Here is a 55,469-nt window from a genome sequence, read left to right as displayed (position 1 = left end):
AAAGCACGTCGATCTCGTCGGCGTCGACGAACTGGGTCAGTTCGAGTGTCTTCTTCGATTCGAGCTTCACCGCGTCGATTTCGTCCTGCTCGAGCAGCACGAAATTGCCTTTCTGATATTCGAATCCCTTCATGATCTCGTCGGTGTCGACCGGGCCGATGCCGGTCACGACCTTCTCGTAATGGATCGGCTTGCCGGTCGGTTCATGGATCTGCTTGAAGCTGATCTGCGCGCCCGCCTTGGTCGCGGCGTAGATCTCGACCGGGATCGAGACGAGCGCGAGCCTGATCTGTCCCTGCCAATAGGCGCGTGCGGCCATGCCCGGTTCCTTCCGCGATTGATTCATTGCGATGGCGATTCAATTCCCCAGCAGCGGAGTCGTTCCGTCGTTTTGGCCGGCGCGCAGGTTTCGCGTACGGCAAAGCTCGGCTAAAGGCCGGGCATGGCCACCGATCCTTTCGCCCTGTTCGAGTCCTGGTTCGCCGAGGCGCGCGCGACCGAGCCGAACGATTCCAATGCGATGGCGCTCGCCACCGCTGATGGAAACGGGCGTCCGGCGGTGCGGATGGTGCTGCTCAAGGGACATGGTCCCGACGGATTCGTCTTCTATACCAACCAGCAGAGCCGCAAGGCGGACGATCTTGCGGCCAATGCCCAGGCCGCTTTGCTGTTTCACTGGAAATCGCTGCGCCGCCAGATCCGCATCGAGGGCAATGTCGCGCCGGTGACGGATGCGGAAGCTGACGCCTATTTCGCCACGCGCGGGCGCGATTCGCAGCTTGGCGCCTGGGCCTCGGACCAGTCGCGCCCGCTCGATGCGCGCGCCACGTTCGAAGCGCGCTTTGCGGAGACGGAGGCACGCTTCGCCGGTGGCGATGTACCGCGTCCGCCGCACTGGTCGGGCTATCGCGTCACCCCCTTGCGGATCGAATTCTGGCAGGACCGCGAACACCGGCTGCACGAACGCCGCCTGTTCGAACGTTCGGGCGCCGATGCGATCGGGGGTTGGAACGAAGGGTTGCTGTATCCATGACCGAGGACCAGCGCCGCGCCATTCCCTTTGCCGTGCGGGCCGCGCTCGCCAGCGTCGGCATGGCGTGCTTCCTGTTGCTGCTGAAGGGCTTTGCCGCCTGGCATACCGGGTCGGTGGCGATGCTCGGCTCGCTTGCCGATACGGGGCTCGACCTGCTCGCCTCGCTGGTCACGCTCTACGGCGTCAAGCTTGCGGCGGAGCCGGCCGATCACGATCACCGCTTCGGCCATGGCAAGGCCGAGGCGCTGGCAGCGCTGTTCCAGGTCATGCTGATCACCGCCTCGGCCGCCGGCATCGCGTGGCGCGCGGTACTGCGCTTCGGCGACACCACGCCGACCGAGGACGCCGATTTCGGCATCGTCGTGTCGGTCGTCGCGATCCTCGCGACGGTCGTGCTGCTATTCTATCAGCGCAGCATCATCCGCCGCACCGGGTCGGTCGCGATCATGGCGGACAATATGCATTACCAGTCCGACGTGCTGCTCAACGGATCGGTCATCGCTGCTTTGGTCCTCGACCAGTATTTCGGCCTGCACGGCGCCGATCCGCTGATGGGCATCGCGATTGCGCTCTGGCTCGCCTGGGGCGCGTTCCGTGCCTCGAGCAATGCGATCGACCAGCTGATGGACAAGGAGTGGCCCGAGGCCGAACGTGCGCGCTTCATTGAGGTCGCCGCGCGCCAACCGGGGATCAAGGGCATCCATGACTTCCGCACCCGCCGCTCGGGCAGCCATGATTTCGCGCAATTCCATATGGAGGTCGGGCGCGACCTGACGATCATCGCCGCGCATGACATCGTCGAAGGGGTTGAACGCGCGCTGCGTGCCGGTTTTCCCAAGGTCGAGGTGCTGATTCATCTCGATCCCGAAGGCCATGTCGATACCGACAATCCGCTGGTCGAGGCGGACGTTACGCCGCACTGGTTCGGCAAGCGCCTGTGAGGCGGCAGCCATGAGACTTCCCTTTGCGCAGATCGATGCTTTTGCCGCGCAAGCCTTTCAGGGCAATCCGGCGGCGGTGATGCCGCTCGCCGCTTGGCTCGACGATGACGTGCTCCAGGCGATCGCGGTGGAGAATAATCTCAGCGAAACCGCTTATATCGTCCCCGACGACAGCGGTGCTGCCGATTTCGAACTGCGCTGGTTCACCCCAGGGGCGGAGATCGCGCTGTGCGGCCACGCCACGCTCGCCAGCGGGCATTTCGTCCTTTCATCGGACAGCAGCATCGAACGCGTGAGGTTTCGCACGCGCCAGGCAGGCATTTTGGAGGTCGTGCGCGAGGGCGACGGCTATGCGGTCGCACTGCCCGCCTGGGTGCCGGCACCGAAGGACATGGCCGGGATCGTTGCCGCGCTTGGCGTGACGCCAGTCGAAACGCTGTGGCACGACAAGGGCTATGCGCTCGTCATTCTTGCGGACGAGGCAGCGGTGCGCGGCATTGCGCCTGATCTGCGCGCGCTGGCTGCCGCCGGTCAGCTGATCGCGATCGTCTCGGCACCCGGTGCTGCGATCGATGTGGTCAGCCGTGTCTTCACCCCGGCCTATGCGATCGATGAGGATCCGGTGACCGGCTCCGCGCACGCGGTGATGACGCCCTATTGGACCAAGCGGCTCGGCCGCGACAGTTTCACCGCCTATCAGGCGAGCGCGCGGGGCGGTTATCTGACCTGCCGGCTTGACGGCGACCGCGCCATTCTTGGCGGGAAATGCACGACAGTGATCGAGGGGACCTTCTTCCTCGACTGATCGGTGCCGTCTTGCTGGATCAAGCTCTATTTCCGGTCGAACCCCGCGACCACATCGCCCAAGGTCTGCATCAGCGCGGGATTGGCCGTGTCGGGCGTATTGCCCAGCCGCACCACGACGATGCCGCGCCCGGGGCCGCTTTCCGGGCTGGCGATCACCAGCTGGCCGAGATGCCCGTCCGCCGCGACAGTGCTGGCCGGGCCCTTGCCCGGGAAAAGGGTCGTTTTCCCGCCAGCGCCGCCGGGACGGTTGAGCCAGGTCTGGCCGCCATATTCGGCGTTGGTCGGTGACGGCGCTTTCATGAACGCCAGCCAGTCGGGCGCAATCACCTGAGTCCCGTCGGCCGTCTTGCCGTCGAGCAGCAGGCCGCCGATCCGACCCCAGTCGGGCAGGCTCATGTGCAGGATCGATCCGCCGATCTGCGTGCCCGCGCCGTCGAATTCGAGCACGGCACTATGAATGCCGGCGGGGGCGAACAGGCGTTCATTGGCGAAGGCAGTATAGGCGCGCGCGCGCACCTTCGGATCGTGGCTGTCGGTCAGCGTGCGGGTGATGATCTCGGCCAGGATCAGGGTGGTCAGCGAACTATATTTGAAAGTCGCGCCCGGCTTGGTCTCCAGCGGGTGCGCGATCGCCGCGGCCGCCATGTCCGCGGTACGAGCCACGAACAGAGTCTGGTTGGTGTCCGACCGCTCGACCGGGTCGCCGACTTCGATATGCGCCAGCCCCGACGACATGTTGAGCAGATGGCGCAAGGTGATCGCGGCGCGCGGATCGCCCGGTTTGTGCCATTCGGCAATTGGTGCGGGCGCGTCGAGCACCAGCCGCCCGTCGCTGACCAGCTCGCCGACCAGCAAGCCGGTGATGGTCTTCGCCATCGACCAGCTGATGAAGCGGTTGGCGTCGGAATAGCCCGGTGCATAGGCCTTCAGCGCCGGGCAGCCATCAGCGGTGATCAGCACCGCGCGGGTTTCCGGATGGTCGCTGAACAATCTCTTCACCGGCACCAGAGAGCGGCCGAGATTGGCGCCGGGGCACGGGCTGATCGAATAGACCGGCTTGCCGACATCGCTGTCCGCGCCAGCCAGCAGCAGCGGCACCAAAGCGAGGAGGACGGCCTTGCGCATCATGGCCGTAACGATAGGGTGCAAGCCGATGAAGGCAAGCCGCATCATGCTCTGGACCATCCCCGTGCTGCTTGTCGCATTGATCGCCGGCGCCTGGTTCTATGCGCGCGCGATGACGCCGCAGCTTGAGCTCGGCACAGCGTATGCGGCGCGGGTCGCCTGCGCCTGCCGCTATATCGGCAATCGTGACCTGAAGAGCTGCCGCCATGATTTCGAACCGGGCATGGCGGCGATCCAGCTGTCCGACGATCCGGCGACCAGGACGGTGACCGCCTGGGTACCATTGGTCGCGAGCCGGTCGGTGCGGTTCGATCCGGTGCTTGGCTGCCAGCCCGAACCGTTCAGGGGCACGCCGCTGAAGCTGCGCTGACCTGCCGTCTCAGGCGAGGGCGAGTTCAGCCCGCTCGGTTTCCGCGATCCAGCCACCGCCGAGTACGCGATCGTCGGCATATAGCACGGCCGCCTGGCCCGGCGCGACGCCATATTCCGGCGTGTCGAACATTACCCGGTCGCGCTCCAGCCGCGCCGGGACCAGCTTTGCCATCGACCGGACCTTGGCCGTCACCGGCCCGGCATGGTCGCCGCCGATCCAGTTGATCTCGGTCAGGCGCGCGGCATCGACCGCCAGCGCGGTGCGCGGGCCGACCACGACGCGGCGCGTCTCGGCCTCGAGCCGGACGACATAGAGTGGTTCGGGCGTGCCGCCGATCTCCAGCCCGCGGCGCTGGCCGACGGTGAAATGAATCAGGCCGCGATGGTCGCCAAGCTTGCGGCCGCTTTCATCGACGATATCGCCGCTGGTATCGGCCTCAGGGCGCAATTTCTTGACCAGGGAAGCATAGTCGCCATCGGGTACGAAGCAGATATCCTGGCTGTCGGGCTTGGCCGCGACGCCCAGGCCGAGTTCGGCGGCGAGTTCACGCACGCGCGCCTTGGGCAGGCCGCCGAGCGGAAAGCGCAGATAATCGAGCTGGTCCTGCGTCGTGGCGAACAGGAAATAGCTCTGATCGCGTGCCGGATCGACTGCACGGTGCAGTTCCGCGCCGTTCGGCCCCTCGACCCGGCGGACATAATGGCCGGTGGCGAGGCAATCCGCACCGAGATCGCGCGCCATCGCGAACAGGTCGGTGAATTTGGGCCCCATATTGCAGCGCACGCACGGGATCGGGGTGCGGCCGGCGAGATACTCGTCGGCAAAACCGTCGATTACATCGGCGCGAAAGCTCGATTCATGGTCATAGACATAATGCGCGATGCCCAGCCGGTCGCAGACGGCGCGCGCATCGCGGATATCACGGCCGGCGCAGCATGAGCCGGCGCGGCCGACTGCCTCGCCATGATCATAGAGCTGCAGCGTGATCCCGATCGTCTCCGCGCCGGTGCGCGCGGCGAGCGCGGCCACGACCGAACTGTCGACGCCGCCCGACATGGCGACGACGATGCGCTTGCCCTCAAGGTCTCCCCCGAGCTGAAAATCGCCTTCAGTGATCATGCGCCGCACATAGGGGCCGCGGGCCTCCATTGCAAAACACATGCTTTCCAAAGAATTTTCACGGGCTTTACCTGACCTTTAGAGGTCGGGGTCTAACAGAGCTGTCCAACGCTGATTCTTTGCCGAGGACGACTGAGTGGATTTGAGTTTTTCCCGTTTTGAGCACGACGCTTCCGTCGCCATCTTGCCGCCCGACCTGGCGGTGATGATGGTCGGGATCGCCGCGCGCCAGGCGGCCAGCCCAACCGCTCTGTTCCACTCGCACCTGCCGGAAACGTCGGTGGTTACCGCCAATTTGTTCGCGCCGCTGCACGGTGCGTTCAATGCCACGATGGCCGAAGCACTCATGCGATGGAAAGAGATATGAAGACGCTGTTTACCGAGCCGCTTTAGCCGCTGTTCAAGTCCGCAGCATAATTACCGTTATTATTGAAATTGATGAGAGGGGGCCCCCCGCCCCGATCGAGGTTGAGAATGATCGAAAACCAGAAAATACGTCCAGCCAAAGTTATCGGCCCGCTCGGCGAGCCGTTGACGCTGGACAGTCTACCGCCGCCGGAAACGACGCGCTGGGTGGTGCGCCGCAAGGCCGAGGTGGTTGCCGCGGTCAATGGCGGCCTGCTGACGGTCGACGAAGTTTGCGCGCGCTATAATCTGACGGTCGAGGAATTCGCCGGCTGGCAGCGGGCGATCGACCGGTCAGGCATGCCGGGCCTGCGCGTCACGCGAATCCAGCATTATCGCTCGCTTTATGAGCGTCAGCAGAAATACTGATCGAGCCAAGTTAAACCGCTACCGGAACAAATTGCCGGTCTGGCGAGTCTTTCCCTCCAGCGGCCCGATCGACGGGCGTCAACGGAGGATATTATGGTCGGTCTCATCGTTTGGCTCGTAGTTGGTGGTGTTTGCGGCTGGCTGGCCAGCCTGATCATGCGCACCGACGGGCAGCAGGGCCTCATCCTGAACGTCGTCGTCGGCATCATCGGATCGGTGATTGCCTCGTATCTGTTCGGCGGCGGGATCAATCAGGTGATCACGATCACGACGTTCATCTACTCGTTGATCGGCGCGGTCATCCTGCTCGCGATCGTCAACCTCGTTCGTCGCGGCAGCGTTCGCTAAACCGTCGCGCCGTTTCGAAAACATCACGGGCCGCCCGACAGTGTCGGGCGGCCCGTTTCGTTATTTCAGCAGGAACCGGACGCTGAGCGTCACCGTCACGTCGGTCTCGCCCGGCGCGATCTGGGTCGAGGCGTCCTTCGCCATGCCGGCGGCGCGGGCATACATGACGGGGGGCGGCGACCCGCCCGGATTCTCGCCATTCTCGGAGATCGACACGATCCGCGAGACGGTCAAGCCGGCGGCGCGGGCATAGAGTTCGGCGCGCGTGCGGGCGCGCTTGACGGCGTCGGCGCGAGCCTCGTCAAGTGCCGCATCGGGATTGTCGATCGCCAGATTGGGGCCGTCGATCTGATTCGCGCCTTCCTTGACCAGCGCATCGAGGATCGCGCCGGACTTGGCGATGTCGCGAAACCGCACTGACACGGTGTTGGTCGCCTGATAGCCGGTGACCACCGGCGCCTGATTCTCGACATAGCGATATTGCGGGCTGAGCCCGACATTCGACGTGCTGACATCGCGAGCGACGATGCCGGCTTTCTTCAGCGCGGCGAGAATGCGCGCCATGGCCTGCGCATTGTCGCTGATCGCAGCGCCGGCGGTTGCCGCCTGCGTCACGACCCCGGCGCGAATCGTTGCGATGTCCGGCACGCGGGTGGTTTGGCCCGTAGCGGTCACATCCAATATGGTTCCATCTGGCAGTATCATCGGAGCCACCTGTGCGCTCGCCGGTGCGAGGGCGAAGGGCAGCGCGGCGAGCGCCACTGCGGTCGCGATCAACTTCATCTCGTAACTCCCGTTATCACTCAGGCCGGTTGGCCTGCACGACGTCCTGTGCCGCCGCGCAGGCCAACCTAAGCTGAACGAACGCGCGAAATCTGTCAGCGTACCCGGCGCGACATCACCAGGCGGTACAGCGCCAGCAGAACAATTGCTCCAGCCGTCGCCGCGGCATAATTCTGCCAGCCGCCGACGATCTGCCAGCCCATTGACTGCGCGATGAAGCCGGCGAGCAACGCGCCGGCAATGCCGACCAGAATTGTGACGATGAAACCGCCCGGGTCCTTGCCGGGCATGATGATCTTGCCAAGGATGCCGGCCACCAGGCCGATCAACAGCCAACCAAGAATGCTACGGTCCATCGCTTCACTCCCAATGTTACGGGCCCGCTGCTTCGCGAGTCCGCTGCGGAGGGTCGTCCTCAACCACAATCAATGCAACCCGTTTCTTCACCGCAACGGTTACTGACGCTTGCGGCAAGGGGTAAAAAAGGGCAGGAGCCGCGCCGGGTGAAAACGGCCTATTGAGGTCGGTGACTTATTTCGCTAATACAGTCCCGCGAATGTGGGCCAGTGGATGGCCGGGACGGGGAAAGTGGATCAGATGAACTACGAATCGGCGACGTTCGACAATGACGGGCGCCTGGCACTGCCCGGCGGCGGCGAGACGCGTTCGAACCGCCTGTGGTGGATCGTCGGCGCCGTTGCCGTCGTGCTGATCGCGCTTGCCGCCTGGTTTGTATTCGGGACCAAGAAGCCCGAGGTCAAGCATGTCGAGCAGCTCCCCAATGTGACGGTCGCCGTACCCGGCAGCAAGCTGGTGCCGCGCGTCATCTCGGCAACCGGCTCGCTCGCCGCGCGCCGCGAAATGCCCGTCGGCGTGGCCGGCGAGGGCGGCCTGGTGACGCGCGTGCTGGTCGAACCCGGTCAATGGGTCGGAGCGGGGCAAGTGCTCGCCACGGTCGATCGCTCGGTCCAGACGCAGACCGCCGCCTCGCTGGCGGCGCAGATCAATGTCGCGCGCGCCGATGCGGCGATCGCCCAGTCCGAGCTCGACCGCGCGAAGCAGCTGGTCGATCGCGGCTTCATCTCCAAGGCCGATCTGGAACGCCGGACGGCGACCCGCGATGCGGCGCTGGCGCGCGTTAAGGTCAGCCAGGCAGCGCTCGGCGAACAGAGTGCGCGCAACGGCCGGCTCGACATTCGCGCACCCGCGGCGGGCCTCGTGCTGACGCGCGATGTCGAGCCGGGCCAGATCGTCAGCTCAGGGTCGGGCACCTTGTTCCGCATGGCCAAGGGCGGGGAAATGGAAATGCGCGCAGCACTTAGCGAGGCCGACCTGATTGGTCTCGGGGTCGGCGTGCGGGCCAAGGTGACGCCGGTCGGCGGCACGCAGAGCTTCGCGGGCGAGGTATGGCAGGTGTCGCCGATCATCGATGCGCAGACCCGCCAGGGCATCGCGCGGATCGCGTTGAGCTATAATCCGGCACTGCGCCCGGGCGGCTTCGCCGCGGCGGAAATCACCAGCGGCGCGGCGACCTCTCCGCAGCTGCCGGAATCGGCGGTGTTGAGTGACGATCGTGGCAATTTCGTCTATATCATCGGCAAGGGCGACAAGATCGAGCGGCGCGACGTCAAGGTCGGCGCAGTGACCGATTCGGGCGTTGCCATCGCATCGGGACTGTCCGGTACGGAGCGCGTCGTGCTCTCGGCCGGTGCATTCCTCAATCCGGGGCAGAAGGTGGCGCCGGTCGTCGCCAATACCAAGGGCTGATCGACATGAATTTCCGGAACATCTCGGCCTGGTCGATCCGCAACCCGGTACCGTCGATCGTGCTGTTCATCGCGCTGTCGATCGCCGGGATCTTCAGCTTCATGAGCATGCAGGTCAATAACGATCCCGACATCGATTTCCCGATGGCGATCGTGGTGATCAGCCAGCCCGGCGCGGCGCCGACTGAACTGGAAACCCAGGTCACGCAGCGTGTGGAATCCGCCGTACGCAGCCTGCAGGGCATTGACGAGATCAGCTCGACCGTGACCGAGGGCAGCTCGGTCACGCAGATTCAGCTCAACATCGGCACGCCGATCGATCGTGCCGTGATCGACATTCGCGACGCGATCACGCAGATCCGCAGCGACTTGCCGGACGGCATTCTTGAGCCGCAAATCTATCGCGCGAACACCAGCGGCAACGATCTTGCCAGCTATTCCGCGGTCACCTCCGACATGACGATCGAACAGCTCAGCTGGTACATCGATAATAATGTCAGCAAGGAATTGCTGTCGGTTCCCGGCATGGCGACGGTCAGCCGCAACGGCGGCGTCAGCCGCGAGATCCGCATCATCCTCGATCCCCTGAAGCTGCAGGCGCAGGGCCTGACCGCGAGCCAGGTCAACCAGCAGCTTCGTCAGGTCAATCTCAACGCCGCCGGTGGCCGCGCGGAGATCGCCGGGTCGGAGCAATCGGTCCGCGTGCTCGGCAATGCCAGGAACGCCTATGACCTTGGCCAGACACAAATCTCGGTCGGCAATGGACGAACCGTGCGCCTCGCCGATATCGGCCGCGTGCGCGACCTTTATGCCGAGCAGCGGTCGGAATCGACTTTCGACGGGCAGCAGGTCGTCACCTTTGATTTCCAGCGTGCCAAGGGCGCGTCGGATGTGGCCGTGTTCCACGCCGCCGAAAAGAAGCTGGCGGACCTGCAAAAACGCAACCCGAAGGTCCAGTTCAAGCTGATCTTCAACGAAACCCAATATGCCGAAGCGCAATATCACAGCGCGATCGAGGCGCTGATCGAGGGCGCATTGCTCGCGGTCCTGGTGGTGTTCCTGTTCCTGCGCGACTGGCGTGCAACGGTCATTTCCGCGCTGGCCATTCCGCTTTCGGCAATTCCGACCTTCTGGTTCATGGAATTGATGGGGTTCAACCTCAATCAGCTCACTCTGCTCGCGCTCAGCCTGGTCGCCGGCGTGCTGGTCGACGACGCGATCGTGGAGATCGAGAATATTGTCCGGCACATGCGCATGGGCAAGACTGCCTATCAGGCATCGATCGATGCCGCCGACGAGATCGGCCTTGCCGTGCTCGCCACCACCATGGCGATCGTCGCGGTGTTCCTGCCGGTCGGGCTTATGCCCGGCGTGTCGGGCCAGTTCTTCAAGAATTTCGGCCTGACGGTCGTCGCCGCGGTGCTGATGAGCCTGGCCGTCGCGCGTCTGCTGACGCCGATGATCGCGGCCTATTTCCTCAAGGCCTTTGGTCATGCCGAACATGGCGAGGGGCGGCTGATGCAGGCCTATCTCACCACGCTCAAATGGACGCTGCGGCACCGCTGGTCGGCGGTCGTTGGCGGCGTCACGGCGCTCGCGCTGACCTATGTGTGCGTGATGTTCCTGCCGATGACCTTCCAGCCCGAACAGGATCAGGACGCAACCACCGCGCTGGTCGAAATGGTGCCTGGAACGACGCTCGCGCAGACTAGCAAGGTGGTCAAGCAAGTCGCCGATATCCTCGCCGCGGAAAAGCCGGCGGTGAAATCGGTCTATTCGCGCTCCTTTGTCGGCAATGGCCGGGTGGTTGCCCTGTTCAACAAGGACAAGGGCATGACCAGCACCCAGTTTGAGCAGAAGCTCGCACCGAAGCTCAACGCGATTGCCGATGCGCGCGTCACCTTCCGCTCGCAAAATGGCTGGGGCGGCAGCGGCCGTGCCCTGACCATCGTGCTGGGCGGCGATGATCCCAAGCTGCTCAACGAAACCGCGGTCAAGCTGGTGCGCGAGATGGCGAAACTGCCGATCCTCGTCGCGCCACGGATCAGCGGCGACCTGCAGCGGCCGGAAATCGTCATCAAGCCGCGGCTCGACCTGGCGGCCAATCTCGGCGTCACGACTGCGGCGCTGTCGAATGCGATCCGTATCGCGACCTTGGGCGATATCGATCAGAACAGCGCGAAATTCTCGCTGTCGGACCGTCAGGTGCCGATCCGCGTCGCGCTTGACGAGAATGCGCGCGAACGCCTGTCGACGATCCAGAATCTGCCGGTCGCGACCGTGACGGGCGGCTCGGTGCCGCTCAACGTGATCGCGGATATCGGCTTCGGCGCCGGGCCGACCAAGATCGAACGCGTCGCACAGCAGCGCCAGATCACCGTCGGCACCGACCTTGCTCCCGGTGTGGTCAGCGGCACGGCGCAAACCCAGATTCACGCTCTACCGACAATGAAGAATCTGCCGATCGGCGTGGGCGAGCTGACGCTTGGCCAGACCAAATGGCAGGCGGAGATGATCAAGAATTTCTTCATCGCAGTGGTCGCCGGCGTCGGTCTGGTGTTCGCGGTGCTGGTACTGCTCTACCGCCGCGTCCTGCCGCCCCTGGTCAATATGGGATCGTTGCTGCTGGCGCCGCTCGGCGGCTTGTTCGCGCTGCTCGTGACCGGCAATCCGCTGTCGATGCCGGTGTTCATCGGCCTGCTGATGCTGCTCGGCATCGTCGCCAAGAACTCGATCCTGCTGATCGACTTCGCGCTCGAGGAAATCGAGAAGGGCGTGGAGGTCACCACGGCGATCATCGATGCCGGGCACAAGCGCGCGCAGCCGATCGTCATGACCACGGTCGCGATGGTCGCCGGCATGGTGCCGACCGCGCTGTCGCTGGGCGGCGACGGTTCCTGGCGCGCGCCGATGGGCATCACCGTGATCGGCGGCCTGACCTTGTCGACGATCCTCACCTTGCTGATCGTGCCGGCCAGCTTCAGCCTGGCGGTCGGCATCGAGAAATGGATCGGGCCGAAACTGCGCCGTGGCCTGCTGACCTACAAGCCGGGCGACGACGGCATGCCGGTGATCGATCATGACTCACGGCCGCAATTGCCGCCGGCCCCGGCCGGGCGCATCGGCGGACCGCAGTCCGGCGACGATCTTCCCCCGCATCCTGCGGAGTAAATGTGCGGTGCGGGCGCTAAAAGCTCTTCACACTTGAACAATCCCCGGTTTCGGGGATTGTTTCACCCATGAAGCTGCTCGCCCGCGCATCCCGCAACGCCGAAGCCGTGCCTGAGGGGTTGCGCCGGATGCGAATCGTCGCGACCGGGTTGCTGGTCGCGATGGCGGCCTTGTTTCTGGTGACGCGCGCGCTCGATAACGGGCATCCGGCGTTCGGCTTCATTCGCGCCTTTGCCGAGGCGGCAATGGTCGGCGGCCTGGCCGACTGGTTTGCGGTCACCGCCCTGTTCCGCCATCCGCTTGGTCTGCCCATCCCGCACACTGCGATCATTCCGCGCAACAAGGACCGGATCGGCGACACGCTGGCGCAATTCCTGCGCGACAATTTCCTCATCCCCGGCGTGGTCGCGCGGCGGATGCGGCAGCTCGATGTCGCCTCGGCGGCGGGCCGCTGGCTCGCTGCGCCGGCGGGCAGCGAAGGCCGGTTGCGGCGCGGCGCATCGGGCCTGGTCGCCAATGTCCTCGAATCGTTCGACCCGCAGCGCCTCGGCGGCATGGTCAAGACGGCGATCGGCCAGCGGCTGCGCACGCTCGAAGTGTCGCCGCTGCTCGGCCAGGCGCTGACCGCCGCGATCGCCGAGAAACGCCATTTGCCGTTACTCGACGGCATCATCCGCTGGGCGGCGCAGGTGCTCAGTTCCAACGAGCATCTCGTGCGCGCAATGGTGCATGAACGCGCCGGATCGATTCTGCGCTGGACCGGCCTCGACGAGACGCTTGCCGACAAGATCATCGCCGGGCTCGACGGGCTGGTCAGCGACATGGCCGAAGACCCGGCTCACCCGTTGCGCGCCAAGGCCGAGGAAGGGCTGGAGGTGCTTGCCTATGACCTGCAATATGATCCGAAGATGCGCGCGCGGGTCGAGGCGTTGAAGGCCGATTTGATCGACAATCCGGCAATGCAACAATGGCTCGACGGCATGTGGGAAAGCGCGCGCGCCAGCTTGCTCAAGATCGCGCGCGATCCCAATGCCGCGATGAACGGCAAGCTCGGCGATGCGCTGCGCCAGCTCGGCACGACCTTGCAGGAGGATCCGCGGCTGCGTGCCACCATCAACCGCTTCGTGCGCCGCGCCGCGGTCGGCATGGCGGCGGATTATGGCGACGGCATTGTCCGGCTCGTGTCGGAAACGGTGCGCGGCTGGGATGCGCGGACCATCACGCGCCGGCTGGAAAATGCCGTCGGGCGCGACCTGCAATATATCCGCGTCAACGGGACCCTGGTCGGCGGGCTGGTCGGGCTGGTCATTCATGCCGTGGATACGCTGCTTTGAGCCACGGCGAATTACCAGTCGAGGATCGTCCACCCCTTGGCGGTGGCGAGCGTGCGCAGCGGGCCGTGCGGATGCACGGCAAACGCTTCGTCCGCCCAGTCGAGCGTTGGCGCATCGGAGACATGGTCGGAATAGAAGCGAATCGCCGCGTCGCTTCGCGCGATGCCCTGGGCATCGAGCCACGCCTTGATCATGCGCAGCTTGGCCGGGCCGTAACAATTTTCGCCATCGATCACGGCACGCAGCCGCCCGTCCGCGGTCTTGCGCGAACCGGTCGCGATCACCGAATCGAACCCCAGGCGAGCCGCAATCGCGGTGACGTAGAAATCAAAGGAAGCGGTCGCCATCACCAGCCGATAGCCTGCCGCGCGATCCGCTTCGATCCGTGCCTGCGCGCCGGCGAACAGGCCGTTGGCAACGATCCGGTCGGCAAATCGCGCCGCCGCCGTAGCGGCATCCACAGTGGAGATGGTGCGCCCGATCAGCAGGCGCTGAGTCGCTTGTTTCAGCTGCGCCCGGTCGAGCAGCTTCAGTCCATAAGCCCCAACCGCAAGGCCGGCGAGCGGCAAGAGCGCCAGCCGCCACGGCGCGCGCGACCGCGCCGTGGCGATCAGGAACCCGGTCCAGGTCGGCGCGACGGTGATCGTCTTGTCCATGTCGTAGATGGCGATGCGGTGCGCTTTGTCGGACATCCTGTCGTCCTACACAGCATACGTCTTGCCGATCCAGCGCGATTGCACCAAGGATGGGGCCGATGAACGCACAGGCCGCCTTCTCGCACGAACGCGCCGGTGACGGCGATGTCCTGCGCTTCACCGGCAATTTGTCGCTCGCGCGCATCGGCGATCTGCCGGAACGGCTGCGTGCCTATACCGGGCCGGTCGACCGGCTCGACCTGAGCGATATCGAGCGCATCGATACGGTGGGCGCCTGGGTGGTGCATCGCTTTGCCAGCGAACATGACGCGAAGATCGAAGGGCTGGATCCGGACGGCGAACATCTGCTCGCCCAGGTCCAGGCTGCGGATCAGAGTGTTGCGATGCGTCCGGCGCATGTCGGCAGTTTCACCCGCGTGCTCGGTGAAATCGGCGAAGCGACGTCGATCGCGCTGAAGACCACGGTCGGCCTGCTTGGCTTTATGGGCGCGACGGTGATCGCGCTCGGCAATGTCATCCGCCACCCGAGCCGGTTCCGCTTCAACGCGACGGTACAGCGTTTCGAGGTGGTCGGCGTGTCGGCGCTTGGCATTATCGGGTTGATGAGCTTCCTGATCGGCATCGTCATTGCACAGCAGGGCGCGGTGCAGCTGCGCCAGTTCGGCGCAGAAGTGTTCACGATCAACCTGGTCGGGCGGTTGACGCTGCGCGAACTCGGCGTGCTGATGACCGCGATCATGGTCGCGGGACGCTCCGGCTCCGCCTTTGCGGCGCAGATCGGTACGATGAAGCTGACCGAAGAGGTTGATGCGATGCGCACCATCGGTGTCTCGCCGATGGAGGCGCTGGTGCTGCCGCGCACGCTCGCGGTGGTGCTGTTGATGCCGCTGCTCGGCTTCTATTCCTCGCTGGTCGCGATCATCGGCGGCGGGTTGCTGTGCTGGATTTCGCTCGATATCCCGCCGATCACCTTCATCCAGCGTATTCGCGAAGTCGTGCCAATCACTGACCTCTGGGTCGGGTTGGTCAAGGCGCCGGTATTCGGGGCGATCATCGCCATTGCCGGCTGTTTCCAGGGCATGATGGTGGAGGCCGATGCCGAACAGGTCGGCCTGCGCACGACCTCGGCGGTGGTGCAGGCGATCTTCCTGGTGATCGTGCTCGATGCATTCTTCGCGGTGTTCTTCACCTGGGTCGGCTGGACATGAGCCCGGCGGAGGTGCCCGAAGCCGTCATCACGGTCCATGGGTTGAAGAACAGCTTTGGCGATCAGGTGGTGCATGACGGGCTGGATCTCGAGGTCCGGCGCGGCGAGATTTTCGGCGTGGTCGGCGGATCGGGTACCGGCAAGTCGGTGCTGATGCGCTCGATCATTGGATTGCAGACCCCGGACGAAGGCGAGATCACCGTGTTCGGCGAACCGACCATCGGCCGTGAGGAGACCGAGGCGGTCGATATCCGCAAGCGCTGGGGCGTGCTGTTCCAGGGCGGGGCGCTGTTCTCCACCCTGACGGTCGCGGAGAATATCCAGGTCCCGTTGCGCGAATTCTATCCAAAGCTCGATCCGTCGCTGCTCGACGAGGTCGCAGCGTACAAGGTGGTGATGAGCGGCCTGTCCGCCGATGCCGGACCGAAATATCCCGCCGAACTGTCGGGCGGCATGCGCAAGCGCGCCGGCCTCGCGCGCGCACTGGCGCTCGATCCCGAATTGCTGTTCCTCGACGAACCGACTGCCGGGCTCGACCCGATCGGCGCGGCGGCGTTCGATGAGCTGACCAAGGGGCTGCAGAAGACGCTCGGCCTGACCGTGTTCCTGATCACCCATGATCTCGACACGCTCTATGCGATCTGCGACCGGGTCGCTGTGCTGGCCGACAAGAAAGTCATCGCGGTCGGCACGATTCCGGAACTTCTCGCGTTGGACCATCCATGGATCCAGGAATATTTCAACGGCCCGCGCGGCCGGGCGGCGACCGCATCGATCGATCGAGCCGCGGCGCGGGAGCAGAACGAACAAGCAGGGGCTAGGCGCTGATGGAAACCCGTTCGAACCATGTGCTGGTCGGTGCCGTGGTGCTGATCCTGCTGGCCGTGCTGGCGCTGTTCACGGTGTGGATCGCACGGCTCAGCGGCTCGGCCGAGAAGGAATATGACATCTTCTTCAAACAGTCGGTCGATGGCCTGAACAAAGGGTCGGCGGTGGCCTTTTCGGGCGTGCCGGCGGGGCAGGTGAAGGAGATTTCGCTGTGGAAGCCCGATCCGCAGTTCGTGCGCGTGCGCATCTCGGTCAATGACGATACGCCGGTGCTCGAAGGGACCACCGCGACGATTCAGGGCGTCGGCTTTACCGGCGTCAGCCAGATCCAGCTCGACGGGGCGGTCAAGAATGCGCCGGCGATCAGCTGCCCGAAGCTGGAGCCGGAGAAATCCTGCCCTTACGGCGTGCCGGTGATCCCGCCCAAGCAAGGCGGGCTCGGGGCGATCCTCAGCTCGGCGCCGCAGTTGCTTGAACGCTTCTCGACCCTGACCGAACGGCTGACCGAGATGCTGTCGGACAAGAACCAGAAATCGATCACTGGCATTCTCGCCAATACCAACCGGCTGACCGGTGCCCTTGCCGACCGTGGGCCCGAGATTGCGGCGGCGCTCGCCGAAACGCGGACAGCGATCAAGCAGGCCGGCGACGCCGCGCAGCAGATCGGCCAGCTTGCCGGCACGACCAACACGATGATCAATGAGGATGTCCGCCCCGCGACGCAGAATCTCAGCAAGGCGGTTGCCGCGGCACAGCGCAGCATGGAATCGCTCGATGCGGTGATCGGCGATGCGCGTCCCGGGGTTCAGGCCTTTTCGAAGCAGACGATCCCGGAGGTCGGCCTGCTCGTCCATGATCTGCGCCAGATGTCGGCCGCGTTGACCTCGGTCGCCGAAAAGATCGACCAGGGCGGGGCCGGCGCGCTGGTCGGTTCGCCGAAACTTCCCGACTATAAGCCCAGCAAGTGAGGCGCCCGATGACCAAGCTCCCGAAATTGCCGGCTCCCAAACTGCTGGTAACCGTGGCCCTGCTGCCGCTGTCCGCCTGCATCAGCTTTGGCGCCAAGCCGCCGCCCGTGCTGCTGACGATCAGCTCCGCGTCGGCGGTGCCGGTCGGGCAGGTGCAGGATTCGTCGAAGAGCGCGACAATCACCATTCAGGTGCCGGCGGTGTCGCAGGCCTTGGCCACCACCCGCGTGCCGGTCCAGGCAAGCGATACGGCGATCGCCTATGTCGCCAAGGCGCAATGGGTCGAACAGCCCGCCCGGCTGTTCGCGCGGCTGCTGTCCGACACGGTCGGTGCAAAGACCGGGCGCGTGGTGCTGAGCAGCGCGCAATCCTTTGCCGATCCGGGTGCCCGTCTGTCGGGTGAATTGCGCAGCTTCGGCGTCGATGCGACGACCAAGGAAGCGGTGGTGACCTATGACGCGTCGCTGACCCGCGGGCCGGCCAGCGTGGTCGAGAAGCGCCGTTTCGAGGCGCGCGTGGCGGTCGGCGCGATCGAGGCGGGCGCGGTCGGCATCGGCCTCAACCAGGCCGCAAACCAGGTCGCCGGCGAAGTCGCCGATTGGGTTGGGCGCTAAGGTCCGAACTCGCCCGCCGCAATGATCGGGGTTTCGGACCGGCTCGATTCAACATGGGCCGCGGACCGGACAGTGTCGAGCCGGAGGAGCGCCATCTGGCGTTCCAGCCGCGCTCTTTCTCATGGTTGAAGAAATGTCGGAGGTTTTTCCGTGCTGTTCGGGCGGAAAGCAGCACTGCGTTCACGCTGTTATTCGCTGTTTTCATGCTGTTATTGAATAACAGCATCGGGAGGGTGTAAGCGATTGAAAGAGAAGCGGAAAATCTCGCCGAAAATCCAACTTAACAGCAGCGGAAAAAATCCGCGTGAATGACGGCAGGAAACAGCATCGGCTGTTGGGCGCGAATCACCGGCTCCGGCAGCCTGTCGATATTATTTGGCCGGCACCCGGCGGGTTGCCAGCGGCACTTCGCACAGCTCGACACCGCCCGATCCGATCGTTGGTGGTGCGGGGTTCTCGCGCAGCTTGATAAAGGCGGCGAAGCGCGCGTTATCGGTCGACCGGTATTCGAACTTCGGCCGCGTGGCGGCTTGTATGTCGCTGGCCAGCCGGACCGAGACGATGCCGGAGCGCTCGGCTTCGGTCGCATAGACGCCCATCGCCGCGTCGCTGCGCGGCAGCGCCGAGAGATATTTCATGCCCTCGATGATCCGGCCGACCACGGTGTAATTGCGGTCGAGCCGCCGCGCCGACTGGCCGATCGGGGTGAACAGTTCGGATCCGCTGCCGGTATCGGGCGCCGGTCCGCGGGCGACGCCGACCATGCCATAGCAATGCGTCAGCCACGCCGCCTTGCCGTCGGTCGCGATCGGCCAGCCATCGGCGCTGAAGCCCGATGCGGTGGAATGCGAATCCGGCTTGCTCAGCCGCTGCGCAACGGTGAAGCCGGCAACCTCATATTCGGCCGCCGGGCTCTTGACCACGCCTGGTGCGAGCGGCTTCTGCTCGGTCGCGTCGCCCCATTGCGCGACCCAATTCTCCTGCACGCGATATACGCTCGACGCGTCCCACCAACCCGCCTTGGCGAGGGTACGGACATTGGCGACATGCTCAGGCGCAAAGCGCGGCGCGAGGCGGATCACGACCGTGCGATTGCCGGTGAGGGTCATCACCAGCAGCTCGTTATCGGGGATCGGCCGCCAGTCTTGCTCCGCGACATCGGACGGGAGTGGAGTCGGTGGGGTGGTGGCAGGCGTTGCCTGGACCGGGGCCTGAACCGGGGTAAGGGCGAGCAGCGAAAGCAGTGAGATCAGCATGGCCGGGAGTGTGGCACGAGCGGATGCGCCGATGCAATCGCTCGCCGCTTGCACCGGCTCGCATCAGGCCCTAGGGCAGCGCCTTCCTGTCCGGGAAATGCGGAGCGGTGGCCGAGTGGTCGAAGGCGCTCGCCTGGAAAGTGAGTATACGCCAAAAGCGTATCGAGGGTTCGAATCCCTCCCGCTCCGCCATTTCGTGTTGAAATAATTGGATAATTTCCCATCTTGGGGCCGGCAACCCGGTTAGCAACCCGGTTTCCGCGGCGAACTATCGCGATCAACAGTGAACGCTTTGCGGCAGGCTGATTGCTGCTGGCTGTGCGGTCGCGTACTTGGCCATCGGCGGCTTTGGAAATGCTAAGCGAAGGTACGACCCCTTTGCCAAACCGTTGCCTTACGGATCGGACTCACCATGCTCGTCGAAAGCATCACACTCTCGAATTTCCGTTGCTTCGGCGCGACACCGACAGCGGTCGAACTGTCCGGGGAAATCACGGCGGTCGTCGGACCCAACGCCGCCGGTAAAACAGCCTTGTTGCAGGGGCTAGCCAAGTTGTTCGGCGTATCACGCGCACAGCGCACGATCGTCCGGTCAGATTTTCATCTGGGGCCTGATGATGATCCCGACGATCGCGATACGAAGACACTCTTCATTGACGTGCTGATTGGGCTCCCCGAGCTTGAGGACAACAGTGCAACGCCAGAGACGATCGCGCCGTCGTTCCGTCATATGCTCATCGATCGCGGCGACTTTGACGGGCCAGTCTGTCGCATGCGGCTGGAGGCAAGCTGGGAAGATGACGGCACGGTCGAGGGTGCAGTCACACAGCAGACATTCTGGGTCGAGACACTAGACCCTGTACCGGGCGACGATAAGAAGCATCCGGTGTCACCGACGGATCGAGGTTTGATCCAGCTCTATTACACGCCCGCCAGCCGCGACGCGGCGGCCCAGGTCAAAGCGACGACTGGCGCCCTGGCGGCGCGCTTGCTGCGCGCCATTGAATGGTCGTCGGATACGCAAGACGCGGTTCAGGAAACGAGCCAATCATTATCCGAGGCGTTCGAAGCGGAAGCTGCCATCGAGGCGATTGGCAAGGCTCTGCAACAGCGATGGGCGAATCTGCATGATGAGGTGGTCGACACCAAGCCGCGGCTTAGCCTGGTCAGCCGGCGGTTCGAGGAGGTTATCAGCCGGATCGCGGTAATCTTTGAGCAGGGTCCCGACGGTCAGGAACGAGGGCTGGATGCGCTGAGCGATGGTCAGCAGTCACTCTTCTATTTCGCGTTGGCGGCTGCGGTATTTGATCTGGAGCGGCAGGTCGTAAGCGGAAAGGTTGAGGGTTTTCATGATGACCAGCTGCGGATTCCCGCGCTGACGCTGTTCGCGCTTGAGGAACCGGAAAACCACCTGTCGCCCTACTTTCTCGCCCGGATCGTGGCGCAAGTGCGCTCACTCACGGAAGAAGGTGGTGCTCAGGCGATCGTGACGAGCCATTCGCCCGCAGTCCTCAGCCGAGTGCCACCGCGCGAGGTCCGCTATTGCCGTTGCGACGCGAAAACACGGGTCTCGACGGTCAAACGGATCACTCTGCCAGTAGGCGCGAGTGAGGAAGCCAAGTTCGTGCGCGGCGCAATGTTGGCCTATCCGGAGCTCTATTTTGCCCGCTTCGTCGTTCTTGTGGAGGGCGATTCAGAACGGATCGTCCTACCTCGGCTGGCGGAGGCGCTGGGCCTACTGATCGATCCTGCGTTCGTCGCGATTGTCCCGCTTGGTGGGCGCCACGTTCAGCACTTCTGGCGGCTATTGTCGGATCTCGGAATACCTTTCGCCACGCTGCTCGATCTCGATCTGGGACGTGCGGGGGGTGGATTCGGACGGATCAAGACGGCGATCCAGAATTTGATCGGTGTGGGTGTCTCGAAAGCGAAGCTCCTGAAGATCGAGAACGGCATGTTGTCGGATGAGGATCTCGCCAAGATGCACACCTGGCAGGACGATGAAGATCGCAAAATTCTGAAAGGATGGATCGACTGCCTTAAAGGCTACGGCGTTTATTTTTCCGAACCATTGGATCTCGACTTGGCAATGATCAAAGCGTTTCCGGATGCGTATGAAGCGATCATTCCGGCAGGCGGTGGCCCGAAGATGCCGGAGGCAAAGGCTGCCGAGACAGCGCTAGGGACGGGCGGTCCGGGGCTCGCCTTGTACAAGGGGAGATACGCCGGATATGCAGAGCTGCTCCCGGACTATTGCTACCACTTTCTAAATCGCAGCAAGCCGGCAACCCATTTAGCGGCGCTGACCCATCTCACCAAGAAGACGATGAAGGGGGACATGCCGACGGTGTTCGCAGCACTCCTTGCTCATGTCTCGGCATCGTTGCGGCGCGACTGACCATGGCCGTGCTCAGCCGCCGGGTGAGACCTGATGAGTGGCAGCCGATCGGGGTCCAAGAACTTGAGGCCAATGCGCTCCTGGTAGTGCGCTCGCATGACAACCGCTCGGTCATTGCAGGTCCCGGCGCCGGCAAGACGGAATTGCTTGCACAACGCGCCGCTTATCTGCTCCAAACGGGGGCAGCACCGGCACCGCGGCGGATCCTCGCTATCAGCTTTAAGCGCGACGCTGCGGTGAATCTGGCCTCCCGAGTTCGCAAGCGCAGTCACCCGGACCATGCTGGGCGATTCGATTCGCTCACCTTCGATGCGTTTGCCAAGGGTCTGCTCGACCGTTTTGGGCAGACGCTCCCGAACCGCTGGCGGCCGCGGGCGGACTATGAAATCCTGCTAACCAACGACGCAATGTTCAGGGGATTTCTCCAACAGCAGATCGGTACGCCGCCGGAATCGGTTGGCTCCTATGCCGACATCCAAGCGATCTCGATCAAGACGTTCGAGCGCCGGCATCTGGTCGGATCGCGGCTGCCGCGCGATGGTTGGGACAATCCGACACCGGCGCAATGGGCCGCGGACCGCTTCTGGCAATCCTCCCTGCACGAAGGGCAGAAGTCCTCTCTTTCGTTCCCCATGATCGGCCGGCTCGTCGAATTGCTGGTTCGGCTGAACCCGCTCGTCGTAAAGGCCTTGAAGCTGACCTATTCGCACCTGTTCATGGACGAGTTTCAGGACACCACCCAAGTCCAGTATGATCTTGCGCACACGATTTTCCATCAGAGCGACACGATCGTGACGGCAGTAGGTGACAACAAACAGCAAATCATGCGCTGGGCGATGGCGATGGATGATCCCTTCGCGGTGTTCGACGCAGATTTTGGCGCAACCTCCACACCGCTATTCCACAACTATCGGTCGTCGCCTGCGCTGGTCGCGATTCAACATGTGCTCGCGCAGGCGCTGGATCGCCGAGCGGTGCGGCCCATTTCGAAGGCGAGCGGCACGATCTCTGGGGACAGCTGCGCAATTCGGGATTTTACGAGCCCGCAGAGCGAGGCGGCGTCTCTCGCCGGCTTCGTCGCAGCAGAAATGAAGACTCAAGGCATTGGGCCACGCGATATCGTCCTGCTCGTCCGGCAAAAGGCTGCGGATTATGCGGCCGTGCTCGAGCCGGCGTTTCGGGAGGCGGGGCTCGCGCTGCGCAATGAAGCCGGCGCGACCGGTGCTGTGATGCTCCAGGAACTGCTGGCGGAGGAAATATCGACCTTGCTTGTTTGTATGTTGCGTCTCGCCATGACCGACCGCGCCGGCAAGCACTGGAGCGAATGCCTCGAAGCTCTGCAGAGTTTGTGGGGGATTGGGATAGAGGATGTCGCTGACCAGACGCGGCTGGCTCGGGAGCTAGACAATTTTGCGCTGGCGCTCCGGCGTGCCCATCCAGCGCCAGTTATCGGTGCAGCAGCAAGCCATGCACTCGTTGCTGAGGTGCTGGATTTCGTCGGGCGCGAACGGCTGACCACCGCGCATCCGCCTTATGCACAGGGCGACTGGTTCAAGAAGGTGAGCGAAGCTGCCGGTCTTCATCTTGCCGCGTGCTGCGACGGTGCTGTGAACTGGGGTGCGGCCCTCGATAGCTATGAAGGCCTTCATGCGATCCCGCTTATGACGATCCACAAGAGCAAGGGCCTGGAGTATCACAGCGTCATCTTCGTCGGGCTCGACGATGGCGCATGGTGGAGCTTCGACAACGACAAAATCGAGGCGACAGCGGGGTTCTTTGTTGCGTTTACACGGGCCAAGCAACGGGTTGTCTTCACCTATTGCGCCACGCGTGGTGGCCGGGCGCGGATTGCGGCGCTCTACCAATTGCTCGCATCGGCCGGCGTGCCGACCATTGCCGCGGTATGAGCTTGGTTGCCAGAAGCGCCATCTGAAGTCATGGTTTGGTCGAAGATCGGAACCAGTATACGCAGTTCGTGTCTAGTTCAGCCGTCAGCCAGTTTTTAGGCGACCCTCAGACTGACGACAGCTGAAGTCGCCGCAGCAGCTTCTCGAGTGTAGCGGAATATTGATCCTCGGCCGTGAAGTCGCCGTAGAGCTTGCCTTCGAGAAAAGGAGGAAGCTCGCATTTCTCGATCACGAGGGGCAAGACGACTACCTCCTCGCGCTTGATTTCCATGTTGATGGCGATTTCCAATTCCTTGGCCACCCAAGGAGCGCTTACTGATTTGGGCGAGAGAAACACGGCGATGAAGCGACTGCGCTTTATGCCTTCGGCGATCTTGCCGGTGAGCGAATCGCCGATCTGGATTTCCGCTTCGTCCAGCCAAACTGGCACACCTCGTGCCTTAAGGTCGTTTCCGACCCGCCGAACGAAGGGCTTGTCGTCACTCGTGTGACTCAGGAACAGGCCATGGTAGCGCGCCTTTGCCGGGGTTTTTTCCGCGAGTGCAACGGTGTCGACGATAAGGGCGCGGGCTGCTTCCTGCGAGGTGGGCGCTGTCGTCAGCCAACCCCGAATGTGATCTTTTTCGAACCGCCCACCGAGGCTGTGGCCGTCGGGAGTCCAAGCCATGCCCGCGATGGCGGCGTTGGGCGTCGCCATACTGGTGGTCCAAGTCGATTTTGAAAGGACCTCGAACAGACGCTGGAAGGGCCAGTCAGCATCAACCTTGCCAATCTCCCGCCCCTTGCGGGTAACGGTCTCGCTCTTTTTTACGGCGCTGTGCACGGCCGGTGCGCAATAGCCGAGCCAGGTCTCGCGGTAGCCAAAGAAATTCTGGTTGCGTGATGGCGACAAGCACCAGATCACCGTGGCGCCGCGTTCGATGGCGGCAATCAGCTCGTTGGCACGCGCATCCGGATCGAACAGCGAGTCCATATCGTATGCAGCGCGCTGAGCCTTAAGTCTGTACAGCTCCCCATCCGAACCCGAATGCTCGGTCTGTACCCCGAAGAGAAAGTGCGAGAAGCTCTGCGGATTGATGATGATCGCATCATATTCATAAAGCGGGAAAGCGGCACGGTCGGCGTCAATCTCCGCCCGGCAGAGGCCGAGCGTCTCGATCTCGACGCCTTCCAGCTTGAAATCCTCGCCCTGCTCCAGTCCAACAGCCAGCACCCGTGTCATCGCCGCTCCCAGCCCAAACCTCGATTTTGCGTTCCACAAGACGGCAAGCCAAGGCCTGTTCGCCCCAGGACGTAGCGAATGTGTCGGACACTATTTTCCATTTGCCCGCCGGGCTGTGCATGCCGTGATGCTCGCCCATACACGAACACTGACATTCGTCGCCGGTCGCATTCCAACAAGCTGGCGCGCATTTCTCCTGCTCGCGATAGGGCTGAATGATATAGACCTTGCCGAACTTTTCGAGACACTGCGCGACGAGCGCGTTGAACCAGGCTTGCGGGATTTCCCAAAAACGCCGCTGCTCGTCCCAGTCGGGGTTGGAACGCCGATCGCGGCGGATCCAGGCTCTATTGGTGGGCTCATATGGCAGTCGCATTCGGAGCCGATGTCCAGGTCCTCGCCTTAGGAGGACCGGGATTTCTTTCTGATTCCAGATTCGTCGGAGTCGTTCGGGCGTACCTTCGTCCAAGCCGGGCCTTTCTAATTGTCCTGCGTCGAGACCAGCCTCATATCTTTGCCCTGCGGCCCGGGGCCGCGATGCGCTATGCCATCGACAAGCCGAAAGAGAATGCTCTCCAGCTCGTGCGTCGGCAGATGCAGCTCAGCGGCGATGTGATCCCTTGTGGTGCGTTCATTCCACAATGCGCCCAATACTTGCGGCCAGACGACTGAGCATTCCGGGTCCAGGCCCTCCGGTTCATGGGTCCGGTAGCCGCGGCGAGAGATTTCGATATTGAACGTCCGGTTCTGCCACTCGCTGACGACGCCCATCTTGTTCAGCCGGTAGGTCAGTGCGGCGACCGATACACCCCACCGCTTTTTCGCGTGGATGAGTTCCTCGAGCCCGGTGACGTAACGGATTCGCCCCGCGACATCGTCATTGGGCATAAGGAAGTGCGACGCGAACTGGTCAGCTTCATTTTCAGCCTGTCGGCTATCCTGCTGCTCGCCGTGCCGGTGCATCACCAGATGCCCCAGCTCATGGGCCGCATCGAAACGACTGCGCTCAGTAGATTTGAAGGTGTTGAGGAACACAAAGGGCTGTGCATTCCGCCAACATGAAAAAGCATCGACCGTCTTGGTGTCCTCGCAAAGCGAAAAAACACGGACGCCCTTGGCCTCCAGTAGCTTCACCATGCTGGGAACAGGCTGCTGACCCAAACCCCAATATTCTCGCACGGCCTGCGCGGCTGCCTCCGGTGTGGCGTCCGCGCGAAGGTCGGGCACGTCAGCAGCAGGAAGATTGAAGCGCTCCTCGATCCAGTCGTCGAACAAGAAGGCGATGGTGCCAGCCGACAGCGCCGCGTCGCGCTCTTTGGCCGTCATGGAGGTTAGGCTGCGAAAGCTGGCCGACTGCACTGGGAGATCATCAAAATCTCCCGCGAAGAAGAACTCGGGGGGGAAATCCAGCACTCTGGAAAGGGCGCTAAGCGTTTCCTCTTCGGGCTCATTCACACCGTTTTCCAGGCGCGAGATCGTAATTGGCGAAACGCCCACGGCCGTGGCGAGCGAGCGCGCGGTCATCTTTCGCCGCTTCCGGCCGAGAATGAGCCTACGATAGTTAAACATAGCAATCGTCAGTTCTTACGCGAAACAGACACCTCGAAATCGACCGGGGGCGCGTCGTCCGCCAATGGGTCGGGACTTTCCCAATCGCCCTTCTGCACGAGAAGGATGCGCTCGTGGAATTGATCGAACTGCTCGTCATTGATCGCGACCGGGCAGGAAAGCTCAGCGCGAACGTCGGGGCCGTCGGCATACACGAATAGATACCATGTCGCCGCCGTGATCTCGGCCACCTCCTGCTCCCGCACTTCGGGGAAAAGGTCATATTGGCCAAGTTCGACAGCGCGTGCCGCACCGGCTCCCTTTTTCGAAACGGCAATCGGATCGCAGATGGGATCACCTGCACGGTCGGCATTCTGATAGACGATTTTGATGCCGATCTCGGCGTGGAAGATCGATTCGATATTGTCACGTCGGCAAGTCTGCCAGCCCTGCGGCAGAAATACGCGGCGAAGATGTTCGGTGCCTGCGAGGTAGGCGAGCAGCCCGCCTGCACTGAGCGGATGAAAGGGCGTGGCGTTGCGCCGAGCGCCGACCGCAGCGCGGACGACCTGGAGCAACTCCGCCTTGGTTACGCGAAGCTGCTCGAGGCGGGGTGCGATTTCAAATTCTTCTGCGAGGACCGCCATGACCACCCCTGTTAACTTTTCAGACCTCATCTGAGCAGAAAAAAGTTAGCACGTCAATGCGGCTTTAAATTCTCAAACCCTGAGACCGAGCTCACTCGCCAAAAAACATTCTGCCACGGCTTGCTGATAAAGTGTGTCGAGAGTCGACCTAAGCGCAAGAAGCGCTGCAATCCGCTGGATCATCTGCCGCAGCCAGCGGCGCTCCTCGTCGGTGATACCGTGGCCCGCCCGGCGGTCAGCTTGGCGGTAGCCGAGCCACTTCTTTAGCACGGGATAGCCGCCGAGCTGATATGTCCATACCGCCTCTGGAACATGCGCAAAATGTGCTTCATCGTTCAGGAAAAGATCCCCGGTGTGATCTCCCCACGTTTGATCCCACGCCGCATCGGGCAGCTCGGGATCGGTGAATGGGCGTGAGGTCCATTTGCCCTTGCCGCCGCCCCAATATGTCACCGTCAGCTTGAGGTCCTCCGACGAGACCTGTGCGCCATCGACCCGGCGGAGCTGTCCGAGAAGGGCGGAGCGCGCAGGCGTTAGCACGGCGTCGATCACGTCGCGCGCATCCCTATTGGCGTCGAGCAGGCGCACGACCTTGTCGCCGGCGTCGACCATTTTGTCGAACAGGTCGGGGTTCTTTGGAATGGGAATATGAGCCCAATCGCTGGACAGCGCGCTCTTATGTTCAGCCTGATAGCTCGGGGCATGGAGCAGAGCGAAGGCGACGCGAAATAATCTGCCGACCAGGAGTCGCGCGGTATCGCCACTGCGCTCCCCGGCGAGGCCGAAATGATCGCGCAGGACGCGCCAGGCCGGCTCGGCGATATTGGCATCGCGGTGCGCAAGCAGGTCGTTGCTGATCGTCTCGCGCGGGAAAACCACCGAACCACGTTCATGAACGTGCAGATTTACCAGCGTGGTGGCGTAAAGCGGCCAGGTCTCGGATACCTTGCGCGGTTCCGGAACGGTGATCAGCCATTCGTTGGCGGCGAGGTTTTGCGAGAATTCTGGGCGAGCCTCGTTCAGCCATTTGTGCTTTTCGACATAGTAGATATTCCGCTGATCAAGCGGGAAGGTCAGAAACGGCTTCACGCTTTCGGCCTTGAAATGTCCCTCCTCCTTGAGGGCAGTCCAGGCCTTTTCCGGTTGATACCGCGCTTTCGCTTGAGCGATTTCGGGAGCTGCGAGAACGGCGCTCTGGAAGCTTTCGGCGTTAAAGTATTTCCGGACCCTGGTCGTCAGCGTGGCGGCATCTGCGTCGATCACGCCGCCTTCGACGCCGCGATTGTGATTCACTCCTTGGAATTTTGTCGGGAATAGTTCGTCGAGTGCCGGCCAAGCCTCGAAGCCACCCTCGGTCACGCGCGGGGACAGTCGCCAGCGCCCTTCAGCGCTGGGATGAATGTCCTCATGGGCCGGCGCCTCGCCGGGGACGATCGCCTCTCCACTCGGCAGGCTGGCAAGCAGCGCTTCGCGTTTTCGCGCAGCCGGACCCCAGAAGTCGCGATAATGGACTTGTGTGGCAGCCGGCTTGGTCGGCGCCTCGGCCCGCTTTATCCAGGTGACGATCGCCGTCCCGGGCTGGATACCGCGCGAGTCCATGTCGGTCGTGAACACGCTGTCGTCCCGCGTGCCGGCGCCGGGCAGCCCCTTGGGAATGATCTTGCCAGTGCGATATTTGTCGCCGTTGAGATTGTCGACCCAGACGGCATGGAAATTCGATAGCAGCGATCGGCGCATCAGCGGGTGCGATCGGCCCGTCAGATAGGAGGAGTTGGAGATGTAGGAGACCACGCCATAATCGGCGGCTATCCCGATCCGCTCTTCGGCCAATCGAAGAAAGCGAACATAAAGGTCATCAAGCAACTGCTTCCTGACGCCAAACTCTTCGTAGAGTTGGCTGCTACCCTTCTGTTTCATCAGGGGCCGGCCGAAGCTGTCGAGCTTGACCAGGCCATCCTTGGTCTTTTGCTCGACTAGCTCGATCCCCTTGTAGTGGGCGACGAGTTCAGCCTCTTCCGCCTGAGCCGCGCCCGTAAAGCGGTCATAAGGCGGGTTGCCGATGACGACGATGATCTTAGCATCGCGCTTGACCTGCTGGGAGGCGTCGAACTCCTCGCGCATCTCAGGGAAATTGAGTTTGACGTCGCCGTGTTCGTGCCAGCCCGACAGCGCGTTCGTCAGATAGACGGCAAGGCGCCGATCGGCGTCTGGTTTGGCTCCGAGTTGCTCCAGCAGCAGATAGAGCTGCAACTGGGCGATCGCGAAAGGCGCGGTCAAAATTTCGAAGCCAATGACGCGGTCCTGAAACGCTCGTGTCAGCTCCAGCCCGACGGTAGTGGCGTCACCTTCTGCGATCAGCTCCTCTGCGATGCAGCGGGCGACTTCGAGGAGATATGCGCCTGTTCCACAGCAGGGATCGAGCACGATCACACCGGGATCGGCCAAGCCGCGCGGTCGGCCGAGGTCGGTCTTGAGCAAATGGTGGACACGCCGGACTTGGTAGCGGACGATCTCGGGCGGTGTGTACCAGACGCCGAGATCCTCGCGCAGCTTGGGATCAAACGCCTCAAGGAATGGCTCGTAGAAATACGTGATTGCCGCGGTCGAGGTTTCGCCATCGATCGTTGGGAAGGTCATCCGTCCGCGAAACAGCGGACGATCCACCCGGTTGAGCGTGGCGATCGCTCGCGCCAAATGCGGTTCGAGTCCGAGATGCTTCATACGCGACGGGTGGCGAATGTCGTGCAGCAACGCGTCGAGGAACGGAATGGGAAGGAAGCTATGGGCGTCGTCTATGTCGAACACCGCGTCCGCATCGGCCTTTTTGTCCCACAAGATCCAGGCGGCGAACAGCGCATAGAATACCGACTGGACGAGCGATGAGCGGAAGAAGCGCGCCCCTTTCTCGTCATCGATGTCGAAGGCGAGACCGAGCGCCTGATGATAGTCGTCGAGCAACGGCTTGAGCGGCTTGAGATCGCCCGGCAATGCGTCCTTTGCGTCGCGCGCCTGCCGCGCCAGGATTTTGGCGAGATCCGATGGCGCACCAATTCTTGCCAAGTCAGTGACGGCATGGGTGACGATGTCAACGAGCGCGACGATCGCTTCGGCATCGATCTTCGGTTTTGCGCCGCCGGTTACCGCCGCCCATAAATCCACCGTCTTCTGCAGCACCCGCTTGTCCGGCGGGACCGGGGTCACCCCGTCTCGTACATAGGCCGGGTCACACACGAGCAGGCCGAAGCCGCGGACGTTGCATAGAAGAACGACGCCCGTTTGCGCGAGGTAACGCCCGATCTGATCCTTCTGCTCGGTCGATGTCGCGAGATCTTCCAATGTCGTGCTGGCGCGTTTGACCTCACCGAATACGCCCACAAAGAGCGCGCCGTCACCGAGCACGAAGTCCGGCATGTCGTGGCTGGCGGCGCCTTTTTCCGAGGTGCCGGTTCGGACATCAAACGGCAGCTTTTCGGATTTCAGGACGGACGCGAGCAGGGTACGCACATCTGGATAGAAAGTCGTTTCCGTCGATGACGGGAGCGCTTCCAGATTGCGCGTGTCGGAGCAGTATACTGCGATCGACTCTGAAAGTGGCGTGGACAACCGGAAACCTTTCAGCGGGCGTGGCGCGCCCGAAATGGATCGAAAAGGCTCGGAGCACCGGGATGGCGAACCGAGAGGGATATCTCTACCCTAGCCGGCCACAGCAAGACTGCTCTCATATCGTGAGCAATCTTACATCTGGATCGGCATCTGGGATGCGCTTCATCCGGCCATCGGCGGTCACGAAGATCAGGTCGCGCTCCTTTGCCTGCGCGCACATCCAAAGGTCGTTTTCGTCAATTCCGAGCTTCTGGCCGGTGGCTTTGTCGACCCATTCCTCGATGTATTTCGGACGGTCCTTTCGGAGCACCTTTGCCAGATATTTCTGCGCGATGCGCGCCTTCACCTCTGCATAAACCGACGCCGTGTGATGCGTGATGTCGATGACCGCATGCGAGCGGGCCTGAACCAACATCCCCTCCAGGGCTGGCAGATTCCCCTTGCCGATCGCGGCGGCAAGTTTGGTGCCGAAACCGAGTTCGGCGAGCGCGATGGCCGAAATGAAGCGCGGGCTGTCGGCAGGCAGTGCCGCTAGCGATTGGCTCTTTTCGGCGTGATGGGGATGCGTCGGATCGAGATAGATGGACAGGATCGTCGTATCGAGAAGATAGGCGTCCATTCTCCTCTAGGCCACATAGTCGCGGAGCAACGACAGCTGATCCTCGGGCAAGGGTTGGAAAATCTTGCGGACCCAGTCTCCGCCCGGGTTGAAGCGGCCCGACGCGCGTTCGGCGAGGCTCAGTCCGGGCACGGGATACAGGCTGTCCCAATGCTGCCAGTGATGGGAAACGGGGCGCTCCGCGCCTTCGAAAAACGCCAGCAGCTGCCGCTCGAGTCGCAGCGGAAGGTCATAGGCCTCCAGCAGCGTGGCGTCGATCTGCGCGAGCAGTCGGGGTAGCTCGTCCTCCGCCCCTGTCAGGATGTCGGAACTACCGAGCAGCGCAACATACGCCTCAACCAGCTCGCCGAGCTTCCCGGGCAGCGAAACCGGCATCGGAATGGCGTCGATAACCGAGGCCCTGAAGCGGTCCTTGGGGGAATTCACTGCGAGAAAGGCATTTGCCACCGGGCCGTTCAACACGGCCGTCAGCGCGAGCAACGCGTTCGGCGTCAACGTGCTCGTCGGCCGCATGGCGAAGAACTGCTGCGAACACAGCGCGCCTTCCAGATCGGGAAACGCTCCGATGCACCACGCGCCACGGCTCAACCTTGTGGCGCTCGCGATCAGCTTCGGCGTCGACCAATCATGCGACGCGCCGCAACGAAGCTGATCGGACCTGAAATCGAGCCAGACGGAAGGCGGGGAGCGATACTGCCGCAGGTTCCGGGCATTGGCATAACCCAACCGATAGCCGGGCTTTTCCACGTTGCTCGCTGCCTGATCCTGGGGGTACCTCCATTCCAGCCCCCGTCGGGATTCGAGTACTGAGGCCAGCCGCGGGTTGCGCTGAAGATAATCCCACAGGTCGTTGAGCGGCGGTATCCACAACTGCCCCTGCGGGTCGTCGACGACGGCGCGACTCACATCGCGCTGCACCGTCGTCTGTCCGGTCTTCAGGAAGGATAACCGATCGCGCTCGGCGACTTCGGTTGAGAGCAGCGTGATGGTCTTGGTCGTCGGCGCGCGCAGGTCGCGCGCGATGACCGCCGACGATTCGACGTCCGATGCACCGAAGATCCCGTCGGGGAGCTTCAGGATTTCGACAGAGCCGTACAGGCTCTCCATGCGACGGCGCTGTTCCGCGAACTGCTGCTCGAGGATGAACGATCGCGGCAGCACGAAGCCAAGCGCGAGCGGTTTGGCGTCGAGGGCCGCACTGAGAGCGGCGATCGCCTTCGAATGCGTGTCGGCGGCGATGGCGTACTGGATCCGATCGGCCTTGCTGAATGCTTCGAACGGCGGGTTGCAGACGATGACGTTGCTCGACCCGATCCGCTGCGCCAGCGCGCCGTCGGCGAACAGATCGGCCTCCTCGACGTGCCAGCCATTGTGATTGGGATAGTCGGCAAGGATTAGCGATAGCGTTGCCACTTCGCAGGCAAAGGGGTCGACCTCGTCGCCCGAAATATGCTCGATGAGGAAGTCGTGGCGCTGCTGGTCGGACCATTCCACGGGCAGGAGATCGCGCAGGTGGCGCAGCGCCGACACCAGGAACACGCCGGCGCCGGCGAACGGCTCGTAGATTCTGATATCTTCGGGTTTGTGATGGTGCAGTTCCAAGCGCTGAACGACATATTCCGCCACCTGTCGCGGCGTGCTGTGTGTCCCGAACAGCTTGCGCGTTTCCGGCGTTACCAGCGTGTTCTCGTACACGAAGGCGAGATCGTCGGACGAGATGTTGGAAAAACTGATGCCCGCGCGTAGATGCCGCCATGCGGCACCGAACATCGCTGACAACGCCGTGTTCGCAGATCCACCGATCGCCCCTAGCGTATAATAGGTCTCGATACCGGTTAGAACCGACGCCAGGTCTTCGGGATTCCAGCCGTCGGCATAGGGATGGCGACGATCCTGCAGCACCTTTGCGGCAAGCAGGCGAAACACGACGCGGAAGAGCGTACGCGGATCGAGGCGATCGCCACCGGGCGCTTTCCGCACCAGGTCGAGCGTCTCGACTAGCAGACGATCCAGTTTGATGTGAATCTCGCCCTCGATCGCGGGGAGCAGCCCCAGATCGACGAAATCGAGCTGATAGCTCCCACCGGCGCTGCCGACCGACTTGGCGCGGTGAATGGCATCGGGGTGCCAGCACGCCTGATTGCGGGCGAACAACGCTGTCAGATCGGCAAGCTTGATCTTCTCAAGTGCCCGGGGCGGGTCGACACTTCTGACCTGCCAGACGGTCACATCGTCATGGTCGATAACGAACAACAGCGGCGCACCCAGTGCTCGATGCTCATTCACGAGGTCGATGGCACGGCGACCATCGCCATTCACCACCGCGAGTGCTGCGGACCGATAGGATGGCGGCGTTCGCGTAAAGGCGACGAGCGGCACCGTCCGGGTCGTGTTGGCATCGACCAATACGTCCGCAAAGGCATAGTCGCGCACGACCGCTTCCGAGCGATAGCCCGCGCTGTGGACGGCCTGTGCGAGGCTGTCGATGGCATTCACAGCCGGCCTCCGCGCGCGGAGGCCGCAGTGTTGATCGGCATCGGGGGAAAGAGAAGTGACGCCTGCTCGCGGCTGTCGCTTGCCGCGAGCAACTGCTCCCGGAGACGCGCCACCATCGGGCCGAGCGGGATCGTGATCAACGGCTGATCGCTAACGACCTCTGCAAGCTCCGCGCGGAGCTGCAGCTGCGCGCCCGGCACATTGATAACCAGCTTGGCGCGCTCCAGCGCCGGCCAAGGCGACAGATTGCACAGCTCGAACAGGGGTTCAGCGATAGGAGCCAACGCGCCGACACGGATCGCCATATCCGTCGCCAAGGATCTGATGACCGACACGGCTACGAGATCGCCCGAGCTAAAGCACGGACTATGCCCTCGCCCCCTGCGCAAGGGAGCCAGCGCCTTTTTCCAATGGCGATAGGTTTCCGGGGCGATCGATATCGCGCTGCGAAGCTGGCCAGGGGTATAGAGCACCGTCACGAAATCAACTCACGATCTTGTTGTTTACCACAAGATGCTCTGTTTTCTCTGTAAGCGCAAGAACGGGCTCGGTGCTCGTGCAAGCTCGGCATACTGCCGATGGCCGCAAACCGAAGGGAGGAGTGCAATTAAGCAATCTTGCTCCAGCGTTGAGGAGCCTTTGGAACTGCTGGTCACCTTGTCGATTCTCCAAGTTAAAGAGGAGACGAGCATGGCGGACAACAAATCGAAGCGCGGTGGAGCTGACAGGCGGCAGGTCGCCGCCGGCGAGGGTTATGAGGTGAGCTACTTCGCCCGCAAGCACGGAATCACCAAGGATCAGGCCGAAGGTCTGATCAAGAAGATCGGCAATGATCGCGAAAAGCTCAACGCGGCTGCCGCCAAGCTGAAATAAGCGCTGGCACGGGTCCCGCGATATTCACTTTGCGAGGCGGGAACGACTCCGCGCCAACGGGAGTCTACAGCGGATGAGCAAGGACCTCTGACGCATGGCGCACCGCCACCCTCGCATCTCCATCGCGCGCCGGCAGCAAGCCCGCGCGCGGCGGAGCTAAGCCGGTTTTAAAGCCGCCACCGTTCCGACCGGTGCAGCTGGCGACCCTCGTCGATACGGTGCCGAGCGGCTCGCGCTGGCTCCACGAGATGAAATATGACGGCTACCGACTGCTGGTCGCGGTCGGTGGCGGCGAAGCTCGCGCCTACACACGGTCCGGTCTCGACTGGTCGGAGAAATTCGCTGGCATCGTCAAGGCGGCCGCCGCCCTAAAGGTAAAATCGGCGCTGATCGACGGTGAGGCGGTGGTGCTCGATACCAACGGCAAATCGAGCTTCCAGGCGTTGCAAGGTGCCTTGAAGGGTGCGCCGGGCTCGATCGACTATTACGCGTTTGACCTGCTCGAGCTCGACGGCGAGGATCTTACTGGGTTGCCGCTGACCGAGCGAAAGGCGAAGCTTCGCGGAATAATACCCGGAGGCCATGGCCGTCTACGCTATTCGGATGACATTGTCGGCAACGGCGAGAAGCTGCTGCACAATTTCTGCGATGCAGGCCTTGAAGGCGTCATCTCAAAGCTGGCCACGGGCAAATATGTCGGCTCGCGCTCGGGTGGCTGGCTCAAGACGAAGTGCGTCAAGCGCCAGGAATTCGTTATCGTCGGCTGGACCCCGTCGGACAAATCCCGCTCGTTCCGCTCGCTGATCCTGGGCGTCCATGACAAGGGCGAGCTGCGCTACGCAGGCAAGGTCGGCACGGGCTTCGACACAGCGGAGCTGCTCTCCCTGACGGAGATCATGGCACCTCTGGAGCAGCAGGCCCCCACGGTAAAGGCGCCGCGCGCCGAGGTTCGTGGCGCGCATTGGCTCACGCCGAAGCTCGTCGCCGAAATCGCCTATACCGAGATGACCAACGAGGGCACGCTCAGGCATCCGAGCTACCTCGGCCTGCGCGAGGACAAGAAGCCAGAGGCAGTGGTGCTGGAGGCCGAAGCGCCCGTCGCGGAAATCGGCGCGCCTGCCACCAGCAGCGTGAAGATCAGCAATCGGGATCGTGTCATCGATCCTGACTCCGGGATTACCAAGGGCCAACTCGCCGATCACTACGCGGCGGTCGCGCCGATCATGCTGCCCTGGGCGGGATCGCGTCCGATCAGCCTCGTGCGCTGCCCCCAAGGCCGCGCAAAGAAATGCTTCTTCCAGAAGCATGACGCCGGCAGCTTCGGCGACACGGTCAAGCATGTCGGGATCGTGGAGAAGGACGGGCACGAGGAGCCGTATCTCTATATCGATACGGCAGACGGGTTGCTGACCTGTGTCCAGATGGGCTCGATCGAGTTTCACGGGTGGGGCGCGCGGATCGAGGACGTCGAGAAGGCCGACCGGCTCGTGTTCGACCTCGATCCGGACGAAGGCCTCGATTTCGAAGCCGTGCGCAAAGCAGCGTTCCATTTCCGCGAGATACTCCAGCAGATTGGACTGGAAACCTTCCCGATGGTCACCGGGGGCAAGGGCATCCACGTAATCGCGCCGCTGGTGCCGAAGGCTGAATGGCCCGAGGTGAGGGATTTCGCACACCGGCTCGCGCAGGCCGTCGCGCAGAGTGACCCGGATAATTTCACCGCCGCCCTGCCAAAGGCGCAGCGCAAGGGCCGCATCTTCGTAGATTATCTCCGCAACCAACGGGGCGCGACCGCGGTCATGCCCTACAGCGCGCGCGCCCGTTCCGGCGCGCCTGTCGCGGCGCCAATTACCTGGAAAGAGATGGAGACGATTGACACGCCGGCCCACTGGCATGAGGATATCAAGATCAGCGACACCGCGCCGATCGTCCGCAGTGTCGAGAACGAGCGCGGCGCGGGCGAACTGGTCAACCGGAAATGGAGTTGGCCGGGCCCAGGCGGGAAGCCCGTCTACAATTTCCGGTCCGATGGCCGCGAGTTCACGAGCGGGCGCTGCCTGATCCTGGCAGACGGCTTCTACGAGTTCACCGATCCGCTCCCGGGCCAGAAGCGCAAGACCAAGTGGCTGTTTACGATGAAGGATCATGACTGGTTCTGCATTGCCGGCATCTGGCGCGCCGATCCGAAGGTCGGCGAAGCCTTCACGATGCTCACGACGGAGCCGGGTGAGGATGTCGCGCCCTTTCACCACCGCCAGATCATTCCCCTACCGCGCGAGCGATGGGCAGACTGGCTCGATCCGACCGTGCCGGCGCAAGCGGTGCTCGGGGTGCTGCCAAAGGGTAGCTTGCCGGTGAGGCAGGTGTTCCCGCCGGAAGCGGCGCAGGGCGAGTTGGTCTGATGCCCGACATCCATTCGCTCGACCGCTTCGTCGAAGCGCAGACGCTTGCCTATCCGACCGCACTCGCCGAAATTCGCCGCGGCGCCAAACGTACGCATTGGATGTGGTTCATCTTCCCGCAGATTGCCGGGCTGGGACAGAGCGCGACGGCACGGCATTTCGCGATCCGCTCGCTGGAGGAGGCGCGCGCGTATCTTGACCACGCCATTCTCGGGCGCCGCTACGTCGAATGTGTTGAGGCGCTGCAGGATTTGTCGATCAGCGATCCGGTCGCGGTGTTCGGGGACATTGACGCGACCAAGCTACGGTTCTCGCTCACCTTGTTCGAACTCGCGCGACCACAGCCGCTGTTCACTGCCGCGCTCGATCGCTGGTTTGGCGGCGAGCGCGATGCGCTGACGCTTTCGTTGACTGATGACCAGAGGGCTGCCTGACCTTTCCGCGAGACCTCTAACCTTCGGCAGGCCGATGGGCTTGGACGCGTATTCTGGATGAACTCGCGATGTGCCTGGGCGTTTTACGCTCCGAAGGAGCTAGCCATGGCCAAACTGTCCCAATCCGATCGCGACGCACTTCCGAAGAGCAAGTTCGCCGAACCTGAAGAACGTGCCTACCCCATCGAGAACGAGGCCCACGCCAAGAATGCAAAGGCGCGGGCGAGTCAGGCGGTAAAAGCGGGGCGCATGTCGAAAGCCGAGGAAGGCAAGATCGACAAGAAGGCGGACGCTGTCATCAAGAAGAAGTAAGGCGCGCATTGCGTCCCTAGAGGGGCTTGATGGCGCGGTCCCTAGTCGGCGGCGTGGTTGTCGAAGCAGCAATAGCCATATTGGCGGATAAGCGCTGCCGCCTCCTGCTCGTCGGGTTCGCTTCCTGTGAGCAGGATTGGCTTCAGCAATCGCTACGGAGCATGTTCGTCTGGGAGATTGGCGCCCGTCTCGTCTCCGGTGAGTGCCCAAAGTTCGCGCGCACCGATAAAGCACCAGGCTTCCAGCGGCTCGGCCATGCCCATCGCACCGGTCTCGTCCGAGGGGTTGGGACTGCTCATCTCTCGCTTATAGCGCACGGAATTATAGACCGCACGCGGCGCTTGACGAATCCCCCGGCTCGGCGGAACATAAAGCGAACAAGTGAGTCGATGTTGCCCGATGCCTGTCCAACCGTTGCCCCTCGATCGGCCCTGTGCCGATCCGCTAGCCGCGCTTCGCGCGCAGCTTGCGCAGGCCCAAAGCCAGCGCGGGCCGGTGCTGGCGTTCGGGATCGAGGCGCTCGATAGTCGGCTCGCGGGGTTTGGCCTGGACAGCGCGGGCCTCCACGAAATCGCGGGCGCAACCGCATCGCTGAATGACGATGCCGCCGCCACCCTCTTCGCGGCCGGCATCGCCGCGCGGTTCGCATCGCAGCCTGGCTTCACCACGCTCTGGGCGCTCAGCCGATTCGACCTGTATGCGCCGGCGCTCGAACAGGTGGGTCTTGGCCCCGATCGCATCTTTTATGCCGAAGGCCGCAAGGATGCGGATGTGTTGGCGCTGGCTGAGGATGCGCTCCGGTTTGGCTCGCTCGCCTGCGTCGTCGCCGAGGTGAAGGCGGCCGACCAGACCGCGACCCGGCGGCTCCAGCTTGCCGCGTCGGACGGGAAGACGCCGATCCTGCTCTATCGCCGCCACCGCGCGCGCGATCGCTGCCCGCTCAGTCAACCTTCCGCGGCGATGACACGCTGGCGGATCGGTTGCGTGTCGTCGGCCCGGCTGCCCTATCCCGGCGTCGGGCGGCCGCGCTGGTCGGTCGAACTGGTCCGGCAACGCGGCGGCAATCCTTTCTCCCTCGAACTTGATGCTTGTGATGACACGGGTCGCCTCGCTCTACCTGCCGCAACTGCCGATCGAGCGGTTGCGACGGCTGGAGCGGCCAGCCAAGCTGCCTGAGGCGCCGTCGGCTCCCTCGCAATCGCGCTTCCTGGCGACGCCAATCTACGCTGGCGACGACGATCCGGGCGCGTGCTCGGTGCCGCGAGGCGGCGGCTGGCGGCCCGGCGCCCGCTGGGCACGCGACAATGCGCCATCGGCAAAACCCACCCAGGCGGAGATCGATGCGCTCCCGGCACACCAGCGTCCGACGATGCGCGAGATGGGCCGCCGCAGCGAGGCGGCCGATCACCCGTTCCGGGCGATGCCACCCGATGAAGGCGCGCCCGGCTATGCGGGCGCGCCACAAATGGCAGTGCCGGCGTGGGGACGCCCCATGATCCTGATCGAGCGGGTCGGCCAGAAGGAGATGGTGACGGCTGCCTGTCCACAGGCGAACGAGTTGGGGCTGCACCCGGGCATGGCTGCGGCGCATGCCCGCGCGCTGGTGACCGATCTCGACGTGCGGGACGCCGAGCCCGATCAGGACCGGGCCATGCTCGACCGGTTGGCACTCCATGCGGTCGGCCATTGGACGCCGACCGCCAGCGTCGCCGCACCTGACGGGCTGTGGCTCGATATCACCGGCGCCACCCACCTGTTCGGCGGCGAGGAACGTTTCTGTCGCCGACTGCTTCGCTTCCTCGGCCGGCTCGGGTTCACCGCGACGATCGCCATCGCCGGCACGCCGGGGGCCGCCCATGCGCTCGCGCGCTTCGCCGGCACGGCCATCACCATTCTCCCTCCCGGCACCGAGACCGACGCCATCGCGGACCTTCCGCTTGTCGCGCTCCGGCTGACGCAAGACGCGTTGGTCGTGGCGGCGCGGTTCGGACTGGAACGGGTCGCCGACCTCTATCCGATGCCGCGCGGACCACTCGCCAAGCGGCTGGGCATCGCAACGGTGACTCGGCTGGACCAGGCGCGTGGCCTCGCCGCCGAACCGATCGTGCCGGTGGTGCCCTTCGAGCTGCCGCGCGTGGAGCGGCGGTTGCTCGAGCCGATCGGCACCGCCGAAGCGATCGGCCAGGTCATCGCCGATCTCGTCGACGACATGGTGGGTGTGCTCCAGACACGCGGTCTCGGCCTGCGCGCCGCCGTCCTCTTCTGTCTGCGTGTCGACGGCGACGAACAACGGATCGGCCTCGGTACGGCGCGCGCGACGCGGGATGCCAGGCACCTGACGCGGATGCTCACCATGCGGATCGAGCGGATCGATCCGGGCCTCGGGATCGAGGCGATGACGCTCACCGCGCCGCGCGTGGAGGATTTGGCGCCAGCGTCGCTGAGCACCATCCTCGCCGACGACAGTCGCCTGCCGGATATCGCGCCGCTCGTCGATCAGCTTGCTGGACGCGCAGGCAACGCGGCGCTGTTCCGGCTGGGCAGCGAGGAAAGCGACGTGCCCGAGCGCGCGGTCCGGCGCGCCGACGTGATGGCGACACCCTTGGGCTGGCCGGCTTGGAAGCGACCGGTGCGGTTGCTTCGGCGGCCCGAGTTGCTGACCAATGTCGTGGCGCTGCTGCCCGATCATCCGCCGCGGCGGTTCGTTTGGCGCGGCAGCACCTATCGCATCGTCGCGGGCGATGGCCCCGAGCGCATCCACGGCGAATGGTGGCGGCGCCCAGGCGAGATGTGGGCGGTGCGCGACTATTTCCGGGTCGAGGCCGAGGGCGGCGAGCGCTTCTGGCTGTTCCGGCGCGGCGACGGTGTCGATGCGCCAACCGGCGACCTCAGCTGGTACATGCACGGACTGTTCGGCTGATGGCGACGGCAGCAACAACCTATGTCGAGCTTCAGGTGACAAGCCACTTCTCGTTCCTGCGCGGCAGCAGCTCGCCGGAGGAACTGTTCGCCGCCGCCAAGCTCCTCGGTCACGAAGCACTCGGCCTTGCGGACCGGGGCACCGTCGCGGGTGTGGTGCGCGGGTGGGATGGGCAGAAGACGACCGGCGTTCGCATGATCGCCGGTGCCCGCGTCGATCTGACCGATGGCCGCGCCCTGTTGCTCTACCCGACCGACCGACCCGCCTGGTCGCGGCTGACGCGCCTGCTGTCCGCCGGCAAGACGCGTGGCGGCAAGGGCCGCTGCATTCTCGATTGGAGCGACGTCGCGCAGCGTGCCGACGGCCTCATCGCCATTCTTCTACCCGACATGCCTGACGCGGTTACCGTCGCGCATCTCGCCGATCTGCGCGAGTTGTTCGGCGCGCGCGGCTATCTGGCGCTGTCGCTACGCCGCCGCCCTGATGATGCCGAGCGGCTTCATCGGCTCGACGCGTTGGCGCGGTCAGCTGGCATGCGCAGCGTCGCGACCGGCGATGTCCTCTACCATGCCCCGGAGGCGCGGCCGCTGCAGGACGTGATGACGGCGATCCGCGAGAAGACGACGATCGATGCGCTTGGTTTCCGGCGCGAGCGGTTCATGGACCGCAACCTCAAATCCCCTGCCGAGATGGAGCGGCGGTTCGCCGCATTCCCCGACGCGATCCAGGCCAGCGCCGACATTGCCGCAGCGTGCCGGTTCGATCTTGGAGAGATCCAATATCAATATCCGTATGAGCAGGTGATGGCGGGCCGCACCGCGCAGCAAGCTTTGGCGGCGCTGACCGAAGACGCGGCGGCAGGCATGTTTCCCGGTGGCCTGCCCACCAAATATCGTAAGCAGATCGACCACGAGCTCCGCTTGATCGACCAGCTCGGTTACGCGCCGTATTTTCTGACGGTGAACGCGATTGTCGCGGAGAGTCGGCGGCGCGGTATTCTCTGCCAGGGGCGTGGGAGCGCCGCGAACAGCTGCGTCTGCTACATGCTCGGAATCACCTCCATCGATCCGATCCAGCATGAATTGCTGTTCGAACGCTTCGTATCGGGCGAGCGCAAGGAGCCGCCCGACATCGACGTCGACTTCGAGCATGAGCGGCGCGAGGAGATCATCCAGTGGATCTATGAGACCTATGGCCGCCACCGCTCGGCACTGACCGCGGTCGTTACTCGCTACCGTACTCGCGGCGCCGTCGCCGAAGTGGGCAAGGCGCTCGGCCTGGCGCGCGACCTGACCAAGATGTTGACCGGCCTTGTCTGGGGCTGGTCGGTCGAGGGCATCAGCGACGAGCAGATCGCGAGCCTCAACCTCAACGCAGAGGATCATCGGCTCAAGCTGACCCTCCAGCTTGCACGCCAATTGATCGGCCAGCCGCGCCACCTCTCACAGCATCCGGGCGGATTCGTGCTGACCCAGGATCGGCTCGACGACCTCGTGCCGATCGAGCCGGCCCGCATGGAGGATCGCCAGATCATCGAATGGGACAAGGACGATATCGACGCGCTGAAATTCATGAAGGTCGATGTCCTGGGCTTGGGCATGCTCGGCTGCATGAACCGCGCCTTCAATCTGCTCGACGAGATGAAGGGCATCAAGATCGGCATGGCCGACCTGCAGGACGACGATCCCGACGTCTATAAGATGATCCAGGAGGCTGACACTTTGGGCGTGTTCCAGATCGAGAGCCGCGCGCAGATGTCGATGCTGCCGCGGATCAAGCCCGCCAAATTCTACGATCTCGTCATCGAGGTGGCGATTGTCCGGCCGGGACCGATCCAGGGGGACATGGTCCACCCCTACCTCCGCCGCCGGGAAGGCAAGGAGAAGCCCGAATACCCCAAGCCCGAGCTTCGCGCGGTGCTCGAGAAGACGCTGGGCGTGCCGCTGTTTCAGGAACAGGCGATGAAGGTGGCGATCGTCGGGGCAGGTTTCACGCCTGCCGAGGCCGATCAGCTGCGGCGCGCGATGGCGACCTTCAAGCTGACGGGTGGCGTCAGCCATTTCTACGACAAGCTGGTCGGCGGCATGATAGAGCGGGGTTACCCGAAGGACTTCGCCGAGCGGACGTTCAAGCAGATCGAGGGGTTCGGCAGCTACGGCTTCCCGGAAAGCCACGCAGCCTCCTTCGCCAAGATCGCTTACGCCTCCTGCTGGGTGAAGCATCATCATCCCGACGTGTTCTGTGCTGCCCTGCTGAATGCACAGCCTATGGGCTTCTACGCGCCGGCGCAGATCGTTCAGGACGCCCGCAAGCACGGCGTCGAGGTGCGCCCGGTATCGATCAATGACAGCCATTGGGATTGCACGCTGGAGCCGACACGCGGGCGCTATATGGCGGTACGCTTGGGGTTTCGGCAGGTGCGCGGGCTCGCCAATCTGCACGGTGCCGCGATCGTCGCGGCGCGGGGACCCGCGCCCTATGAGAGCGTTGAGGAAGTCTGGCGGCGTGCCGACACCCCACGTGTCGCGATCGAGCGGCTGGCCGAAGCTGACGCGTTTCACGTGATCGCCGAGAACCGGCGGCAGGGGCTGTGGAAGGTGAAGGGCTTGGGCGAAGCGCCGTTGCCGCTGTTTGCAGCAGCCGATGCGCGCGAGGCGCAATTCTCGCCTGAGGGACTCGAGCCTGCGGTTGCGCTGCGCCCAATGACCGATGGCCGCGAAGTGGTGGAGGACTATCGGTCGCTCCAGCTATCGCTGCGTGGGCATCCGATCAGCTTCTTGCGGGATCAACTCGACGCGATGCGGATCGTTTGCTGCGCCGACCTCGCCACCATCCGCGACGGCCGCAATGTCGAAGTAGCCGGCGTCATCCTCGTTCGCCAGCGCCCGGGCTCTGCGAAGGGCGTGCTGTTCGTCACGATCGAGGATGAGACGGGTATCGCCAACGGCATCCTTTGGCCCGACCGGTTCGAGATATACCGGCGCCAGGTGATGTCCGCATCAATGATCGCGATGCGCGGGCGCCTTCAGAAAGAGGGCGAGGTGATCCACATCATCTGCGACCGGATTACCGATCATGACGACATGCTCCGCTCGATCGGACGCATGGATTTCTCGGTGGCGCCTGGACGCGGCGACGGTGCTAAGAATGGTGGCGGCCCTGACCCGCGCGATCCAAGTTGGGCGCCGCGCGGCCGAACGCTTGCATCGCCCCCATTCGGGACCACGGGCGAGCAGGACGAATTGTTGCCTATCCGCAGTCACGATTTTCACTGAGCACATTTGAGCGAGGGTCAGTATCGAGCGACGATCATTGGCGATGGCGGTTTCAGTTGATCGTCGATGACGGATCGTCGCCGTGGGCATCAGGCCATTCGGCGAGATGAATTCCAGTCGCTCGGGCCCGCCAGTCGCGGGCAACCACTGCCTCGTCGGCTGGTGACGCTCCCGCAGCGACAAGTATCTGGGCTCGTGCATAAACTCGCTTCGTCAGTTCGTCGCAGATGCGTTGCTGCGCCGTCATCTTTTCGAGCCACCCTTCGTCGATCGATCCTGCTGTCCATTCGGCAGTCGTCGCCTCGACCAGTTCCCGCATTGCCCAGCCCTGCGTCCGATATTCGGTCGCGAGCGCCTGATCCGCCGGATCGTCGCTCGCGATCAGGTAATCGATCCATGCGACGAAATGCGGGAAATCGGACATCAGCTCTCTCGACCCGGCCAAGTCCGGCACGATCCGGACGACCTATTCTAACCGGTGGGCCGCTATCAGTTCCAGAGTTCATCGCCGAGGCGTCGCTGCGTTGGTGATTCGGCAGGCCGCCGAAGGCAGGAGCGGCGGCAGCCACAATCGGGAGGTGACATGACAGACCGCTAAATATCCGGCGGTCGCCGATCCTACGACGGCTTTTGAATGCTGTTGTAACCGCTCAGATTTCGCATTCTTTACCTGTCTCCGACGCCGTGATGGCGCGGTCCGAACCAACGGAGACAGCCCCAAGTGTCCCAGCCATCCGCCATCGTTCACGCACGCGGCACCGCGATGCTGAAGAGCGCGCTGGGTCCAGCGATCGCGGCCTGGCTCGACGAACCAGAGGTCGCCGAGGTGATGCTCAATGCGGACGGACGTCTCTGGGTCGATCGGCTCGACAGCGGCATGGCGAGGACCGAGGAACGGCTGTCGCCGATGCAAGCCGAGCGGATTATCCGTCTCGTCGCGCATCATGTCGGTGCTGAGGTCCATCGCGGTTCGCCGCGGGTCTCAGCCGAATTGCCCGAAGGGGGCGAGCGGTTCGAAGGACTGTTGCCGCCGGTGGTGATGGAGCCGGTCTTCTCGATCCGGCGACCAGCAAGCCTACCCCTGGCACTTGCCGACTATGTCGCCGCCGGCACGATGACCGCGACCGCAGCGGCCTATCTTGCCCAAGCGGTCCAGACCCGCGCCAACATCCTCGTCGCCGGCGGCACATCGACCGGCAAGACGACACTGACCAATGCGCTGCTGGCAGTCGCCTCGGGCGGACAGGACCGCATAATCCTGATCGAGGACACGCGCGAGCTGCGGTGCGATGCCGCCAACGTGGTGGCGCTGCGGACTGCTCCCGGCGTCACGATGACCGATCTCGTGCGCTCCAGCCTGCGCTTGCGCCCCGATCGCATCCCGATCGGCGAGGTCCGTGGCCCCGAAGCGCTCGACCTTCTGAAAGCCTGGGGCACCGGCCATCCAGGCGGCATCGGCACGATCCACGCCGGCACCGCGACCGCCGCACTGCATCGGCTCGAGCAATTGATTCTCGAAGCCATCGCCCATGTCCCGCGCGCGCTGATCGCCGAGACAATCGACGTGATCGCTGTGCTGACCGGCCGCGGCACCGAACGCCGGCTGTCCGAACTGGTCCGCGTCGACGGGCTCGAGCCCGACGGCAGCTACCGCCTTCTCACCATTGTCCAAGCCCAAGGAGCACGTTCATGACCAGATTGAAGTCCATCCAGCGCGCCGGCCTTGCCGCTGCCGCAATGCTCTACGCCATGCCCGCCTGGGCTGGCGGCACGGGCATGCCCTGGGAAACGCCGCTCCAGTCGATCGTCGACTCGGTACAGGGTCCGGTCGCGAAGGTCATCGGCGTGATCATCATCGTGATCACCGGCCTGACGCTCGCGTTCGGCGATACATCGGGCGGCTTTCGCAAGCTGATTCAGATCGTGTTCGGTTTGTCGGTCGCGTTCGCCGCTTCGTCCTTCTTCCTGAGCTTCTTCAGCTTCGGCGGCGGGGCGCTGGTCTGATGCAGGAGGACCTGCCCGGGTTTGCGGCGCCAGTACATCGGGCGCTCGCCGAGCCGATCCTGCTGGCGGGAGCGCCGCGAGCTCTCGCGATCGTCAACGGAACTCTCGCCGCTGCGATAGGGATCGGCCTGCGGCTCTGGATCGCCGGGCTGGTGATGGCGGTGGTGGGGCACGGCCTCGCTGTGTTCGCCGCGCGCCGCGATCCGCAAATCCTGCCCGTCGCCCGCCGACACATGGCCCTTCCCACTCTTTTCGAAAGCTGATCCTAATGATGTTCCTGCGTGAACACGCCCGCCATGCGTCGCGGCTCTCGGATTTCCTGCCTTGGGCTGCGATGATCGCGCCCGGCATCATCCTCAACAAGGATGGCAGTTTCTTGCGCATCGCGCGGTTTCGCGGTCCCGATCTCGACAGCGCGACGCAGGCCGAGCTGATGGCGACCTCGGCGCGGCTCAACAGCGCGCTCAAGCGGCTCGGCACCGGCTGGGCGATCTATGTCGAGGCGCAGCGCAAGCCATCGCCGGGCTACCCGATCTCGGACGGGTTTGCCGATCCGGTGTCGGCGCTGATCGACGAGGAACGCCGCGATCTGTTTGAAGGCGGTGATGTCACCCAACCCAATTTCACCAGCGCCTATTATCTGACGCTGCAATGGCTGCCGCCTGCCGACGACACGTCGAAGGCGTCTTCGCTGCTCTATGAGGGCGGCGCACAAGGTGTCGCGATGGCCGCCGATCATCTCGACGATTTCGAGCGCGACACGGGCCGCGTCCTCGACATGATCGAGGGCGTGATGCCTGAGGCCGTGTGGCTCTCGCCGGCCGAGACGCTGAGCTACATACATTCGACAATCTCGACCCATGATCAACGCATCGCGGTGCCTGACACGCCGATGCATCTCGACGCGCTGCTGGCGGACGAAATGCTCGTCGGCGGGCTGGCACCGCAACTCGGCGACAAACATTTGCGGTGCCTGTCGATCACCGGCTTTCCGGCGTCGACGGTGCCGGGGATGCTCGACGAGCTCAACCGGCTCGGCTTCGCCTATCGCTGGACGACGCGCGCGATCTGCCTCGACAAGGTGTCGGCGCAGCGGATGCTGACCCGTATCCGCCGGTTATGGTTCTCGAAGCGCAAGAGCTTGGCCGCGATCATCAAGGAAGTGCTGACCAACGACGCGAGCGTGCTGGTTGATAGCGATGCCGCCAACAAGTCGGCCGAAGCCGATGCGGCGCTGCAGGATCTCGGCGCGGATATCGCGGGCTACGCCTATGTCACCACGACCATCACGGTGCTGGGCGACACGCCTCGCGACGCCGATTTCCGCCTCCAGGCGATCGAGAAGATCGTGCGCGGCCGCGATTTTGCCTGCATCGTCGAAGGACTGAACGCGATCGAAGCGTGGCTCGGTTCGCTGCCGGGCAACCCTTACGCCAATGTCCGTCAGCCGCCGATTTCGACGCTCAACCTCGCCCATATCATGCCGGTGTCGGCCGTCTGGGCAGGTCAGGATCGCGACACCCATTTCAAGGCGCCGCCGCTGTTTCATGCTCGCACCCAGGGCGCGACCCCATTTCGGCTTTCGCTCCATGTCGGCGATGTCGGCCATACTCTGGTCGTCGGTCCTACCGGCTCGGGCAAGAGCGTGTTGCTCGCCTTCATGGCGCTCCAGTTCCGCCGCTACGAGGACGCGCAGATCTTCGCCTTCGATCATGGCGGCTCGATCCGTGCGGCGACGCTCGGTATCGGCGGCGAGTGGCATGATCTGGGTGGCGCGCTCGGCGGCGATGCCGCGCCGGTTCTGCTGCAGCCGCTCGCCCGGATCGACGAGCCGGATGAGCGGGCGTGGGCGGCCGACTGGCTCGCCGCGATCCTCGCGCGCGAAGAGTTCGCAATCACGCCCGAGGTGAAGGACCATCTATGGACCGCGCTCGGCAGCCTGGCCGATGCGCCGGTCGCGCAGCGCACGCTGACGGGCCTCACGGTGCTGATCCAGGCATCGGGCCTCAAGCGCGCGTTCGCGCCCTATACACTGTCCGGTCCCTATGGCCGGTTGCTCGATGCCGATGTCGAGCATTTCGGGGAAAGTGATGCCCAGGCCTTCGAGACCGAGGGGCTGATCGGCACACCGGCTGCGCCAGCGGTGCTCGCTTACCTGTTCCACCGTATCGGGCGCCGCCTGGATGGCCGGCCGACGCTGATCCTGATCGACGAGGGCTGGCTCGCGCTCGATGATCCGATGTTCGGCCGCCAGTTGAAGGAATGGCTGAAAACGCTCCGCAGGAAGAATGCGAGCGTCGTGTTCGCCACCCAGAGCCTCGCCGACATCGAAGGCTCGGCGATCGCGCTGGCCATTATCGAGAGCTGTCCGACCCGGCTGTTCCTCGCCAATGAGCGCGCGCTCGAGCCGCAGATTGCCGGCATCTATCGCCGGTTCGGGCTCAACGACCGCCAGATCGAGATCATCGCCTCGGCGACGCCGAAGCGCGATTATTATTGCCAGTCGGCGCTCGGCAATCGGCTGTTCGATCTTGGCCTCGGGCCGGTCGCGCTCGCCTTCGCCGCCGCGTCGCAACGCAGCGACCTCACCGCGATCACCGCGCTGGTCGAGCGGTGCGGTGCTGACGGCTTCGCCGCCGCTTGGCTACGCCACCGGGGCCTCGGCTGGGCCGTCGATCATCTCACCAACGATGCACTCGTCCTCAAGGAGACTTTCGCATGATCTGCTTTCGTAAACCCACGCTCGCCCTTGGCGTCGCGGCCTTGGCGCTGATGATTGCCGCCCCGGCCGACGCCCAGTTCGGCGGGATCGTCTATGATCCAAGCAACTATGCGCAAAACGTGCTGACCGCCGCCCGCACGCTGCAGCAGATCAACAACCAGATCGCCCAGATCCAGAATCAGGCGCAGAGCCTGATCAATCAGGCGAGAAATCTGACCAACCTGCCGACCAGCATGCTGTCGAGCATCCAGCGGGATATCGATCGCACGCGCCAGCTGATCACCCAGGCTCAGCAGATCGCCTATAAGGTCGAGAATATCGATCAGGTGTTCAGCCAGCGTTATCCGTCAGGATCACTCGCCGGCACCTCGTCGGGCGCACTCGTCACCAACGCGCAGACGCGTTGGACCGACGCGCTTGCTGCCTATCAGGATTCGCTGCGCACCGGCGCGACTGTCACCGGCAATATCGACGGCACGCGTGACCAGACGTCGACATTGGTCACCGCCAGCCAGGGTGCGACGGGCGCATTGCAGGCGTCGCAGGCCGGCAACCAGCTGCTGGCGCTACAGACGCGCCAGCTCGCCGACCTGACCGCCATGGTTGCGGCGCAATCGCGCGCAGCCGCGATCCAGGCCGCGCGCGCCGCCGCTGACGAAGCGCAGGGCCGCGAACAGACACGCCGGTTCCTGGCGCCTGGCGCGGGCTACGTGCCGCAGAGCGTGACGCTGTTCCGTGACTGAGGAACGGACGCGCGCGCCACGCAGCCGCTTCGGCGGATTTGGCTGGAGATCGATCGTGATTGCGGCGGCGGCAGCAACGACGGGGATATGCGCCATGGTCGCCTTGAGCGATCCGGCGCCGCCGGCCGCGCATTACGCGGTCGGCGAGGCCCCGGACTTGCAGGCAGCCGTTAACACCGATCCGCTCCGGGCGGAACTGGCGCGGTGCCGCACGCTGCTTAGCGGCAGTGACGACGCGCGCTGCCAGGCGGCGTGGGAGGTGAACCGGCGCCGCTTCATGGGCGAAAGCCGGAGCTACATGGCACCCGTCGAGCCGGCGCCGATCGAAGCCGCGCCGGTCGATAGCCCGACGCCGGCGGCCGGCGCTGCTGCACCTTCATCGACTAGGGAGCGTTGAGCCATGGGCGAAGGCACAGGCGTCATCGATCGGTTTCTCGATCTCTTCGCGCGCTATATCGATTCAGGGTTCGGCCTGATTCACGGTGATGTCGGTTTTCTCGCAAGTTCGCTGATCGTCATCGATGTGACGCTGGCGATGCTCTTCTGGACCTGGGGTGAAGGCGAGGACATCGTCGCCCGGCTTGTGCGCAAGACGCTGCAGGTCGGATTCTTTGCCTTCCTGATCGCCAACTGGAACGGCCTCGCCAAGATCATCTATCTGAGTTTCTCGGGGATCGGCCTGAAGGCGGCCGGCTCGGGCAATGCGGAAGACCTGCTCCATCCCGGCAAGATCGCGCAGATCGGCATCGACGCCGGGCAGCCGCTGCTCGACCAGGCCTCGCTGCTGGTCGGGCCGGTCGGCATCTTCACCAACTTCGTCCAGATCGCGGTGCTGCTGCTCGCCTGGGCGATCGTGCTGCTCGCCTTCTTCATCATCGCGATCCAGCTGTTCGTGACGCTGATCGAGTTCAAGCTGACGACGCTCGCCGGCTTCGTGCTGGTGCCGTTCGGGCTGTTCGGCCGCACGGCGTTCCTCGCCGAACGCGTGCTGGGCAATGTCATGGCGACTGGCGTCAAAGTGCTGGTGCTCGCCGTCATCATCGGCATTGGCTCGACCATTTTCCGCGATTTCGTGATCGACTTCGGCGGCGCGCAACCGACGATCGAACAGGTCGCAAGCCTCGCGCTGGCAGCGCTCACGCTGCTCGGCCTCGCCATCTTCGGACCCGGAATCGCTTCGGGTCTGATCTCCGGCGGCCCCCAGCTTGGTGCCGGCGCTGCGGTCGCGACCGGCGCTACCGTCGCCGGCATCGGCGCTGCCGCGACCATGGGCGTCGCCGGCGCCGCTGGCCTCGCCAGCCGCGCAGGGTCGGCCGCTGCCTCCACCCTCTCCCGATCCGCCGGCTCGCCCCCGTCTGGCGGATCCTCGTCGGCGCCACCTGCTCCCCCGGCGCCGACGGGCGGCGCTCCGACGGTTCCCCCGCCGTCTGGAGCGCCGGGAGGTGGCGCGAGCTCGGGTGGCGGCGAAGGCAGTGCCGGTTCGTCAGCGTCGGGCGGTTCATCCGGCGCGACCGCAGATGGAGGGGCGGTCGCCGCTGAGGCTGCGCCGGAAGCCAACGCCGATCGCGCGGCTCCATCCACGGCAGCGGCGCCTGCGGAAGCACCGGCCCCGGCTTGGGCGAAGCAACTGCGCCGTCGCCAGGCCATGGTCCAGGGCGCGACCCTTGCCGCCCACGCGCTTCGCTCAGCCGACCACCATGGCGGGTCGGCGCATATCTCGCTGGAGGACCGTTCATGAACCCGTTCCGCCGTCCCTCGTCGCGCTTCGGCCGCGAGCCCGTTCCCGAAACCCCCTATCAGCGCGCCGGCCAGGTGTGGGACGACCGTATCGGATCAGCGCGAGTCCAGGCGCGAAGCTGGCGGCTGATGGCATTCGGTGCGACTGCGCTCTTGTCGCTGTCTGTCGTCGACAATCTCCGGCTGCGGTTCGGCTCGCATATCGTACCCTATGTGGTCGAGGTCGACCGGCTTGGCGCGGCGCGCGGCGTCGCCCCGGCGACGTCCGACTATCGCCCGACCGATCCGCAGATCGCGTGGCATCTCGCGCGGTTCATCGAGAACGTGCGCTCGCGCCCAGCAGACCCGATCGTGCTCCGCCAGAATCTCAACGCGGCCTATGATTTCACGACCGAGCAGGGTGCGGCCGTGCTCAACGACTATGCCCGCGGCGATGACCCGTTTGCCGATCTTGCCGACAAGCAGATCTCGGTCGACGTAAAGAATGTCGTGCGCGCGTCCGCCGACAGCTTCCGTATCGCCTGGGATGAGCGGCGCTACGACCATGGCCAGTTGGCGGCGACCACTCATTGGACCGCCGTGCTCACCATCGTCGTCCGCACGCCCACGGACGCGGCGACGCTCAGCCGCAACCCGCTCGGGCTCTACGTCCACGCCATCAACTGGTCCCAGGATCTCGGAGAATGACCATGCGCACATTATTGCTCGCCACACCGTTTTTGCTTTCAGCCGCCGCGGCCCACGCACAATCGGCGGCGCCATCGGCACGGCCGGTTGCCGCAGCCACGGATGCGGCCCGGGTGAGCGCCCGCGCCGCGGGATGGCAAGGCGCGACCCAACTATTCGTCTATGCGCCGGGCGGCCTTTATCAGGTCTATGCCGCGGTCGGTCAGGTCACTGACATCATGCTGCAAGAAGGCGAGACGCTGTCGGATACAGGCGCAGTCGCGGCCGGCGACACGGTGCGCTGGGTGATCGGCGAGGCGGCGAGCGGATCTGGCCCGGGCCGTCGGACCCATATTTTGATCAAGCCCACCGATCCGGGAATCCGGACGAACCTGATCATCAACACCGACCGGCGGACCTATCATGTCGAGCTACGCTCGACGCCCGCTACCTATATGGCGAGCGTCGGTTGGTCTTATCCGCAGGATGAGCTGATCGCGGTGCGTGCCCGGATCGAAGCGGCGACCGCAGTCAGCAACACTCAGATCCAGACGGGCATCGATCCTGCCAGACTCGATTTTGCGTACCGGCTGAAGGGTGCCAATCCGCCCTGGAAGCCGGTCCAAGTGTTCGACGATGGCGCGAAAACCTATCTACTGTTCCCCACGACCATCGCGCAAAGCGAGCTGCCGCCGCTCTTCCTTATCGGTGAGAAGAACAAGGCCGAGCTCGTCAATTATCGCGTGTCGGGGCGGTACATCGTGGTCGATCGGATGTTCTCGATTGCCGAACTCCGGCTCGGCACCAAGAAGCAGCAAATCGTCCGCATTGAGCGGACGCGCGCTCGGGAGCCGCGGTCGTGAACGAGCGGGACGACCTTGCCCGCGACCCGGCCGAGAAGCGGCCGCCGATCGCGACACGCGCGGCAGCGCCGACACCTCGGCGCTTGTCGCGCAAGGCGCTGGCGACGCTGGCCGGCGCCAGCGCGCTCGGCGTGGCGGCGGCGCTGGGCTACAGCCTGACCGTGAGCCATCGCTCCCCAGACCGCCAAGAAACGGTCTCTGTTGAACGGCGCAACACGGATGCGCTGGCGGATACGCCGAAGGATTATGGCGATCTCGCGCGGACCAGGTCGGCCGGGGTGGGCGCTCCACCGACGACACCCCAGCCGGTCACCATCCCACCGCTTTCCGGTAGCGTCCCGGCATCGCCGGGCACGGCCAGCAATGAAGCGTCGGCCGAGAAGCAACACCGCCGCCAGGCGCGCGAAAGCGCGCTGGCGAGCAAGCTGTTCGCTGGCACCAGCGAAGGCGCACGCTCCGCGACAGCCAGCGCCGAACCGCCGCCGACCCCTCCCGGCCAGGTTCCCATCGGCGAACCGGCCCCGGCCGCCAGTGGCGATGCCCAGGACCGAAAGTCTGCGTTCGTCGCTGGCGGGACACGCGAGCCCACCGTGAACAGCGGGAGGCTGACGCCGCCGGCCGGTCGCTATGTCGTGTCGGCCGGCTCGACGGTCGCAGCGGCGCTGATCACCGGGCTGTCCTCCGACCTTCCCGGGCAGGTCGTGGCGCAGGTGACCGAAGACGTGTTCGACACGGTGACCGGCCAGACACGGCTTATCCCACAAGGCACGCGGCTTATCGGCGTCTATGACGCGCGGGTCAGCTATGGCCAATCCCGCGCGCTGGTCGTGTGGACGCGTCTGATCTTTCCCGATGGTCGCTCGCTCGATCTTGACCGGATGGTGGGCACCGATGCCGCTGGCCAATCGGGGCTCACCGATCGTGTCAACAATCATACCGGCAAGCTGCTGATGGCTGGCCTGCTGTCGACGCTGTTCGGGGTCGGCGCAAACGCCGCGACGGGCGGCGGCGGGAATAATGGCGACGTCGCCTATGCCATTCGCGAGAGCGCGGGGCGATCAGTGGAGAGCGCGGGCGACAAGATCGTCAGCCGGCAGGTCGACGTTCAACCGACGATCACCGTGCGGCCGGGCGCGCGGGTTCGGGTATTGGTGAGTCGCGACATGGTACTCGCCCCGTGGGGCGAACACTGATCGCCTGAAAGCGGTCAGACTAAGGCGGGTCGGCGATCCTCGCCGATCATGTGTAATGCTTCGATGGCGTGATCGAGGTAGTTCACGACCATCTCCTCTTCGGGCCGATCGAGCAGCCCGCGCGCGACTTCTATAAGTCGTTCAGCTTCACTGTGACGTTGGTCGCTGACGGAGGGGAGGGTCGGCATGGATCGATCCATAGTGAACATAGTGAGGATCGTCCATAACGAATAGGCACGATCGTTCCTAGAGCGATCGTGCCTACGCTGTGATCAAGTGGCGATGGATCTCAAGGTGATTTTATCGACCAACATCCGGCGAATCCGTAACGAGTCGGGGCGGACCCAAGAAGAAATGGCGCACGTCCTCGGCATCAGTCTTCGTTATTTGGGATCGATCGAACGCAGCAAAGTATCTCCGAGCGTCACGCTCCTCGGAAAGTTCGCGGCAGCGCTTGGCGTGACAGCCTGCGAGCTCATCACTCCGACGAGGATCGATCGTAAGGCTCTTTAAGGTCAAGTTTAGCGTTGATAGCGTGCTTTCGTACGAACGTCAGCAATCGGTGACGCAGCGGATTTCGATCGTCCCTTGGCCAAAGCGCCTCGACGGGCGTAACAGCATTATCGTCGACGATAGGCCGAAAGGTTACGCCGCTACGTGGGGTAATGGCGGAGGCGAAGAGGATCGTCGCGCCCAGCCCTAAGCGCACCAGTTCGAGTAGCGCGCCACGCGATACATCGTGAAATTTACATTCAAACGGCTGATCACCCATTCGAGCGGCGATGGCGCGATAGGCTGACAGGTCACCTTGGTGAGCGCGTAGCATAATGGAGAGGCAGGAAACGTCAGTCCAGCGCAACGTCTCTTTCACGGACAGCGGGTGAGTGTCCGGCATCGCCACGATCAGCCGTTCGTCCCACAAGTGCTCCCGTGCATTAGGTCCACTCTTCAAATCGGGGAGCAGTCCCGCAAACATGATATCGACTGTGCGCTCGTTCAGCTGCCGGTGGAGTTCTGCAGGAGCTGCTTCGACAAAACGGATTTCGACGTCTGGACAGGTTTGGTAGAACTCGACAATGCCGGCGATGAGCGGCCCGCAGGAAAGCCCTTGGTGGAATCCGACGGTCAGTGACCCTCTAATGCTCCGCGCGATCTCGACGGCGCGGATCATTTGCGTGTCGATCATGAATAGGAGGAGCCTTGCTTTTGGCAAAATGGCGCGTCCTATCGGCGTCAGTGCGACCGGGGCACCTCTCCGGCGTTCGAACAGGTCGGCTCCGTAGAGTTCTTCCAGCTTGGCAATCGTTTGGCTGACTGCAGGCTGGCTTACGCCGAGCTGGCGCGCGGCGTCAGCAAAACTTCGCGTTTCAGCGACCTTGAGAAATACCTCAATTTGGTTGAAGCCCGGGCGGGCCGCGTTTCGGCGGCGAGTCGCACGGCCGTAGCTTTCGTTTGCTTTACCTCGCACGCTGTTACCTCAGTCTTAGAGACGCGAGGGCGTCTCCCGTCTAAGCCATGATTTTGGCTGGCGACGCGCGTCGTTCAGTTGACTGGGCGATCACATCGTCCACTATCAGGCCCTGCCGGGCAGCCTCGACCGACACCCGTTGAATCTTCATTATCGCCCCCTTAGTGGCTTCAAATCCGCTATCATCACAGGTGGTTGAATCATTGGTCAAAGTCCGGATTCCACTCGGGTATTCTTCTTGGTTATACAACGGATGAAGGTTAGATTTACGAAGGTTGGTGGATGCAGCGGCGCGCGGACGTGGGGGGGGGGGG

Annotated in this window: 53 protein-coding genes and 1 tRNA gene (1 of these 54 running past the window's edge); 35 read left to right on the top strand and 19 right to left on the bottom strand. The window is 63.9% G+C overall.

What is annotated here, in order from left to right; translation table 11 throughout:
* Window positions 1-319: the start of a Ku protein gene (locus tag ACRECS_RS17965; protein WP_431584313.1), read on the bottom strand. 569 nt of this gene lie to the left of the window's left edge; only the first 319 of its 888 coding nucleotides appear in the window; its start codon is at window positions 317-319; its stop codon lies off the left edge, out of view.
* 123 nt (window positions 320-442) lie between these two features.
* Here ACRECS_RS17965 and pdxH point away from each other — a divergent pair, with 123 nt between their 5' ends.
* Genes pdxH through ACRECS_RS17950 form a run of 3 tightly spaced genes read left to right on the top strand, consistent with a single transcriptional unit; the run spans window position 443 to window position 2,779 of the window.
* Window positions 443-1,033 carry a pyridoxamine 5'-phosphate oxidase gene (pdxH, locus tag ACRECS_RS17960; protein ID WP_431584312.1) on the top strand — a complete coding sequence of 197 codons (591 nt, stop codon included), beginning with the start codon at window positions 443-445 and terminating at the stop codon, window positions 1,031-1,033.
* Window positions 1,030-1,974, top strand: coding sequence for a cation diffusion facilitator family transporter (locus ACRECS_RS17955; RefSeq protein ID WP_431584311.1), 945 nt, complete (start codon window positions 1,030-1,032; stop codon window positions 1,972-1,974). The genes pdxH and ACRECS_RS17955 overlap by 4 nt, the downstream gene beginning before the upstream one ends.
* A 10-nt stretch (window positions 1,975-1,984) precedes the next feature.
* On the top strand, window positions 1,985-2,779 hold the full coding sequence (locus tag ACRECS_RS17950; protein WP_431584310.1) for a PhzF family phenazine biosynthesis protein: 795 nt from the start codon (window positions 1,985-1,987) through the stop codon (window positions 2,777-2,779).
* Window positions 2,780-2,805: 26 nt separating this feature from the next.
* Here ACRECS_RS17950 and ACRECS_RS17945 read toward each other — a convergent pair whose 3' ends face one another.
* Window positions 2,806-3,909 (bottom strand): serine hydrolase domain-containing protein, encoded by a 1,104-nt coding sequence (locus tag ACRECS_RS17945; RefSeq protein ID WP_431584309.1) that lies wholly within the window; start codon window positions 3,907-3,909, stop codon window positions 2,806-2,808.
* Here ACRECS_RS17945 and ACRECS_RS17940 point away from each other — a divergent pair.
* Complete coding sequence (locus tag ACRECS_RS17940) at window positions 3,899-4,276, top strand: hypothetical protein (RefSeq protein ID WP_431584308.1); 378 nt, start codon at window positions 3,899-3,901, stop codon at window positions 4,274-4,276. The genes ACRECS_RS17945 and ACRECS_RS17940 overlap by 11 nt on opposite strands.
* 9 nt (window positions 4,277-4,285) lie before the next feature.
* Here the strand turns inward: ACRECS_RS17940 and mnmA are convergent, their stop codons facing one another.
* Window positions 4,286-5,395, bottom strand: a complete 1,110-nt coding sequence (mnmA, locus tag ACRECS_RS17935; RefSeq protein ID WP_431584323.1) for a tRNA 2-thiouridine(34) synthase MnmA — start codon at window positions 5,393-5,395, stop codon at window positions 4,286-4,288.
* A 139-nt stretch (window positions 5,396-5,534) separates the two neighbouring features.
* On the opposite strand from mnmA, the gene ACRECS_RS17930 reads away from it, so the two are divergent.
* The 3 genes from ACRECS_RS17930 to ACRECS_RS17920 all read left to right on the top strand — a co-directional run bounded on the left by ACRECS_RS17930 (window position 5,535) and on the right by ACRECS_RS17920 (window position 6,520).
* On the top strand, window positions 5,535-5,765 hold the full coding sequence (locus ACRECS_RS17930) for a hypothetical protein (RefSeq protein ID WP_431584307.1): 231 nt from the start codon (window positions 5,535-5,537) through the stop codon (window positions 5,763-5,765).
* Window positions 5,766-5,872: 107 nt separating this feature from the next.
* Window positions 5,873-6,172: a DUF1153 domain-containing protein gene (locus ACRECS_RS17925; RefSeq protein ID WP_034160363.1), complete on the top strand. Its 300-nt coding sequence runs from the start codon at window positions 5,873-5,875 to the stop codon at window positions 6,170-6,172.
* Window positions 6,173-6,265: 93 nt separating this feature from the next.
* A complete protein-coding gene (locus ACRECS_RS17920; protein WP_431584306.1) occupies window positions 6,266-6,520 on the top strand; it encodes a GlsB/YeaQ/YmgE family stress response membrane protein in 255 nt (84 codons plus the stop codon).
* A 60-nt stretch (window positions 6,521-6,580) separates the two neighbouring features.
* Here ACRECS_RS17920 and ACRECS_RS17915 read toward each other — a convergent pair whose 3' ends face one another.
* Window positions 6,581-7,303, bottom strand: a complete 723-nt coding sequence (locus ACRECS_RS17915; protein ID WP_431584305.1) for an SIMPL domain-containing protein — start codon at window positions 7,301-7,303, stop codon at window positions 6,581-6,583.
* A 95-nt stretch (window positions 7,304-7,398) separates the two neighbouring features.
* Complete coding sequence (locus ACRECS_RS17910; RefSeq protein WP_431584304.1) at window positions 7,399-7,659, bottom strand: GlsB/YeaQ/YmgE family stress response membrane protein; 261 nt, start codon at window positions 7,657-7,659, stop codon at window positions 7,399-7,401.
* Between the two features lie 241 nt (window positions 7,660-7,900).
* Here ACRECS_RS17910 and ACRECS_RS17905 point away from each other — a divergent pair, with 241 nt between their 5' ends.
* The 3 genes from ACRECS_RS17905 (at window position 7,901) to ACRECS_RS17895 (ending at window position 13,574) form a co-directional block, all read left to right on the top strand.
* Window positions 7,901-9,070, top strand: a complete 1,170-nt coding sequence (locus ACRECS_RS17905) for an efflux RND transporter periplasmic adaptor subunit (RefSeq protein ID WP_431584303.1) — start codon at window positions 7,901-7,903, stop codon at window positions 9,068-9,070.
* A gap of 5 nt (window positions 9,071-9,075) precedes the next feature.
* Window positions 9,076-12,240 carry an efflux RND transporter permease subunit gene (locus tag ACRECS_RS17900; protein WP_431584302.1) on the top strand — a complete coding sequence of 1,055 codons (3,165 nt, stop codon included), beginning with the start codon at window positions 9,076-9,078 and terminating at the stop codon, window positions 12,238-12,240.
* 68 nt (window positions 12,241-12,308) lie between these two features.
* A complete protein-coding gene (locus tag ACRECS_RS17895) occupies window positions 12,309-13,574 on the top strand; it encodes a DUF445 domain-containing protein (protein ID WP_431584301.1) in 1,266 nt (421 codons plus the stop codon).
* Window positions 13,575-13,585: 11 nt separating this feature from the next.
* On the opposite strand, the gene ACRECS_RS17890 is transcribed toward ACRECS_RS17895, so the two are convergent.
* Window positions 13,586-14,266 (bottom strand): HAD family hydrolase, encoded by a 681-nt coding sequence (locus ACRECS_RS17890; protein ID WP_431584300.1) that lies wholly within the window; start codon window positions 14,264-14,266, stop codon window positions 13,586-13,588.
* Between the two features lie 62 nt (window positions 14,267-14,328).
* On the opposite strand from ACRECS_RS17890, the gene ACRECS_RS17885 reads away from it, so the two are divergent.
* The 4 genes from ACRECS_RS17885 to ACRECS_RS17870 are packed head-to-tail and all read left to right on the top strand — an operon-like array spanning window position 14,329 to window position 17,847.
* A complete protein-coding gene (locus ACRECS_RS17885) occupies window positions 14,329-15,438 on the top strand; it encodes an MlaE family ABC transporter permease (protein WP_431584299.1) in 1,110 nt (369 codons plus the stop codon).
* Window positions 15,435-16,265, top strand: a complete 831-nt coding sequence (locus ACRECS_RS17880; protein WP_431584298.1) for an ABC transporter ATP-binding protein — start codon at window positions 15,435-15,437, stop codon at window positions 16,263-16,265. Before ACRECS_RS17885 ends, ACRECS_RS17880 begins: the two co-directional genes overlap by 4 nt.
* A complete protein-coding gene (locus tag ACRECS_RS17875) occupies window positions 16,265-17,233 on the top strand; it encodes an MlaD family protein (protein ID WP_431584297.1) in 969 nt (322 codons plus the stop codon). The genes ACRECS_RS17880 and ACRECS_RS17875 overlap by 1 nt, the downstream gene beginning before the upstream one ends.
* Before the next feature lie 8 nt (window positions 17,234-17,241).
* Window positions 17,242-17,847, top strand: coding sequence for an ABC-type transport auxiliary lipoprotein family protein (locus tag ACRECS_RS17870; RefSeq protein WP_431584296.1), 606 nt, complete (start codon window positions 17,242-17,244; stop codon window positions 17,845-17,847).
* A 371-nt stretch (window positions 17,848-18,218) separates the two neighbouring features.
* On the opposite strand, the gene ACRECS_RS17865 is transcribed toward ACRECS_RS17870, so the two are convergent.
* Complete coding sequence (locus ACRECS_RS17865) at window positions 18,219-19,103, bottom strand: peptidylprolyl isomerase (RefSeq protein ID WP_431584295.1); 885 nt, start codon at window positions 19,101-19,103, stop codon at window positions 18,219-18,221.
* 101 nt (window positions 19,104-19,204) lie between these two features.
* Here ACRECS_RS17865 and ACRECS_RS17860 point away from each other — a divergent pair.
* From ACRECS_RS17860 to ACRECS_RS17850, 3 genes are all read left to right on the top strand, one after another.
* Window positions 19,205-19,295: transfer RNA gene (locus tag ACRECS_RS17860), tRNA-Ser, on the top strand.
* A gap of 220 nt (window positions 19,296-19,515) precedes the next feature.
* Window positions 19,516-21,501: an ATP-dependent nuclease gene (locus ACRECS_RS17855; protein ID WP_431584294.1), complete on the top strand. Its 1,986-nt coding sequence runs from the start codon at window positions 19,516-19,518 to the stop codon at window positions 21,499-21,501.
* A gap of 2 nt (window positions 21,502-21,503) precedes the next feature.
* Complete coding sequence (locus tag ACRECS_RS17850) at window positions 21,504-23,408, top strand: UvrD-helicase domain-containing protein (protein WP_431584293.1); 1,905 nt, start codon at window positions 21,504-21,506, stop codon at window positions 23,406-23,408.
* A gap of 106 nt (window positions 23,409-23,514) precedes the next feature.
* Here the strand turns inward: ACRECS_RS17850 and ACRECS_RS17845 are convergent, their stop codons facing one another.
* The 7 genes from ACRECS_RS17845 to ACRECS_RS17815 form a co-directional block, all read right to left on the bottom strand.
* The gene (locus ACRECS_RS17845; protein WP_431584292.1) at window positions 23,515-24,630 is read right to left on the bottom strand and encodes a toll/interleukin-1 receptor domain-containing protein; all 1,116 of its coding nucleotides are present in this window, start codon (window positions 24,628-24,630) and stop codon (window positions 23,515-23,517) included.
* 480 nt (window positions 24,631-25,110) lie between these two features.
* Window positions 25,111-26,199, bottom strand: a complete 1,089-nt coding sequence (locus ACRECS_RS17840; RefSeq protein ID WP_431584291.1) for a helix-turn-helix domain-containing protein — start codon at window positions 26,197-26,199, stop codon at window positions 25,111-25,113.
* A gap of 8 nt (window positions 26,200-26,207) precedes the next feature.
* The gene (locus ACRECS_RS17835; RefSeq protein ID WP_431584290.1) at window positions 26,208-26,825 is read right to left on the bottom strand and encodes a hypothetical protein; all 618 of its coding nucleotides are present in this window, start codon (window positions 26,823-26,825) and stop codon (window positions 26,208-26,210) included.
* A 72-nt stretch (window positions 26,826-26,897) separates the two neighbouring features.
* Window positions 26,898-30,428 carry a type ISP restriction/modification enzyme gene (locus tag ACRECS_RS17830; RefSeq protein ID WP_431584289.1) on the bottom strand — a complete coding sequence of 1,177 codons (3,531 nt, stop codon included), beginning with the start codon at window positions 30,426-30,428 and terminating at the stop codon, window positions 26,898-26,900.
* A 115-nt stretch (window positions 30,429-30,543) separates the two neighbouring features.
* Window positions 30,544-31,047, bottom strand: a complete 504-nt coding sequence (locus ACRECS_RS17825) for a PIN domain-containing protein (RefSeq protein ID WP_431584288.1) — start codon at window positions 31,045-31,047, stop codon at window positions 30,544-30,546.
* A 6-nt stretch (window positions 31,048-31,053) separates the two neighbouring features.
* Entirely contained in the window at window positions 31,054-33,543 is a 2,490-nt protein-coding gene (locus ACRECS_RS17820) for an N-6 DNA methylase (protein WP_431584287.1), read from the bottom strand.
* On the bottom strand, window positions 33,540-33,848 hold the full coding sequence (locus ACRECS_RS17815) for a hypothetical protein (RefSeq protein WP_431584286.1): 309 nt from the start codon (window positions 33,846-33,848) through the stop codon (window positions 33,540-33,542). The genes ACRECS_RS17820 and ACRECS_RS17815 overlap by 4 nt, the downstream gene beginning before the upstream one ends.
* A gap of 334 nt (window positions 33,849-34,182) precedes the next feature.
* On the opposite strand from ACRECS_RS17815, the gene ACRECS_RS17810 reads away from it, so the two are divergent.
* From ACRECS_RS17810 to ACRECS_RS17795, 4 genes are all read left to right on the top strand, one after another.
* A complete protein-coding gene (locus tag ACRECS_RS17810; RefSeq protein ID WP_431584285.1) occupies window positions 34,183-34,416 on the top strand; it encodes a DUF3606 domain-containing protein in 234 nt (77 codons plus the stop codon).
* Between the two features lie 191 nt (window positions 34,417-34,607).
* Window positions 34,608-36,818, top strand: coding sequence for a DNA ligase D (gene ligD, locus ACRECS_RS17805; RefSeq protein WP_431584284.1), 2,211 nt, complete (start codon window positions 34,608-34,610; stop codon window positions 36,816-36,818).
* Window positions 36,818-37,252 carry a DUF1810 domain-containing protein gene (locus ACRECS_RS17800; protein WP_431584283.1) on the top strand — a complete coding sequence of 145 codons (435 nt, stop codon included), beginning with the start codon at window positions 36,818-36,820 and terminating at the stop codon, window positions 37,250-37,252. The genes ligD and ACRECS_RS17800 overlap by 1 nt, the downstream gene beginning before the upstream one ends.
* 105 nt (window positions 37,253-37,357) lie before the next feature.
* Window positions 37,358-37,564 (top strand): hypothetical protein, encoded by a 207-nt coding sequence (locus ACRECS_RS17795; protein WP_431584282.1) that lies wholly within the window; start codon window positions 37,358-37,360, stop codon window positions 37,562-37,564.
* Between the two features lie 152 nt (window positions 37,565-37,716).
* On the opposite strand, the gene ACRECS_RS17790 is transcribed toward ACRECS_RS17795, so the two are convergent.
* Window positions 37,717-37,863 carry a hypothetical protein gene (locus tag ACRECS_RS17790; RefSeq protein ID WP_431584281.1) on the bottom strand — a complete coding sequence of 49 codons (147 nt, stop codon included), beginning with the start codon at window positions 37,861-37,863 and terminating at the stop codon, window positions 37,717-37,719.
* Window positions 37,864-37,963: 100 nt separating this feature from the next.
* Between ACRECS_RS17790 and ACRECS_RS17785 the strand changes: the two genes are divergently transcribed.
* The 3 genes from ACRECS_RS17785 to ACRECS_RS17775 are packed head-to-tail and all read left to right on the top strand — an operon-like array spanning window position 37,964 to window position 43,759.
* Window positions 37,964-38,740, top strand: a complete 777-nt coding sequence (locus ACRECS_RS17785) for an ImuA family protein (RefSeq protein ID WP_431584280.1) — start codon at window positions 37,964-37,966, stop codon at window positions 38,738-38,740.
* On the top strand, window positions 38,658-40,484 hold the full coding sequence (locus ACRECS_RS17780; RefSeq protein ID WP_431584279.1) for a DUF6504 family protein: 1,827 nt from the start codon (window positions 38,658-38,660) through the stop codon (window positions 40,482-40,484). Before ACRECS_RS17785 ends, ACRECS_RS17780 begins: the two co-directional genes overlap by 83 nt.
* Complete coding sequence (locus ACRECS_RS17775) at window positions 40,484-43,759, top strand: error-prone DNA polymerase (RefSeq protein ID WP_431584278.1); 3,276 nt, start codon at window positions 40,484-40,486, stop codon at window positions 43,757-43,759. Before ACRECS_RS17780 ends, ACRECS_RS17775 begins: the two co-directional genes overlap by 1 nt.
* A gap of 52 nt (window positions 43,760-43,811) precedes the next feature.
* Here the strand turns inward: ACRECS_RS17775 and ACRECS_RS17770 are convergent, their stop codons facing one another.
* Window positions 43,812-44,183 carry a hypothetical protein gene (locus tag ACRECS_RS17770; protein ID WP_431584277.1) on the bottom strand — a complete coding sequence of 124 codons (372 nt, stop codon included), beginning with the start codon at window positions 44,181-44,183 and terminating at the stop codon, window positions 43,812-43,814.
* Window positions 44,184-44,522: 339 nt separating this feature from the next.
* On the opposite strand from ACRECS_RS17770, the gene trbB reads away from it, so the two are divergent.
* Genes trbB through ACRECS_RS17720 form a run of 10 tightly spaced genes read left to right on the top strand, consistent with a single transcriptional unit; the run spans window position 44,523 to window position 53,687 of the window.
* The gene (trbB, locus tag ACRECS_RS17765; RefSeq protein WP_431584322.1) at window positions 44,523-45,452 is read left to right on the top strand and encodes a P-type conjugative transfer ATPase TrbB; all 930 of its coding nucleotides are present in this window, start codon (window positions 44,523-44,525) and stop codon (window positions 45,450-45,452) included.
* Entirely contained in the window at window positions 45,449-45,763 is a 315-nt protein-coding gene (locus tag ACRECS_RS17760) for a TrbC/VirB2 family protein (protein WP_431584276.1), read from the top strand. Before trbB ends, ACRECS_RS17760 begins: the two co-directional genes overlap by 4 nt.
* Complete coding sequence (locus tag ACRECS_RS17755; protein ID WP_294042714.1) at window positions 45,763-46,026, top strand: VirB3 family type IV secretion system protein; 264 nt, start codon at window positions 45,763-45,765, stop codon at window positions 46,024-46,026. The genes ACRECS_RS17760 and ACRECS_RS17755 overlap by 1 nt, the downstream gene beginning before the upstream one ends.
* 5 nt (window positions 46,027-46,031) lie before the next feature.
* A complete protein-coding gene (trbE, locus tag ACRECS_RS17750) occupies window positions 46,032-48,485 on the top strand; it encodes a conjugal transfer protein TrbE (protein ID WP_431584275.1) in 2,454 nt (817 codons plus the stop codon).
* Window positions 48,482-49,228: a P-type conjugative transfer protein TrbJ gene (gene trbJ, locus ACRECS_RS17745; protein WP_431584274.1), complete on the top strand. Its 747-nt coding sequence runs from the start codon at window positions 48,482-48,484 to the stop codon at window positions 49,226-49,228. The genes trbE and trbJ overlap by 4 nt, the downstream gene beginning before the upstream one ends.
* On the top strand, window positions 49,221-49,625 hold the full coding sequence (trbK-alt, locus tag ACRECS_RS17740; protein ID WP_431584273.1) for a putative entry exclusion protein TrbK-alt: 405 nt from the start codon (window positions 49,221-49,223) through the stop codon (window positions 49,623-49,625). Before trbJ ends, trbK-alt begins: the two co-directional genes overlap by 8 nt.
* Window positions 49,626-49,628: 3 nt before the next feature.
* The gene (gene trbL, locus ACRECS_RS17735) at window positions 49,629-50,966 is read left to right on the top strand and encodes a P-type conjugative transfer protein TrbL (protein ID WP_431584272.1); all 1,338 of its coding nucleotides are present in this window, start codon (window positions 49,629-49,631) and stop codon (window positions 50,964-50,966) included.
* Window positions 50,963-51,652 (top strand): conjugal transfer protein TrbF, encoded by a 690-nt coding sequence (gene trbF / locus ACRECS_RS17730; protein WP_431584271.1) that lies wholly within the window; start codon window positions 50,963-50,965, stop codon window positions 51,650-51,652. The genes trbL and trbF overlap by 4 nt, the downstream gene beginning before the upstream one ends.
* On the top strand, window positions 51,649-52,494 hold the full coding sequence (gene trbG / locus ACRECS_RS17725; RefSeq protein ID WP_431584270.1) for a P-type conjugative transfer protein TrbG: 846 nt from the start codon (window positions 51,649-51,651) through the stop codon (window positions 52,492-52,494). The genes trbF and trbG overlap by 4 nt, the downstream gene beginning before the upstream one ends.
* Window positions 52,491-53,687, top strand: a complete 1,197-nt coding sequence (locus ACRECS_RS17720; protein ID WP_431584269.1) for a TrbI/VirB10 family protein — start codon at window positions 52,491-52,493, stop codon at window positions 53,685-53,687. The genes trbG and ACRECS_RS17720 overlap by 4 nt, the downstream gene beginning before the upstream one ends.
* 14 nt (window positions 53,688-53,701) lie before the next feature.
* Here the strand turns inward: ACRECS_RS17720 and ACRECS_RS17715 are convergent, their stop codons facing one another.
* Window positions 53,702-53,875: a hypothetical protein gene (locus tag ACRECS_RS17715; protein WP_431584268.1), complete on the bottom strand. Its 174-nt coding sequence runs from the start codon at window positions 53,873-53,875 to the stop codon at window positions 53,702-53,704.
* A 94-nt stretch (window positions 53,876-53,969) separates the two neighbouring features.
* Between ACRECS_RS17715 and ACRECS_RS17710 the strand changes: the two genes are divergently transcribed.
* Complete coding sequence (locus ACRECS_RS17710; protein ID WP_431584267.1) at window positions 53,970-54,200, top strand: helix-turn-helix transcriptional regulator; 231 nt, start codon at window positions 53,970-53,972, stop codon at window positions 54,198-54,200.
* Here the strand turns inward: ACRECS_RS17710 and ACRECS_RS17705 are convergent.
* Both ACRECS_RS17705 and ACRECS_RS17700 read right to left on the bottom strand, forming a co-directional pair.
* Entirely contained in the window at window positions 54,166-55,155 is a 990-nt protein-coding gene (locus ACRECS_RS17705) for a LysR family transcriptional regulator (RefSeq protein ID WP_431584266.1), read from the bottom strand. The genes ACRECS_RS17710 and ACRECS_RS17705 overlap by 35 nt on opposite strands.
* A gap of 40 nt (window positions 55,156-55,195) precedes the next feature.
* On the bottom strand, window positions 55,196-55,469 hold a 274-nt coding region (locus ACRECS_RS17700; protein WP_431584265.1), incomplete at its 5' end, for a hypothetical protein.

It is taken from the genome of Sphingomonas sp., assembly GCF_050725575.1.
In the GTDB taxonomy this organism is placed as follows: domain Bacteria; phylum Pseudomonadota; class Alphaproteobacteria; order Sphingomonadales; family Sphingomonadaceae; genus Sphingomonas.
The sequence above is the reverse complement of the archived record's forward strand: the minus strand, read 5'-3'. Positions and strand labels throughout refer to the sequence as shown.

What these genes read in the sequence shown, in the direction of transcription:
- ACRECS_RS17920 (WP_431584306.1), top strand. Translation starts at nt 6,266, where the DNA reads ATGGTCGGTCTCATCGTTTGGCTCGTAGTTGGTGGTGTTTGCGGCTGG.
- ACRECS_RS17845 (WP_431584292.1), bottom strand. Translation starts at nt 24,630, where the DNA reads ATGACACGGGTGCTGGCTGTTGGACTGGAGCAGGGCGAGGATTTCAAG.
- ACRECS_RS17775 (WP_431584278.1), top strand. Translation starts at nt 40,484, where the DNA reads ATGGCGACGGCAGCAACAACCTATGTCGAGCTTCAGGTGACAAGCCAC.
- trbF (WP_431584271.1), top strand. Translation starts at nt 50,963, where the DNA reads ATGAACCCGTTCCGCCGTCCCTCGTCGCGCTTCGGCCGCGAGCCCGTT.
- ACRECS_RS17785 (WP_431584280.1), top strand. Translation starts at nt 37,964, where the DNA reads ATGCCTGTCCAACCGTTGCCCCTCGATCGGCCCTGTGCCGATCCGCTA.
- ACRECS_RS17855 (WP_431584294.1), top strand. Translation starts at nt 19,516, where the DNA reads ATGCTCGTCGAAAGCATCACACTCTCGAATTTCCGTTGCTTCGGCGCG.
- ACRECS_RS17875 (WP_431584297.1), top strand. Translation starts at nt 16,265, where the DNA reads ATGGAAACCCGTTCGAACCATGTGCTGGTCGGTGCCGTGGTGCTGATC.
- trbG (WP_431584270.1), top strand. Translation starts at nt 51,649, where the DNA reads ATGACCATGCGCACATTATTGCTCGCCACACCGTTTTTGCTTTCAGCC.
- ACRECS_RS17760 (WP_431584276.1), top strand. Translation starts at nt 45,449, where the DNA reads ATGACCAGATTGAAGTCCATCCAGCGCGCCGGCCTTGCCGCTGCCGCA.
- ACRECS_RS17850 (WP_431584293.1), top strand. Translation starts at nt 21,504, where the DNA reads ATGGCCGTGCTCAGCCGCCGGGTGAGACCTGATGAGTGGCAGCCGATC.
- ACRECS_RS17895 (WP_431584301.1), top strand. Translation starts at nt 12,309, where the DNA reads ATGAAGCTGCTCGCCCGCGCATCCCGCAACGCCGAAGCCGTGCCTGAG.
- ACRECS_RS17955 (WP_431584311.1), top strand. Translation starts at nt 1,030, where the DNA reads ATGACCGAGGACCAGCGCCGCGCCATTCCCTTTGCCGTGCGGGCCGCG.
- ACRECS_RS17800 (WP_431584283.1), top strand. Translation starts at nt 36,818, where the DNA reads ATGCCCGACATCCATTCGCTCGACCGCTTCGTCGAAGCGCAGACGCTT.
- ACRECS_RS17710 (WP_431584267.1), top strand. Translation starts at nt 53,970, where the DNA reads ATGGATCTCAAGGTGATTTTATCGACCAACATCCGGCGAATCCGTAAC.
- ACRECS_RS17865 (WP_431584295.1), bottom strand. Translation starts at nt 19,103, where the DNA reads ATGCTGATCTCACTGCTTTCGCTGCTCGCCCTTACCCCGGTTCAGGCC.
- ACRECS_RS17900 (WP_431584302.1), top strand. Translation starts at nt 9,076, where the DNA reads ATGAATTTCCGGAACATCTCGGCCTGGTCGATCCGCAACCCGGTACCG.
- ACRECS_RS17905 (WP_431584303.1), top strand. Translation starts at nt 7,901, where the DNA reads ATGAACTACGAATCGGCGACGTTCGACAATGACGGGCGCCTGGCACTG.
- ACRECS_RS17815 (WP_431584286.1), bottom strand. Translation starts at nt 33,848, where the DNA reads ATGGCGATCCGTGTCGGCGCGTTGGCTCCTATCGCTGAACCCCTGTTC.
- ACRECS_RS17755 (WP_294042714.1), top strand. Translation starts at nt 45,763, where the DNA reads ATGCAGGAGGACCTGCCCGGGTTTGCGGCGCCAGTACATCGGGCGCTC.
- ACRECS_RS17835 (WP_431584290.1), bottom strand. Translation starts at nt 26,825, where the DNA reads ATGGCGGTCCTCGCAGAAGAATTTGAAATCGCACCCCGCCTCGAGCAG.
- trbL (WP_431584272.1), top strand. Translation starts at nt 49,629, where the DNA reads ATGGGCGAAGGCACAGGCGTCATCGATCGGTTTCTCGATCTCTTCGCG.
- trbB (WP_431584322.1), top strand. Translation starts at nt 44,523, where the DNA reads ATGCTGAAGAGCGCGCTGGGTCCAGCGATCGCGGCCTGGCTCGACGAA.
- ACRECS_RS17870 (WP_431584296.1), top strand. Translation starts at nt 17,242, where the DNA reads ATGACCAAGCTCCCGAAATTGCCGGCTCCCAAACTGCTGGTAACCGTG.
- ACRECS_RS17915 (WP_431584305.1), bottom strand. Translation starts at nt 7,303, where the DNA reads ATGAAGTTGATCGCGACCGCAGTGGCGCTCGCCGCGCTGCCCTTCGCC.
- ACRECS_RS17780 (WP_431584279.1), top strand. Translation starts at nt 38,658, where the DNA reads ATGACACGGGTCGCCTCGCTCTACCTGCCGCAACTGCCGATCGAGCGG.
- trbE (WP_431584275.1), top strand. Translation starts at nt 46,032, where the DNA reads ATGATGTTCCTGCGTGAACACGCCCGCCATGCGTCGCGGCTCTCGGAT.
- ACRECS_RS17770 (WP_431584277.1), bottom strand. Translation starts at nt 44,183, where the DNA reads ATGTCCGATTTCCCGCATTTCGTCGCATGGATCGATTACCTGATCGCG.
- ACRECS_RS17890 (WP_431584300.1), bottom strand. Translation starts at nt 14,266, where the DNA reads ATGTCCGACAAAGCGCACCGCATCGCCATCTACGACATGGACAAGACG.
- ACRECS_RS17910 (WP_431584304.1), bottom strand. Translation starts at nt 7,659, where the DNA reads ATGGACCGTAGCATTCTTGGTTGGCTGTTGATCGGCCTGGTGGCCGGC.
- ACRECS_RS17885 (WP_431584299.1), top strand. Translation starts at nt 14,329, where the DNA reads ATGAACGCACAGGCCGCCTTCTCGCACGAACGCGCCGGTGACGGCGAT.
- ACRECS_RS17840 (WP_431584291.1), bottom strand. Translation starts at nt 26,199, where the DNA reads ATGTTTAACTATCGTAGGCTCATTCTCGGCCGGAAGCGGCGAAAGATG.
- ACRECS_RS17945 (WP_431584309.1), bottom strand. Translation starts at nt 3,909, where the DNA reads ATGATGCGCAAGGCCGTCCTCCTCGCTTTGGTGCCGCTGCTGCTGGCT.
- pdxH (WP_431584312.1), top strand. Translation starts at nt 443, where the DNA reads ATGGCCACCGATCCTTTCGCCCTGTTCGAGTCCTGGTTCGCCGAGGCG.
- ACRECS_RS17825 (WP_431584288.1), bottom strand. Translation starts at nt 31,047, where the DNA reads ATGGACGCCTATCTTCTCGATACGACGATCCTGTCCATCTATCTCGAT.
- ACRECS_RS17795 (WP_431584282.1), top strand. Translation starts at nt 37,358, where the DNA reads ATGGCCAAACTGTCCCAATCCGATCGCGACGCACTTCCGAAGAGCAAG.
- ACRECS_RS17880 (WP_431584298.1), top strand. Translation starts at nt 15,435, where the DNA reads ATGAGCCCGGCGGAGGTGCCCGAAGCCGTCATCACGGTCCATGGGTTG.
- ACRECS_RS17925 (WP_034160363.1), top strand. Translation starts at nt 5,873, where the DNA reads ATGATCGAAAACCAGAAAATACGTCCAGCCAAAGTTATCGGCCCGCTC.
- trbJ (WP_431584274.1), top strand. Translation starts at nt 48,482, where the DNA reads ATGATCTGCTTTCGTAAACCCACGCTCGCCCTTGGCGTCGCGGCCTTG.
- ACRECS_RS17950 (WP_431584310.1), top strand. Translation starts at nt 1,985, where the DNA reads ATGAGACTTCCCTTTGCGCAGATCGATGCTTTTGCCGCGCAAGCCTTT.
- ACRECS_RS17715 (WP_431584268.1), bottom strand. Translation starts at nt 53,875, where the DNA reads ATGCCGACCCTCCCCTCCGTCAGCGACCAACGTCACAGTGAAGCTGAA.
- ACRECS_RS17790 (WP_431584281.1), bottom strand. Translation starts at nt 37,863, where the DNA reads ATGAGCAGTCCCAACCCCTCGGACGAGACCGGTGCGATGGGCATGGCC.